This window comes from Streptomyces sp. NPDC048420 (genome assembly GCF_040651535.1).
Taxonomy (GTDB): Bacteria; Actinomycetota; Actinomycetes; order Streptomycetales; family Streptomycetaceae; genus Streptomyces.
The window spans coordinates 1-56,307 of sequence record NZ_JBEZKG010000009.1 but is presented as its reverse complement, the minus strand read 5'-3'; the positions used below and the strand labels follow the sequence as shown (position 1 = coordinate 56,307).

The 56,307-nt window shown below is 70.3% G+C and carries 49 protein-coding genes and 5 pseudogenes (1 of these 54 only partly in view); 30 read left to right on the top strand and 24 right to left on the bottom strand.

The features are described 5' to 3' along the window. Positions 1-161, bottom strand: the beginning of a protein-coding gene (locus AB0D34_RS17625; RefSeq protein ID WP_362662442.1) for a CBS domain-containing protein. 274 nt of this gene lie to the left of the window's left edge; the window shows 161 of its 435 coding nt (coding positions 1-161); it begins with the start codon at positions 159-161; its stop codon lies beyond the left edge, outside the window. Beyond that, complete coding sequence (locus tag AB0D34_RS17620; RefSeq protein ID WP_362662440.1) at positions 158-544, bottom strand: DUF2795 domain-containing protein; 387 nt, start codon at positions 542-544, stop codon at positions 158-160. Before AB0D34_RS17620 ends, AB0D34_RS17625 begins: the two co-directional genes overlap by 4 nt. Before the next feature lie 150 nt (positions 545-694). On the opposite strand from AB0D34_RS17620, the gene AB0D34_RS17615 reads away from it, so the two are divergent. After that, a complete protein-coding gene (locus tag AB0D34_RS17615; RefSeq protein WP_362662438.1) occupies positions 695-868 on the top strand; it encodes a hypothetical protein in 174 nt (57 codons plus the stop codon). Here the strand turns inward: AB0D34_RS17615 and AB0D34_RS17610 are convergent. Beyond that, positions 822-2,618: a thiamine pyrophosphate-requiring protein gene (locus AB0D34_RS17610; protein ID WP_362662436.1), complete on the bottom strand. Its 1,797-nt coding sequence runs from the start codon at positions 2,616-2,618 to the stop codon at positions 822-824. The genes AB0D34_RS17615 and AB0D34_RS17610 overlap by 47 nt on opposite strands. 247 nt (positions 2,619-2,865) lie before the next feature. On the opposite strand from AB0D34_RS17610, the gene AB0D34_RS17605 reads away from it, so the two are divergent. From AB0D34_RS17605 to AB0D34_RS17590, 4 genes are all read left to right on the top strand, one after another. Further along, the gene (locus AB0D34_RS17605) at positions 2,866-3,663 is read left to right on the top strand and encodes an RNA polymerase sigma factor SigF (RefSeq protein ID WP_362662434.1); all 798 of its coding nucleotides are present in this window, start codon (positions 2,866-2,868) and stop codon (positions 3,661-3,663) included. Positions 3,664-3,933: 270 nt separating this feature from the next. Continuing rightward, a complete protein-coding gene (locus AB0D34_RS17600; RefSeq protein WP_362662432.1) occupies positions 3,934-4,671 on the top strand; it encodes a hypothetical protein in 738 nt (245 codons plus the stop codon). A 185-nt stretch (positions 4,672-4,856) separates the two neighbouring features. Next, on the top strand, positions 4,857-6,101 hold the full coding sequence (locus tag AB0D34_RS17595; protein ID WP_362662430.1) for an aminotransferase class I/II-fold pyridoxal phosphate-dependent enzyme: 1,245 nt from the start codon (positions 4,857-4,859) through the stop codon (positions 6,099-6,101). Next, positions 6,098-7,258, top strand: a complete 1,161-nt coding sequence (locus AB0D34_RS17590) for an MBL fold metallo-hydrolase (protein WP_362662428.1) — start codon at positions 6,098-6,100, stop codon at positions 7,256-7,258. Before AB0D34_RS17595 ends, AB0D34_RS17590 begins: the two co-directional genes overlap by 4 nt. On the opposite strand, the gene AB0D34_RS17585 is transcribed toward AB0D34_RS17590, so the two are convergent. Together AB0D34_RS17585 and AB0D34_RS17580 are read right to left on the bottom strand one after the other, a co-directional pair. Next, complete coding sequence (locus tag AB0D34_RS17585; RefSeq protein ID WP_362662426.1) at positions 7,212-7,832, bottom strand: VTT domain-containing protein; 621 nt, start codon at positions 7,830-7,832, stop codon at positions 7,212-7,214. The genes AB0D34_RS17590 and AB0D34_RS17585 overlap by 47 nt on opposite strands. Beyond that, positions 7,829-8,602 carry an MBL fold metallo-hydrolase gene (locus tag AB0D34_RS17580; RefSeq protein ID WP_362662424.1) on the bottom strand — a complete coding sequence of 258 codons (774 nt, stop codon included), beginning with the start codon at positions 8,600-8,602 and terminating at the stop codon, positions 7,829-7,831. Before AB0D34_RS17580 ends, AB0D34_RS17585 begins: the two co-directional genes overlap by 4 nt. Before the next feature lie 83 nt (positions 8,603-8,685). On the opposite strand from AB0D34_RS17580, the gene AB0D34_RS17575 reads away from it, so the two are divergent. The 9 genes from AB0D34_RS17575 to AB0D34_RS17535 all read left to right on the top strand — a co-directional run bounded on the left by AB0D34_RS17575 (position 8,686) and on the right by AB0D34_RS17535 (position 19,110). Further along, positions 8,686-9,087, top strand: a complete 402-nt coding sequence (locus tag AB0D34_RS17575) for a hypothetical protein (RefSeq protein WP_362662423.1) — start codon at positions 8,686-8,688, stop codon at positions 9,085-9,087. Between the two features lie 73 nt (positions 9,088-9,160). After that, positions 9,161-11,254, top strand: a complete 2,094-nt coding sequence (locus AB0D34_RS17570; RefSeq protein WP_362662422.1) for a phage holin family protein — start codon at positions 9,161-9,163, stop codon at positions 11,252-11,254. A 130-nt stretch (positions 11,255-11,384) separates the two neighbouring features. Beyond that, complete coding sequence (locus tag AB0D34_RS17565) at positions 11,385-12,446, top strand: MoxR family ATPase (protein ID WP_362662421.1); 1,062 nt, start codon at positions 11,385-11,387, stop codon at positions 12,444-12,446. Further along, the gene (locus tag AB0D34_RS17560; RefSeq protein WP_362662419.1) at positions 12,443-14,233 is read left to right on the top strand and encodes a hypothetical protein; all 1,791 of its coding nucleotides are present in this window, start codon (positions 12,443-12,445) and stop codon (positions 14,231-14,233) included. Before AB0D34_RS17565 ends, AB0D34_RS17560 begins: the two co-directional genes overlap by 4 nt. A gap of 62 nt (positions 14,234-14,295) precedes the next feature. Then, a complete protein-coding gene (locus tag AB0D34_RS17555) occupies positions 14,296-14,724 on the top strand; it encodes an OsmC family peroxiredoxin (RefSeq protein WP_362662417.1) in 429 nt (142 codons plus the stop codon). Positions 14,725-14,817: 93 nt separating this feature from the next. Further along, positions 14,818-16,161, top strand: a complete 1,344-nt coding sequence (locus tag AB0D34_RS17550; RefSeq protein ID WP_362662415.1) for a hypothetical protein — start codon at positions 14,818-14,820, stop codon at positions 16,159-16,161. Between the two features lie 7 nt (positions 16,162-16,168). Continuing rightward, positions 16,169-16,927 (top strand): glycerophosphodiester phosphodiesterase family protein, encoded by a 759-nt coding sequence (locus AB0D34_RS17545; RefSeq protein WP_362662413.1) that lies wholly within the window; start codon positions 16,169-16,171, stop codon positions 16,925-16,927. Positions 16,928-16,988: 61 nt separating this feature from the next. Further along, entirely contained in the window at positions 16,989-18,857 is a 1,869-nt protein-coding gene (gene dnaK, locus AB0D34_RS17540; protein ID WP_362662411.1) for a molecular chaperone DnaK, read from the top strand. Between the two features lie 34 nt (positions 18,858-18,891). Next, positions 18,892-19,110: a hypothetical protein gene (locus tag AB0D34_RS17535; protein ID WP_362662409.1), complete on the top strand. Its 219-nt coding sequence runs from the start codon at positions 18,892-18,894 to the stop codon at positions 19,108-19,110. Between the two features lie 6 nt (positions 19,111-19,116). Here AB0D34_RS17535 and AB0D34_RS17530 read toward each other — a convergent pair whose 3' ends face one another. The 6 genes and pseudogenes from AB0D34_RS17530 to AB0D34_RS17505 all read right to left on the bottom strand — a co-directional run bounded on the left by AB0D34_RS17530 (position 19,117) and on the right by AB0D34_RS17505 (position 23,483). After that, the gene (locus AB0D34_RS17530; protein ID WP_362662407.1) at positions 19,117-19,302 is read right to left on the bottom strand and encodes a respiratory nitrate reductase subunit gamma; all 186 of its coding nucleotides are present in this window, start codon (positions 19,300-19,302) and stop codon (positions 19,117-19,119) included. Beyond that, complete coding sequence (gene narJ / locus AB0D34_RS17525) at positions 19,299-19,784, bottom strand: nitrate reductase molybdenum cofactor assembly chaperone (RefSeq protein ID WP_362662406.1); 486 nt, start codon at positions 19,782-19,784, stop codon at positions 19,299-19,301. Before narJ ends, AB0D34_RS17530 begins: the two co-directional genes overlap by 4 nt. Continuing rightward, a pseudogene (narY, locus tag AB0D34_RS17520) lies at positions 19,784-20,497 on the bottom strand (nitrate reductase subunit beta); the annotation flags it as partial. The gene narJ and the pseudogene narY, both read right to left, overlap by 1 nt. 269 nt (positions 20,498-20,766) lie before the next feature. Further along, positions 20,767-21,561: an SAM-dependent methyltransferase gene (locus AB0D34_RS17515; RefSeq protein WP_362662404.1), complete on the bottom strand. Its 795-nt coding sequence runs from the start codon at positions 21,559-21,561 to the stop codon at positions 20,767-20,769. Positions 21,562-21,611: 50 nt separating this feature from the next. After that, positions 21,612-22,475, bottom strand: coding sequence for a helix-turn-helix transcriptional regulator (locus AB0D34_RS17510; protein WP_362662403.1), 864 nt, complete (start codon positions 22,473-22,475; stop codon positions 21,612-21,614). A 174-nt stretch (positions 22,476-22,649) separates the two neighbouring features. After that, on the bottom strand, positions 22,650-23,483 hold the full coding sequence (locus AB0D34_RS17505; RefSeq protein WP_362662401.1) for a helix-turn-helix transcriptional regulator: 834 nt from the start codon (positions 23,481-23,483) through the stop codon (positions 22,650-22,652). A 47-nt stretch (positions 23,484-23,530) separates the two neighbouring features. On the opposite strand from AB0D34_RS17505, the gene AB0D34_RS17500 reads away from it, so the two are divergent. The 3 genes from AB0D34_RS17500 (at position 23,531) to AB0D34_RS17490 (ending at position 25,759) form a co-directional block, all read left to right on the top strand. Next, entirely contained in the window at positions 23,531-24,637 is a 1,107-nt protein-coding gene (locus AB0D34_RS17500) for an ADP-ribosylglycohydrolase family protein (RefSeq protein WP_362662963.1), read from the top strand. A 68-nt stretch (positions 24,638-24,705) separates the two neighbouring features. Further along, positions 24,706-25,011, top strand: a complete 306-nt coding sequence (locus tag AB0D34_RS17495) for a 4a-hydroxytetrahydrobiopterin dehydratase (RefSeq protein WP_362662400.1) — start codon at positions 24,706-24,708, stop codon at positions 25,009-25,011. A 4-nt stretch (positions 25,012-25,015) separates the two neighbouring features. Continuing rightward, the gene (locus tag AB0D34_RS17490) at positions 25,016-25,759 is read left to right on the top strand and encodes a class I SAM-dependent methyltransferase (RefSeq protein ID WP_362662399.1); all 744 of its coding nucleotides are present in this window, start codon (positions 25,016-25,018) and stop codon (positions 25,757-25,759) included. Here AB0D34_RS17490 and AB0D34_RS17485 read toward each other — a convergent pair. Both AB0D34_RS17485 and AB0D34_RS17480 read right to left on the bottom strand, forming a co-directional pair. After that, complete coding sequence (locus AB0D34_RS17485) at positions 25,728-26,204, bottom strand: hypothetical protein (protein ID WP_362662397.1); 477 nt, start codon at positions 26,202-26,204, stop codon at positions 25,728-25,730. The two genes, AB0D34_RS17490 and AB0D34_RS17485, sit on opposite strands and share 32 nt — an antisense overlap. After that, positions 26,201-26,680, bottom strand: coding sequence for a hypothetical protein (locus tag AB0D34_RS17480; RefSeq protein WP_362662395.1), 480 nt, complete (start codon positions 26,678-26,680; stop codon positions 26,201-26,203). Before AB0D34_RS17480 ends, AB0D34_RS17485 begins: the two co-directional genes overlap by 4 nt. A gap of 40 nt (positions 26,681-26,720) precedes the next feature. On the opposite strand from AB0D34_RS17480, the gene AB0D34_RS17475 reads away from it, so the two are divergent. After that, the gene (locus AB0D34_RS17475) at positions 26,721-27,671 is read left to right on the top strand and encodes a YafY family protein (protein WP_362662393.1); all 951 of its coding nucleotides are present in this window, start codon (positions 26,721-26,723) and stop codon (positions 27,669-27,671) included. A gap of 44 nt (positions 27,672-27,715) precedes the next feature. Then, the gene (locus AB0D34_RS17470) at positions 27,716-29,587 is read left to right on the top strand and encodes a rhamnogalacturonan lyase (protein ID WP_362662392.1); all 1,872 of its coding nucleotides are present in this window, start codon (positions 27,716-27,718) and stop codon (positions 29,585-29,587) included. Positions 29,588-29,635: 48 nt separating this feature from the next. Here the strand turns inward: AB0D34_RS17470 and AB0D34_RS17465 are convergent, their stop codons facing one another. From AB0D34_RS17465 to AB0D34_RS17455, 3 genes are all read right to left on the bottom strand, one after another. Then, the gene (locus tag AB0D34_RS17465; RefSeq protein ID WP_362662390.1) at positions 29,636-30,250 is read right to left on the bottom strand and encodes a hypothetical protein; all 615 of its coding nucleotides are present in this window, start codon (positions 30,248-30,250) and stop codon (positions 29,636-29,638) included. A 157-nt stretch (positions 30,251-30,407) separates the two neighbouring features. Further along, entirely contained in the window at positions 30,408-33,086 is a 2,679-nt protein-coding gene (locus AB0D34_RS17460) for a cellulose binding domain-containing protein (protein WP_362662389.1), read from the bottom strand. A gap of 270 nt (positions 33,087-33,356) precedes the next feature. Beyond that, entirely contained in the window at positions 33,357-36,272 is a 2,916-nt protein-coding gene (locus AB0D34_RS17455) for a glycoside hydrolase family 48 protein (RefSeq protein ID WP_362662387.1), read from the bottom strand. A gap of 252 nt (positions 36,273-36,524) precedes the next feature. On the opposite strand from AB0D34_RS17455, the gene AB0D34_RS17450 reads away from it, so the two are divergent. Together AB0D34_RS17450 and AB0D34_RS17445 are read left to right on the top strand one after the other, a co-directional pair. Then, complete coding sequence (locus tag AB0D34_RS17450; protein WP_362662385.1) at positions 36,525-38,003, top strand: cellulase family glycosylhydrolase; 1,479 nt, start codon at positions 36,525-36,527, stop codon at positions 38,001-38,003. Positions 38,004-38,090: 87 nt separating this feature from the next. Continuing rightward, positions 38,091-39,803: a glycoside hydrolase family 6 protein gene (locus AB0D34_RS17445; protein WP_362662383.1), complete on the top strand. Its 1,713-nt coding sequence runs from the start codon at positions 38,091-38,093 to the stop codon at positions 39,801-39,803. 89 nt (positions 39,804-39,892) lie between these two features. Here the strand turns inward: AB0D34_RS17445 and AB0D34_RS17440 are convergent, their stop codons facing one another. After that, entirely contained in the window at positions 39,893-40,678 is a 786-nt protein-coding gene (locus tag AB0D34_RS17440) for a phytanoyl-CoA dioxygenase family protein (RefSeq protein ID WP_362662381.1), read from the bottom strand. 140 nt (positions 40,679-40,818) lie between these two features. Here AB0D34_RS17440 and AB0D34_RS17435 point away from each other — a divergent pair, with 140 nt between their 5' ends. Then, positions 40,819-41,703, top strand: coding sequence for a methyltransferase domain-containing protein (locus tag AB0D34_RS17435; protein WP_362662962.1), 885 nt, complete (start codon positions 40,819-40,821; stop codon positions 41,701-41,703). 465 nt (positions 41,704-42,168) lie between these two features. After that, a complete protein-coding gene (locus tag AB0D34_RS17430) occupies positions 42,169-42,870 on the top strand; it encodes an SDR family oxidoreductase (RefSeq protein WP_362662379.1) in 702 nt (233 codons plus the stop codon). A gap of 68 nt (positions 42,871-42,938) precedes the next feature. Here AB0D34_RS17430 and AB0D34_RS17425 read toward each other — a convergent pair whose 3' ends face one another. Next, positions 42,939-43,775 carry an aldo/keto reductase gene (locus AB0D34_RS17425; protein ID WP_362662377.1) on the bottom strand — a complete coding sequence of 279 codons (837 nt, stop codon included), beginning with the start codon at positions 43,773-43,775 and terminating at the stop codon, positions 42,939-42,941. 200 nt (positions 43,776-43,975) lie between these two features. Between AB0D34_RS17425 and AB0D34_RS17420 the strand changes: the two are divergent. Beyond that, positions 43,976-44,585, top strand: a pseudogene (locus tag AB0D34_RS17420) (Tat pathway signal sequence domain protein). A gap of 10 nt (positions 44,586-44,595) precedes the next feature. Here the strand turns inward: AB0D34_RS17420 and AB0D34_RS17415 are convergent. Further along, positions 44,596-46,422, bottom strand: coding sequence for an AMP-binding protein (locus AB0D34_RS17415; RefSeq protein ID WP_362662375.1), 1,827 nt, complete (start codon positions 46,420-46,422; stop codon positions 44,596-44,598). A gap of 301 nt (positions 46,423-46,723) precedes the next feature. Then, positions 46,724-47,586: pseudogene (locus AB0D34_RS17410) on the bottom strand (LysR substrate-binding domain-containing protein). A 179-nt stretch (positions 47,587-47,765) separates the two neighbouring features. On the opposite strand from AB0D34_RS17410, the gene AB0D34_RS17405 reads away from it, so the two are divergent. Beyond that, a complete protein-coding gene (locus AB0D34_RS17405) occupies positions 47,766-48,791 on the top strand; it encodes a bile acid:sodium symporter family protein (RefSeq protein WP_362662961.1) in 1,026 nt (341 codons plus the stop codon). On the opposite strand, the gene AB0D34_RS17400 is transcribed toward AB0D34_RS17405, so the two are convergent. Continuing rightward, on the bottom strand, positions 48,727-49,965 hold the full coding sequence (locus tag AB0D34_RS17400; RefSeq protein WP_362662374.1) for a DUF4185 domain-containing protein: 1,239 nt from the start codon (positions 49,963-49,965) through the stop codon (positions 48,727-48,729). The two genes, AB0D34_RS17405 and AB0D34_RS17400, sit on opposite strands and share 65 nt — an antisense overlap. A gap of 167 nt (positions 49,966-50,132) precedes the next feature. Here AB0D34_RS17400 and AB0D34_RS17395 point away from each other — a divergent pair, with 167 nt between their 5' ends. Then, positions 50,133-50,660: an isochorismatase family protein gene (locus AB0D34_RS17395; RefSeq protein WP_362662372.1), complete on the top strand. Its 528-nt coding sequence runs from the start codon at positions 50,133-50,135 to the stop codon at positions 50,658-50,660. Here the strand turns inward: AB0D34_RS17395 and fdhD are convergent. From fdhD to AB0D34_RS17380, 3 genes and pseudogenes are all read right to left on the bottom strand, one after another. Beyond that, positions 50,636-51,496 (bottom strand): formate dehydrogenase accessory sulfurtransferase FdhD, encoded by an 861-nt coding sequence (fdhD, locus tag AB0D34_RS17390; protein ID WP_362662370.1) that lies wholly within the window; start codon positions 51,494-51,496, stop codon positions 50,636-50,638. The genes AB0D34_RS17395 and fdhD overlap by 25 nt on opposite strands. A gap of 7 nt (positions 51,497-51,503) precedes the next feature. Next, a complete protein-coding gene (locus tag AB0D34_RS17385) occupies positions 51,504-52,364 on the bottom strand; it encodes a 2Fe-2S iron-sulfur cluster-binding protein (protein ID WP_362662368.1) in 861 nt (286 codons plus the stop codon). A gap of 179 nt (positions 52,365-52,543) precedes the next feature. Continuing rightward, positions 52,544-53,284 (bottom strand): annotated as a pseudogene (locus AB0D34_RS17380) (molybdopterin-dependent oxidoreductase); the annotation flags it as partial. Positions 53,285-53,457: 173 nt separating this feature from the next. Between AB0D34_RS17380 and AB0D34_RS17375 the strand changes: the two are divergent. The 4 genes and pseudogenes from AB0D34_RS17375 to AB0D34_RS17360 form a co-directional block, all read left to right on the top strand. Further along, the gene (locus AB0D34_RS17375) at positions 53,458-54,792 is read left to right on the top strand and encodes an OFA family MFS transporter (RefSeq protein WP_362662366.1); all 1,335 of its coding nucleotides are present in this window, start codon (positions 53,458-53,460) and stop codon (positions 54,790-54,792) included. After that, positions 54,758-54,895, top strand: a complete 138-nt coding sequence (locus AB0D34_RS17370; RefSeq protein ID WP_362662364.1) for a hypothetical protein — start codon at positions 54,758-54,760, stop codon at positions 54,893-54,895. The genes AB0D34_RS17375 and AB0D34_RS17370 overlap by 35 nt, the downstream gene beginning before the upstream one ends. A gap of 148 nt (positions 54,896-55,043) precedes the next feature. Further along, on the top strand, positions 55,044-55,982 hold the full coding sequence (locus tag AB0D34_RS17365) for a beta-ketoacyl-ACP synthase III (protein ID WP_362662362.1): 939 nt from the start codon (positions 55,044-55,046) through the stop codon (positions 55,980-55,982). Between the two features lie 191 nt (positions 55,983-56,173). After that, positions 56,174-56,307 (top strand): annotated as a pseudogene (locus AB0D34_RS17360) (GntR family transcriptional regulator); the annotation flags it as partial.

The following is a 56,307-nucleotide window of genomic DNA, read 5'->3' as shown; positions in this document are numbered from 1 at the left end:
TCCCGGTCGGTGAGCACCCCCACGACCCGCCGGCCGTCGGCGCCCAGCACATCGCCGATGTCCTGGGCGCGCATCAGCCGCGCCGCCTCGACCAGCGAGGCGTCCGGGCGTACGGCCACCACTCCGGGGGTCATCACGTCCCTCACGAGCTCGGCCGTCACGAAGTGTCCTCCGTCCGGGTCAGCGCCCGCGCGAGCTCCTGCACGGTGGTGTAGTTCGCCTTGCGCGGCAGTCCCTCCACCGCCTCGACGAGGATGTCGGGGGCGTTCTTGCGGCGCAGCACCCGCACCAGCTCCACGGGAGTGGCGGGGAAGGAGCTGCGGCCCAGGATGCGGGCCAGCTCCAGTCGGACGGTCTCCAGCGACGCCCCGGCCCGGCCCGGCGCCACAGGCCCGCCCCAGACCTGCGGATCGTCGTCGGCGGTCGGCTCGGGGTCGTTCCACTCCTCGCTGCGGGTGGGATGCCCGGAGCGGAGCAGACCCTGGAGTTCGTGCTTCATCTCGTCGTCACGGTGGCGGCTCAGCCGGTCGCTGCCTCGCTGCATGTCTCCCTCCAGATCTTCGGGGTCCGCACCGCGTACCCGTGCACCGGAGGCCGACACAGGGTTTGCGTCATCGAAGACGGGGTTTGCGCCACGGAAGCCGGGAGACCCGGCCCGGACCCCCCGCGCACCTCCCCCGGGAAGGACAAGGCGATGATGTTCCTCGCCGCGCTCATACCGCTCCTCATGCTCGGCGTCGTGCTCGCGCTCGGCCGGTACGAGGAGCTGCTGCTGCCCGAAGAGAACGGCGACCGGCTCGAACCGGCCGCCCTCCCACCGGTCACTTCTTCTCCCGCCCCGGCAGGAACTCCTGCACCTTCGCCTTGAAGCCCTGCTTCACCATGGACGCCGCGTCGGGGTCGCCCTTGACGATCGAGGCGGCCGTGGCCTCCATCTGCTCCCAGGTCGCGTGCGGTGGGATCGGCGGTACGGCGGGGTCGGTCAGGAACTCCAGGACCGCCGGCCCGTCCGCCTGAAGCCCCGCCCGCCAGGCCGCCTCGACGTCCTCGGGCTTCTCGACCCTGATGCCGGTCAGCCCCAGCGAGCGCGCGAAGGCCGCGTACTGCACGTCCGGGAGCTCCTGAGAGGGCAGGAACGAGGGGGCGCCCTCCATGGCCCGCATCTCCCAGGTGACCTGGTTGAGGTCGTGGTTGTTCCAGACGGCGATGACCAGCCTGGGGTCCTCCCACAGATCGCGGTACTTCGCCGCCGTGATGAGCTCCGCGAGCCCGTTCATCTGCATCGCCCCGTCGCCGACCAGCGCGATCGCCGGCCGGTCCGGGTGCGCGAACTTCGCACCGATGGCGTACGGCACCCCGGGGCCCATCGTCGCCAGCGTGCCGGACAGCGACGAGCGCATGCCGGGCCGCATGGTCAGGTGCCGGGCGTACCAGTTGGCGGTGGAGCCGGAGTCCGAGGTGACGATCGCGTTGTCGGGCAGCAGCGGGTCCAGGGCGCGGGCCACGTACTCCGGGTTGATCGGATCGGCCGACTGCTGCGCCCGCTGGTCCATCACGTCACGCCAGCGCGAGACGTTGTCGCACACCGTGCTGTACCACTCGCGCTCGCCGCGCTCCGCGTCCAGCATCGGGATCAGCCGCTGCAACGTGGCCTTGGCGTCGCCGACGAGGTTCACCTCGTACGGATAACGCATCCCGACCATGTGCGGGTCGATGTCGATCTGCACGCCCCGCGCCTTGCCGAACTCCGGCATGAACTGCGTGTACGGGAACGACGACCCGATGGTCAGCAGGGTGTCGCAGTCCCGCATGAGCTCGTACGACGGTCGCGTGCCGAGGAGGCCGATCGAGCCGGTGACGTACGGGAGTTCGTCGCTCAGCGCGTCCTTGCCGAGCAGCGCCTTGGCGACGCCCGCGCCGAGCAGTTCGGCGGTCCGCTCCACCTCGGCCCGGGCGCCGGCCGCCCCCTGACCGATCAGGATCGCGGGCTTGTCACCGGAGTTGAGGATCTCCGCGGCCCGCTCCAGGGCCTCCTGGGTCGGAACCGCCGTCCAGTCGCTGCGGTCCAGGCTGGACGGCACCATCTTGAACTCGTGCGTGGGCGCCGAGTAGTCGAGCTCCTGGACGTCCCCCGGGATGATGATCGCCGTGGGGCAGCGGCGGGCGTACGCGGTCCGGATCGCCCGGTCCAACACGTTCGGCAGCTGCTCGGGGACCGTCACCGTCTCCACGAACTCCGAGGCGACGTCCTTGAACAGGGTGTGCAGGTCCACCTCCTGCTGGTACGAGCCGCCCATCGCGGTTCGGTGCGTCTGGCCGACGATCGCCAGCACCGGCACATGGTCCAGCTTGGCGTCGTACAGGCCGTTCAGCAGGTGGATCGCGCCGGGCCCGGAGGTCGCCGCACACACTCCGATGCGACCGCTGAACTTGGCGTAACCGACCGCCTCGAACGCGGACATCTCCTCGTGCCGGGACTGCACGAACCGTGGCTGGTTGTCGGCCCGGCCCCAGGCCGCCAGCAGGCCGTTGATGCCGTCGCCCGGATAGCCGAAGACATGGTCCACACCCCATTCGCGCAGCCGCTCGAGGATGTGATCGGACACCTTGGTGCTCATGGGCTGACCTCCCGCATGGATGGCACAGGCAGCAGCCTTACGAGTCACCCTGCGCGCTCCCGGAAAACCTGACCCGTGTTTGCCACCGGGGGCCGGGGGCAGGCGCAGTCTCAGTGCTTCGGACCGGAGGCACGTCCGTGGGAGCGGCCCCCCGCCGCCACGGTCGCGCCCGCCCGGTTGCGCCTCGCGGACGCGCTCCCACGTCGAACGTCCAACCCAGAGCACGATCTAGGGAGTTGCGACGCACATGCCCACTCCAGTGAGCGCGAAGCACCACCCGCACGACGACGCACCCGACACCGCCGACGCCTTCCGCAGGCTCGCCGAGCTCCCTCCGGGCGCCGAGCGCGACACCCTGCGCGGGCAGGTCGTCGAGGCCTGGCTGCCCATGGCCGACCGGCTCGCCGGACGCTTCCGCAGCCGCGGCGAGAGCCTCGACGACCTGCGCCAGGTCGCCGCCCTCGGCCTGGTCAAGGCCGTCGACCGCTACGACCCCGCACGCGGCAACGCCTTCGAGAGCTACGCCGTGCCCACCATCACCGGCGAGATCAAGCGGCACTTCCGCGACCACATGTGGACCCTGCACGTGCCGCGCCGGGTCCAGGACCTGCGCAACCGGGTCCGCTTCGCCTCCCAGGACCTCGCCCAGACCATCCCGGGGCGCAGGCCCACCGTCGCCGAGATAGCCGAGCACGCGTCCATGAGCGAGGAGGACGTCCTGGTCGGTCTGGAGGCCCTGGAGAGCTTCACCGCGCTCTCCCTCGACGCCGAACTGCCCGGCAGCGAGGACGGCTACTCGCTCGCCGACGCCCTGGGCTCGATCGACCCCGCCCTCGACACGGTCGTCGACCGCGAGGCCGTGAAGCCGCGGCTGGCCGCACTGCCCGAGCGGGAACGCGCCATCCTCTACATGCGGTTCTTCGGCGACATGACACAGAGCCGGATCGCCGAGCAGCTCGGCATCTCCCAGATGCACGTGTCCCGGCTGATCAGCCGGTGCTGCGGACGGCTGCGGGAGCAGATCATGCGGGACGCGGCGGCCTGACGGCAGGGTTCTGAGCGGGGCCTGACGGCAGGGTTCTGAGCGGGGCCTGACGGCAGGGGTTCCGAGCGGGGGCTCCCGTCCTTCCGTGGGCGTCACGTGGGCGTCACCCACTCGGCCCCGCCCGTCCCGCCAATGGCGTCCGGCCGCGCGCGGCGCGGGATCCGCCGGGCTGTGATGGCTGTGGGTACGACCGCCGTGCCCCCAGGCCCGGTCGTCGTACCTCCGACGCCGACGACGGGCCCGCAGCCGTCGGCCGAAGGAGTCCTCCCCATGCGCCGCACCGCCCGTCTCCGGGCCCTGTCCATCGTCGTTCCCGCCCTGGGCATGACCCTCGGCGTCGCCGCGCCGGACGCCTTCGCGGACCCGGCCGCGGAAGTCAGCCCGAGCAGCGTCACCCCGGGCGGCAGCGTCACCGTGTCCGTCTCCTGCGACCCCGGCACCGGCACGCCACCGGCCACCCTCGAAGCCACCTCACAGGCCTTCGAGACGGAGACCGTCCGGCTGCAACTGGTGCCCGGCAACGACGACGGGGTCTCCGGCCCCGCCTACAGCGGCACCGCGCGCATCGCCGCCGACCAGGAGCTCCAGGACGCTGAGAGCGGTGTCGGCACGGACTCCGCGTGGACCGTCGACGGCACCTGCCCCACGGTCGACCGCGCACCGGGCCAGGCCTGGAGCGCCACCTTCACCGTCACCCACGGCAGCACCGACAGCGGCGGCAACCACCCGTGCGCCAAGCCGCGGACCGAGCCGTACGCGGAGCCATACGCGGAGCCGTACACCGAGCCGTACACCGAGCCGTACACCGAGCCGTACACCGAGCCGTACGCGGAGCCGCGTACCGAGACCTGCGCCGCCGCGCCCGTCCAGCGCCCCGTCCGTGCCGGCGAGGGCGGCACCTTCACCGACAACGTGCCCGCCCTGGTCACCGGCGGCCTGCTGATCGCGGGCGCCGCGGCGGGCGCCGTCTACCGGCTGCGCCGCAGGACTCCCGCGGAGGACTCCTGAGGCGAAACGTCAGTCCCGTGTGACGGGTGCAACCCGCACGGGCGCCCATGGGCCGGTGGCTCCGTGGGTACTCAGAGCGCGAGGAGCGCGCCAGGCGCGAAGGAACGAGACGCGAGAGCACGAGACACGCGAGTGCGAGACGGCGGACCCGACGAGCCCCCGCGGAGCGGCTTACGGAGGTGACCATGCGGACCGACCCGGAGGACCACGGCCCCGTCCGCTACGGCCCCCCGCTGCCCGACGACGGACTGCCCGTGCTCCCCGAACTCACCACCGTCCTCGCCGCCGCGGCCGCCCGCCCCCGCGCCGAACCCGTCGGCGGCGGCACCCCGCTCCTGGAGGCGGCCTGCGACTACAGCGCCCGCCGCGGCCTGCCCGCCGAAACCGACCACATGGCCGCCGCCCCCGGCGCCCCCTCCCTCCTGCTCGCCCTCACCGCAGCGCTCGGCGGTGACGTCATGGTGCCCCGTCCCTGTGCCGCCTGGTGGGCGCCGTACGCGCGCCTGTTGGGAAGACCCGTCTTCCATGTGGCGACACCGGCCGAGTGCGGCGGTGTCCCGGATCCGTACGCCCTTCTGGAGACCGTGCGCCGAGTGCGCGCCGAGGGCGGTGACCCGCGGCTGCTGGTGCTCTCCGTCGCCGACGACCCCACCGCCACCGTCGCCCCGCCCGAGCTGGTCCACGAGACCGTCGAGGCCGCCGCCGGCGAGGGCCTGCACCTGGTCAGCGACGAGACCTGGCGCGACACCGTGCACGCCCCGCACGAGACGGTCCTGCTCAGCCCCGCCGAGATGCTGCCCGACCGGGTCACCGTCGTCACCGACCTGGCCGGCGGACTGCTCCCCACCGGCTGGCCCGCAGCCATCGCCCGCTTCCCGGCGAACGGCAGCGGCGACGGCCTCCGCGCGCGCGTCCTCGACGTACTGACCGCCCTCGGCGCCCGCATCGCGGCCCCCGTCGCCGCGGTCGCCGCGCACGCCCTCACCGAGCCCGAACCCGTCACCGCCCACCGCGCCGCCGTAGGACACCTCCACGCGCGCGTGGCCGCCGCAGCGCACGCCGTCGTCACCGGCGCGGGCGCCCACTGCAGGCCCCCGCAGGCCGGCCGTCACCTCTACGTCGACCTCGGCCCCCTGCGCCCCGCCCTGACCGCGCGGGGCGTCGGCGACGCCCAGGACCTGGAGGACCACCTCACCGCCCGGCTCGGCATGCCCGCGCCAGGCGGCCACCGCTTCGGCGACGACCTCGGCGCGCTGCGCGTACGGCTGGCCACCGGCCCGCTGCTCGGCGCCTCGGACGAGGAACGCGCGGAATGCCTCACGTCACCCACACCGTTGGAACTGCCACACGTGCAACGCGCGTTGATCACTTTGAAGTCGGTCTTCGACGACCTCCGCGACGACGCTCAGCGATGGGAGCCTCCTCGATGACGCAGCAGCAGTCCGAGTCGACCACGAGCATGCGAGTGGCCGACGAGCCCTTGGCCCCCTCCTCCTTCGCGCCGACGTCCCCGCCGCTCGCCGAACCCCGCCCGCTGGGCGAGCGCAGAGTGTGGCCCCGGTCCTTCCACGACCGCCTGACCGCCCCCCTGCCCGGCCTGAAGTCCATGGCCCGCTTCGCCCGCGAGGGCGCCGTACGCCCCGGCCCCGAGGGCCTCGCCGACATCCCGAAGCTGCCCTACGCCCCCGCCCCGCTCCCCGCCGTCGACGCCCGCACCATCGCCGTCTCCTGGGCGGGACACGCCAGTTGGGTGGTCCGGATCGGCGGCCTGACGATCCTCACCGACCCCGTCTGGTCGCGCCGCATCCTCGGCACCCCGGCCCGTATCACCCCGGTCGGCATCGACTGGAACGCCCTGCCCCGCATCGACGCGGTCGTCATCAGCCACAACCACTACGACCACCTGGACGCCCCGACCCTGCGCCGCCTCCCGCGCGACACCCCGGTCTTCGTCCCGGCCGGCCTGGCCCGCTGGTTCCACCGCCGCCGCTTCACCGCGGTGACCGAACTCGACTGGTGGGAGGCGGCCGAACTGAACGGCGTCCGCTTCGACTTCGTCCCCGCCCACCACTGGTCCAAGCGCTCCCTCACGGACACCTGTCGCACCCTCTGGGGCGGCTGGGTCCTCACCGCCCAGGACGGCCAACGCGTCTACTTCGCGGGCGACACCGGCTACGGCCACTGGTTCGCCCACATCGGCAACCGCTACCCCGGCATCGACCTGGCCCTCCTTCCCATCGGCGCCTACGACCCCCGCTGGTGGCTCAGCGACGTCCACTGCGACCCGGAGGAAGCGGTGCGGGCGACCCAGGACCTGGGCGCGGCGAGGATGGCCCCGATGCACTGGGCGACGTTCGTACTGTCGGCGGAGCCGGTGCTGGAGCCGCTGACGAGGGTGAGGAGGGCGTGGGAGAAGGCGGGCCTGGCGCGGGAGAACCTATGGGACCTGCCCATTGGAGGCTCACGGCTCCTGGAGCGCCCTCAGGGGCGCGGGAAACTGCGCGACCAGCCCCCACACACCCGCACCCCGCGACGAAACCTCACCGATCCGCCCGAACCCGCTTCCACAAACTCGGCGCCGCACTGATCGCAACAGTCAGCACGACCGCCGCGACAACCCCCTCCCAAGGCTCCTCGAACAGCGACCCACCCAGAATCCCGATCAACTGATACGTCACGGCCCACGCCAGACAGGCCGGCAGATTCCCCCGCACAAACCGCCTGAGCGGCCACTCCGCCAGGAGACACGCCAGCATCACCGGAATCCGCCCGGCCGGCACCAGCCGGGAAAGAACAAGAACGGCCACCCCATGGTCCGCCAGCTTCCCCTGCGCCTGAGACAGCCGCTCCTCCGGCGCCCGGGACCGGATCGCCTCCAGCCACCGCGACCCGTTCCTCGACTTCATCCCCCGCCGCCCGAGCCAGTACAGCGCGATGTCCCCGAGGAACGCGGCGAGCGAGGCCGTGACGAACACCAGCACCAGAGCGAGCGGCGCCGTCTGGTGGAAGGCCACCACGGCGGCCGAACTGACCAGCGCCCCGGTCGGCACCACCGGCACCAGCGCCCCGAGGAACACGAGCAGGAACAGCGTCGGATACCCGACGGCCTGGGAAGCGGTGCCCGGCGCCACCCCCGTGGACGCGGCCGCGAGCCACGTCACCGGGCGACCTCCAGCCGCACACTCTCCCCGTGCTCCAGCCGGTGCACATCCACCTCGGGCGCGAACTCGCCCGCCAGGCGCACGAACTCCGCGCCCGGCGCATGGAATTCGTGCGGTCGCACCGCGTCCATCCCGATCGGCCAGTACGTCCCGTAGTGCACCGGCACGGCACTGCGCGGCGCGAGCTGCGCCAGGGCCCGGGCCGCACGTCCCGCGTCGAGGTGCCCCTCCCCGAGAAACGGCCCCCACCCGCCGACCGGCAGCAGCGCCAAGTCGACCGGCCCGACCTCCTTGGCCATGTCGTCGAACAGCCCGGTGTCCCCGGCGAAGTAGGTACGCGCCGAGCCCTCCACGACGTACCCGAGTGCGGGGGAGCGGTGCGGCCCGACCGGCAGCCGCCGCCCGTCGTGCAGCGCGGGTACGGCACGTATGAGCAGGTCACCCACGCGCGTCTCGTCCCCGGGCGCCATCTCCCGCAGCTGGAGGTGGGTGAGCCGGCGCAGCCCCGGCACCTGGCGTGGTGCGCCCCGGGGCACGAGCAGGCGCGTGCCCGGATCGAGGCGGGCCAGCGAGGGGACGTGCAGGTGGTCGGCGTGCAGATGGGAGACGAGGACGACGTCCGCACGCCATGCGCCGGGCGGTGGCAGCGCTCCGCGGCGCCGGCGCAGATGCGCGAGCCGGCTGGCGAACAGAGGGTCGGTGAGCACACGTACGTCCGAATCGGTGACCGTGCAGGTGGCGTGGCCCCACCAGGTGATCTCCACCGGCACCTCTTTGCCTCCTTCGCGCGACTCCCCGAAGCCTACGGGCTGGAGTAGGGTCGGCGGCGAAACCCGGAGGTGAGGGGGACACCATGGGACCGGTCCGTGTCACGGCGATCGCGAGCCTGACGCCGCTCGAGGAACTGGACGCCGACCCCTTCCTGGTGGACTCCCGCAGCCAGCACGCGATGTGCGCGCGCTGGGCCGCGGAGCGGGGGTACACCGTGCGGCGGGAGCTGCTGGTGCGGGGGCTCAGAGCCGACCACTGCGTGCTGTGGGACGGGGTGCGGCCCGGCACCGACGTCTTCGTGGCCCCCAGCCGCCGGGTCCTGGAGAGCGCCCTGTCCTCGGTCGAGGAGTTCACCGCCGAGTGCGCGAGGCGCGGAGTGCGGGTGGAGACGGTCGGGTTCGCGGAGCCCTTGTACGACGCCCAGATGAAGGCCCGGGTGCACCGCAGGCTGTCCATGCCGACGGCGGGCTACGACGGACGCTGACTGTCCGACCCGTGTGACACGCTGGTCCCAGCGCCCGCAGCGACGACGGGCCGGGACGTGAGGTGGGCGGGGCGTGCTTGCAGGGCGTTGGCGTCGGGTCGCCAGTCAGGTCGGGCGGAGCGTCACGGTGTGGGCCGCCTCGACGCTCACGATGCTCGTGCTGGCCGGCATCCTGCCGGACTTCAGACTCCAGTCCCCGACCGGTGACAGCGCGACCCGGATCGCCGTCACCGCCGCGTTCGGTGCCGGGGCCTTCGGTGTCCTGTCGGCCGTCGTCTGGCCCCTGCTCGTACGGCTGTTCCTGCTCGTGCCGACCCTGGTCCTCGGGCTCCTCGTCTTCTTCCTCAACGGCGCCCTGCTGCTGCTCGCCCTGCGCCTGAACCCCGCCGAGCGCGGCGACGCCGCCCCCGAGACCGCGGTCGTGGTCGCCGCCGTGATGTCCGCCGTCGCCTCCGCCACCGGCGGTGCCCTCGCCGTCCGGGACGACGACGCCTACCGGCGCCGCCTGTACCGGCTCGCCGACCGCCGCCGCAGAGGCGGCCCCCCGGGCCCCGCCACCCCCGGCATGGTCTTCCTCCAGCTCGACGGCGTCGGCCACGACGTCCTGCGGGCCGCCGTCGCCCAGGGCCTGATGCCGACGATCGCCCGCTGGACCGGCCAGGGGAACACCCCCGGCCGCAGGGCCCGCCCCACCCACCGGCTCACCTCCTGGCGCACCGACTGGTCCAGCCAGACCGGCGCCAGCCAGCTCGGCATCCTGCACGGCAGCAACCACGACGTCCCCGCCTTCCGCTGGTACGAGAAGGACCGCGGCGAGGTGATGGTCTGCAACCGTCCGACCAGCGCCGTCGAACTCCAGCGCCGGGCCGTGGAGCAGGCGGGACACGGCGGACTGCTCGCCGTCGACGGGGCCAGCCGCGGCAACCTCTTCTCCGGCGGCGCCGAGGAACAGGCCCTCGTCCTGTCCATCGCCACCCGCCGCCGCAGCCGCGAGACCCGCTCCCGCGCGGGCTACTTCGCCTACTTCTCGGACCCCGCCAACGCCGTCCGCACCGCCCTCTCCTTCATCGCCGAGGTCGGCCGCGAGATAGGCCAGTCGACCCGCGCCCGGGCCCGCAAGGAGCGGCCGCGCGTGGGCCGCGGCGGCCTGTACCCGCTCGTCCGCGCCTTCGCGACCGTCGTCGAGCGGGACGTCGTCGTCGCCGCCGTCATGGGCGACATGCTCGCGGGGCGTACGGCCGTCTACGCCGACCTCGTCGCCTACGACGAGGTCGCCCACCACTCCGGACCGACCAGCCGTGACGCCGCGAAGGTCCTGGAGCGCCTTGACCGCTCGCTCGCGCTGATCGAGAACGTCGCCGAGCACGCCCCGCGGCCGTACCGGATCGTCGTCCTCTCCGACCACGGCCAGAGCCCCGGGGAGACCTTCCGCACCCGCTACGGGCTCACCCTCGGCGACCTGGTCCGGGCCGGCTGCGGGCTGCCCGTGCCGCGCAAGGCCGAGCGCACCCACAGCGGGGCGGAGGCACGCGCCGCCGTCCGTGCGGCGCTGCGCCGGCCCGGCAAGGAGGGGCGCGAGGAGTACCGGCCCGCCCGTGACTCCGAGCCGATCGTGCTGGCCTCGGGGAACCTCGGGCTCGTCTCCTTCCCGGACGTGCACCACCGGATGAGCAAGGAGGAGATCGACGCGCGGCACCCGGCTCTGCTGACGACTCTCGCGAATCATCCGGGTATCGGGTTCCTGCTGGTGCGCAGTGAGGAGCACGGTGGGGTGGTGCTGGGGCCGTTCGGCACGGAGATCCCGCTGGAGCAACTGGACGAGACTCCGGGGCCGTTGGCGGACTTCGGGCCCGGGGCGGCGGATGTCGTGCGGCGGACGCACTCCTTTCCGCACACCGCCGACATCATGGTCAACTCGTGGTTCGATCCGGCGGAGGGGGAGGTGCTGGCCTTCGAGGAGCAGATCGGGTCGCACGGTGGGCTTGGCGGGGCGCAGGGGAAACCGTTCCTGTTGTCGCCGCTCGCCTTGTCCGCGCCGCCGGAGGGGCTGGTGGGGGCGGAGGGGGTTCATGAGGTGCTGCGGGGGTGGCTGGACGAAGCCGGGGGTCCTCAAGTGCCGTTGGCGAAGGCGAAGGCGAAGGCGAAGGCGGAGGAGAAGGCCGCGTAGTGGTTTGTCTGCGGGCCGGTGGGAGCTTGTCGCGCAGTTCCCCGCGCCCCTAAAAACAGGTGCGTCTGTACGGAGCCCCGCCCACACTGTTCGAGTCGCCCTCCCTCGAACACTCCCTGGAGTTTCTGCCTTGCAGGCTGCCGTCACCGTCACGCCCTCCCGTATTCCTGAGCTGCTGCTCGGGCTCGCCACCGTGCGGCCCGTCTTCGTCTGGGGCGCCCCCGGGATCGGGAAGTCCTCCCTCGTCAGGGAGTTCGCCGCTTCGCTGGGGCTCGAGTGCGTGAGTCTGATCGGGACGCAGCTCGCCCCCGAGGACCTCATCGGGGTGCCGCAGATCCGGGACGGGCGGTCGGTGTTCTGTCCGCCGGAGTCGATCGCGCGTGACGAGCCGTACTGCCTGTTCCTGGACGAGCTGAACGCGGCCACGCCGGATGTGCAGAAGGCGTTCTACTCGCTGATCCTGGACCGCCGTATCGGGGACTACGAGCTTCCCAAGGGCTCCATCGTCATCGGTGCCGGAAACCGGGCCACCGACAACGCCCTGGCCCGGCCCATCGCCTCCGCCCTCGTCAACCGCCTCACCCACGTCCACCTGGAGGCGTCCCCGAAGGACTGGCTGGTCTGGGCCGGTGAGAACGGCATCGACCCCTGGATCCTCGACCACCTCACCGACCGGCCCGACCACCTGTGGTCCAGGCCGCCGAAGACCGAGGAGCCCTTCTCCACGCCCCGCTCCTGGCACATGCTCTCCGACGCGCTGCACTCCTTCGGCCGGGACCTCGACGAGGAGACCCTGAAAGTCCTCGCGCACGGCACGCTGACCCCCGTGCACGCAACCGCGTTCTGCGGTTACGTCAAGATCGTGCGCAGCCGCTTCGGCATCGAGGCGATCATCAAGGGCGATGTGCGGTGGCCGAACCGCCTTGAGGACCGCGATCTGCTCTACTACCTCGCCGAGTCCTTCCGCGGCCGCCTGATCAAGGAACTCCCGGTCAGCAAGGAGCACATGTCGGCGAACGGCCGCCAGACCGCGTACCGTGCCAAGTCGCTGCTGGTCCAACTCGCCGAGATCTCCGTCGAGGTGGCCCAGACCGTCATCGCGTCCGACGCCGACGGCAATCCCGTACTGCCCTCCTGGTTCCTCGTCGAGGCGGCTCGTGACATGCCCCGGCTGGTGGAGGCGCGGCGGTGAGCCGCAGCCCCCAAAAGAAGAAGCGGGACCTCGCCGCCGAGGCCTTCGCCGAGGGGATGCGGCTGCTCAAGGCCAACCCGGCGCTCGCGGCGGTCGAGTTCGACGTCTGCCGCAGGGAGGACTGCCGGTTCGCGCCCCGCGACGGGCTCGTGGTGGCCGACTCCGACGGAGACCTGCACGTCCATCCCCACCGTCTGGCCGAACCCGCCGCCTGGGCCTGGGCGTTGGCCCACGCCGTCCTCCACCTCGGCTTCGGACACGTACCCGCCGTGAAGGCCGAACGCCCCCAGCCGGACCGCTTCGACCTCACCGCCCGCTGCGTGGTCGTCAACCGCTTCCTGCTCGGCTTCCCCGTCGGCGAGACCCCCGAGCACCTGCCCGCCTCCTACCCCGACGGCGACGAGGAGCAGCTCGCCGCCCGCTGGCGACGCGACGGCATCCCCGCCGTCTACGAACACGGCGGTACCGCGGGCCCCGAGCCCGACCAACTGCTGCTGCGGTGGACGGGCTGGTCCCAGCCGCCCGACTGGCAGCTCGCGTTCGCCACCGCCCTGACCAGGACCGTGTCGGCGGCGATGGACATGGCGGGCGGCCGCCGCGACTCCCTCGACGGCGAGGCGCCCGCGCTGCGCCCCTGGCAGCGGGCCCTGAGCTGGTTCATCTCCTCCTACCCGCTGCTCGGCGGCATCGCGGCCGGCATCAAACTGGTCGCCGACGCCGAACTCGCCCGCGCCCACGGCATCTCCGTCGCCGCCGTCAACGCCGAGGCCGGCGAGATCTACATCAACCCGCTGCGCCGGTTCGACGACGAGGAATGGCGGTTCATCCTCGCCCACGAGATGCTCCACGCCGCCCTGCGCCATGGCGACCGCTGCGGCACCCGCGACCCCTACCTCTTCAACATCGCCTGCGACTACGTCATCAACGGCTGGCTGAACGAGATGCAGATCGGCCTCATGCCCGAGGGCCTGCTGTACGACCCCGAGCTCACCGGCCTCTCCTCCGAGGAGGTCTACGACCGTATCGCCGGCGACCTGCGCCGCATGCGTCGTCTGTCGACCCTGCGCGGCAAGGGCGCCGGTGACATCCTCGGCGGCCCGCTCGGCTCGCCGCGCGACTACGTCGACCTCGACGAGTTCTACCGCCGCGGCCTCGCCCGGGGCCTCGACCTGCACCAGCAACAGGAGCGCGGGTTCCTGCCCGGCGGCCTCGTCGAGGAGATCCGCGCGCTGAGCCATCCGCCGCTGCCCTGGGACGCGCGACTGGCCCGCTGGTTCGACGAGTTCGTGCCCAGCCCACAGGCCGTGCGCTCGTACGCCCGTCCCTCGCGCCGGCAGTCCGCCACCCCCGACATCCCCCGCGCGGGCCGCTGGTTCCCGCCCGAGGAGATCGCCCGCTGCACCTTCGGCGTGGTCCTGGACACCTCCGGCTCGATGAACCGCACCCTGCTCGGCAAGGCGCTCGGCGCGATCGCCTCGTACGCCGAGGCCCGGGACGTACCCGCCGCCCGGGTCGTGTTCTGCGACGCCGCCCCGCACGACGCCGGCTATCTGCCCGTGACCGAGATCGCGGGCCGGGTCCGGGTGCACGGCCGGGGCGGCACCGTCCTGCAGCCCGGCATCGACCTGCTGCACCGCGCCGACGACTTCCCGCCCGGTGCGCCCGTACTGGTGATCACCGACGGCTGGTGCGACACCCTGCGTGTCCGGCGCGAGCACGCCTATCTGATCCCGCAGGGGGCGAGACTGCCGTTCACCGCGCGTGGGCCGGTCTTTAACGTGAGCTGAGCCGTAGTGTGATCGGATGGCTCCCGCACCCCCGTCAGCGGGACCACAGGAAAGGACTGATCGTGGCAACCACGCGCTCCGCACACACCGTCTGGGAAGGCAACCTCCTCGAGGGGAGCGGTGTCGTCAACTTCGACTCCTCCGGCGCCATCGAGGCCCAGCCGGTCACGTGGGCCTCGCGCTCCCAGGACGCCAACGGCAAGACCAGCCCCGAGGAGCTGATCGCCGCCGCGCACTCCAGCTGCTTCTCCATGGCGCTGTCCCACGCCCTGCACGGCGCGGGCACCCCGCCCACCAAGCTCACCACCTCAGCCGATGTCACCTTCCAGCCGGGTGAGGGCATCACCGGCATCCACCTCACCGTCGAGGGCACCGTCCCGGGCCTGGACGAGGAGGGATTCGCCGCCGCCGCGGACGACGCCAAGGCCAACTGCCCGGTCAGCCAGGCCCTGAAGAGCGTCCCGATCACCCTGGACGCGAAGCTCGCCTGACCCCGAGGGCACCTGTCGCGCAGGCCGCTTGTCCGGGGCGGTCTGCGCAGGGCCCGGCTCGGGTAGGAAGAGCAGGGTGTGGGAAGGGACGCGATGATTCCGGGAACAACGTCCGGCGGCACGGCGGCACTCGACTCCGGGACCCGTCGACTCACCCGTGTCCTGGTGCTGTTCAGCCTCAGCGGCACCCTGGACCCGCAGCGGTCCTCGCTCGGCAGCCTCGTCGACCGGTTCGACTTCGGCCGCTTCGCCCTGCACCTGAAGTCCAGCGAGGCGGTGCTTCCCGTGCCGGTGCTCGTCCAGGACGTGGCGCCCGCGGAGCTGCGGCTGCCCCACGGGGGCCACGGACTCGCCCTGGAATCGGCCGAGTTCGCCGTCCTCGCCACCCCGCGCGGTGACATCACCCTGGTCCTGGACTGCGAGTTCACCGGTCCGACGCCCCCCGACGCGCTGGCCGCGTGGCTCGCCGACACCTGCTTCGACCGGGACCTGATCACGCTCGGCGCCCGGCCCCTGCTCGAGGTGCTGGGGCAGCGGCTCGCGCCCCGGGAGCCGCTCGCCTTCGGCCAGAACGTCCACCAACTCGTCTTCCCCGGCGGGGAGTTGCGCGAGGAGCTGCTCGGCACCGACACGGCCCGGCAGTCGCTCGTGCTGAACGAGATCGTGTACCGCGGCCGGATGGCCGCCTCGGAGGCGCCCAACCTCAGGAACCACGGCAGCACGCTCTCCGCGCACGGCCGCGGAGTCTCCGTCCACACCGGCTGGGCCGAGCACGTGGAGAACGGCCTGACCCTGGTCGCCATCGGCATGGTCTCCGCGCTCGCCGTCCTCCAGCGCACCCGGCTGGCCGCGTTCGAGACGATGCGGGCGAACGAACAGGCCTCGGCGAGCTCGCCGTACGAGATCCGCTCGCTGATCTCACAGCTGTCCGCGGGGGTCAACGAGCTCCAGCTGGACCTGGCCTTCGGGGTGGAGGCGTACGTCGACAGTCTGCTGATCCCGGAGATGGTCATGGAGGCCTTCCAGTCCTCCCTGCGGGACGCCCTCGGCATCCGGGACAGCCTCGACAACTCGGCCCGCATGGTGGAGCGGCTCACCTCGGTGATCAGCGCCCGCTCGGCGGCCCTGGACGCCGAACTCTCGGAACGCGACGACCGCCGGGACCGTACGGTGTCCGTGCTGGTCGCGATCGCCACCCTGATCGCCCTGCCGCCGACGCTGCTGCTCGCGTTCTTCGGCGTCAACGCCACGACCGTCAACTCCCACCGCTCGATCTTCGACGCCCAGTACCTCCCGGCGTACCTGCTGGCCTGGGTTCCCTTCCTGGTGCTCGCCGCGATCGGATACGTCCGGATCATCCGCACCGGCAGACGCTCCGGCCCCCTGCTGACCCCTCCCGCCCCGATCCCCGCCCAGCGCCCACCGTCCGGAAGCTGACCGCCGTATGTCCCGACGACCCGCAGTCTCCGCCCACCGGGGCGGGTCCGAGCGTGCCGGTGCGGCGACCTGGGAGGCGTACGAGGACGCGCTCCGCTCCGGCGCGGAGTACGTCGAGTTCGACATCCGGCGTACGGCCGACGGGGTCCTCGTCGTCTACCACGACCCCCGGGTGGGACCGGGCGGGCCGCCGCTGTCCGGGATCCCGTATACCGAACTCAGTGAGCGGGCCGGATATCCCGTGCCGGTCGTCGACGAGGTCATGGCCCTGATCGCGGGGCGGATGATCGGCCACCTGGACCTCAAGGAGACCGGCTACGAGCGCGAGCTGATCGACCGGGCGGTCGCGCTGCTCGGGGAGGACGGTTTCGTCGCCACCACCCTGGAGGACCGTTCCGTGGCGGCCATCGCGCGGGCCTTCCCGGGGGTGCGCACAGCGCTGTCGCTGGGACGGGACGGCAAGGAGATCGCCCGCTCCCGGCTGGCCGGTGTCCGGCTCAGCGAGCTCCTGCCGATGCGCCGGGTGCGCGCCTGCGGCGCGAGCGGGGTGGCCGTGCACCAGCGGCTGGCCCGCGCCAACGTGCTGCGCGAGGCGGCCCGGCACGACCTGTTCACCATGGTCTGGACGGTCAACGACGACACCCTCATGCGGGCCTTCCTGGACCATCCCCGGGTGGACGTCCTGATCACCGACCGGCCGCGACGGGCCGTCGCGCTGCGAGGAGAACCGAGCGAGGAGCGCTCCCTGGGGTACCCGTCCCATTGACAGATCGGCACTCAAGTTTTGTGCTGGAGTGCGGGGAGCTCCCTGGCGGAAGGGGACAGTGATGGCACGTGCGGTCGGGATCGATCTGGGGACCACGAACTCGGTGGTGGCCGTGCTGGAGGGCGGTGAACCCACCGTCGTCGCCAACGCGGAGGGGGCCAGGACCACACCTTCGGTCGTGGCCTTCGCCAAGAACGGCGAGGTGCTGGTGGGCGAGGTCGCCAAACGGCAGGCCGTGACGAACGTCGAGCGCACCGCGCGCTCCGTGAAGCGTTACATGGGCGACGGGAGCTGGCGCTTCCCCGACCAGGGCGACATCGACGGCACCCGGTACCGGGCGCAGGAACTGTCGGCGCGGGTCCTGCAGAAACTGAAGCGGGACGCGGAGTCGTACCTCGGCGAGGACGTCACCGACGCCGTGATCACCGTGCCCGCCTACTTCGACGACGCCCAGCGCCAGGCGACGAAGGAAGCCGGGGAGATCGCCGGGCTGAAGGTCCTGAGGATCATCAACGAACCCACGGCGGCGGCGCTGGCGTACGGCCTCGACCGGGGCGAGGAGCAGACGGTCCTGGTCTTCGACCTCGGCGGCGGCACCTTCGACGTCTCCCTGCTGGAGATCGGCGACGGGGTCATCGAGGTCAAGGCGACCAACGGCGACACGCACCTCGGCGGCGACGACTGGGACCAGCGGGTCGTCGAGCACCTCGTGAAGACGTTCCAGGGGCAGTACGGCATCGACCTCGGCAAGGACAAGATGGCGCTGCAGCGGCTGCGCGAGGGGGCCGAGAAGGCGAAGATCGAGCTGTCCTCGGCCTCGGAGACCACGATCAACCTGCCCTACATCACCGCCTCCGCCGAGGGGCCCCTGCATCTCGACGAGAAGCTGACCCGCGCCCAGTTCCAGGAGCTCACCGCCGATCTCCTCGACCGCTGCAAGACCCCCTTCCACCAGGCGGTCAAGGACGCCGGCATCAAGCTCGCCGCGATCGACCACGTGATCCTCGTCGGCGGCTCGACACGGATGCCCGCGGTGACCGACCTCGTCAAGGAACTCACCGGCAAGGACCCGCACAAGGGGGTCAACCCGGACGAGGTCGTGGCGGTCGGCGCGGCGCTTCAGGCGGGCGTCATCCGCGGTGACGTGAAGGACGTGCTCCTCCTCGACGTCACCCCGCTGTCCCTGGGCATCGAGACCAAGGGCGGCATCATGACGAAGCTCATCGAGCGCAACACCACGATCCCCACCCGGCGTTCGGAGATCTTCACCACCGCCACGGACAACCAGCCGTCCGTCGGCATCCAGGTCTACCAGGGTGAGCGCGAGATCGCCGCGTACAACAAGAAGCTCGGCGTCTTCGACCTCACCGGCCTGCCGCCCGCGCCCCGCGGGGTTCCCCAGATCGAGGTCGCCTTCGACATCGACGCGAACGGGATCATGCACGTCTCGGCGAAGGACCTCGCGACCGGGCGCGAGCAGAAGATGACCGTGACCGGCGGCTCGGCGCTCCCCAAGGACGACATCGACCGCATGATGCGCGAGGCCGAACAGTACGCCGAGGAGGACCGGGGTCGCCGCGAGGCCGCCGAGACCCGCAACCAGGCCGAACAACTCGTCTACCAGACCGAGAAGTTCGTCCGCGAGAACGGCGACAAGGTCCCCGCCGACACCAAGTCGGAGGTCGAGTCGGCGGTCGCGGACCTGAAGCGGCTCCTGGAGGAGAACGCCGACACCGGCGCCCTCCGCGACGGCGTGGAGAAGCTCGCCTCCGTCAGCCAGAAGATGGGCCAGGCGATGTACGCCCAGGCCGCCCAGGAGCAGCCCTCCGGAGAGGAGCGGTCGGAGTCTCGTCAACCTCAGGAGGACGAGGGTGTGGTGGACGCCGAGATCGTGGACGATGACAGGGACCAGAAGGGCGGGGCGGCCTGAGCCCACCCGCTGGACACCGGGGAGGGACACGACCATGGCGGACAACAGGACTCGACGCGCACGCCTCGCGGCTCTGGCGGCGGGCGCGCTGCTGGCGGGCGGCGCGGCGGTGGCGGGCCACGTCGAGGGCGGCGCGGCCCCGGCCGGAGACTCGGCACCGTACGCCGTCACGGCCGGTCACATCGACGGCGGGGTCGCTCCGGCCGGGCACTTCGACGGGGGCGTCGCTCCGGCGGGGCACCACGACAGCTGACCCCCGCTACACCTCCGTCTTCTGACCAGGGCGATCAGGATCTGCGGGCTGCTCGCCGATCCCGATCGAGTCCGTCCAGGACACCGGGACGAACAACCCCACGACGTGGCCGGCGAGTACGAAGAGGCTGCCGCAGTGGAAGGCGTTGGAGGCCGACGTACGGCAGGACGCCCCACAGGGGAGTGTCGTCATGAGCGCGCCCTGGTCGGCAGAGCGGCGCACACGGCGTCCAGGACGGACGCGTACGGCGTGCCGAAGTCGGTGAGCCGGGAGCGGAGTTGCTCCAGGCCGTCGCGGTGCTCGGTGAGCAGGCCGAGGTCGCCGGTGCGGGCCGCGAACTCCAGCACGGCGGGCAGGAAGTCGGGCAGCTCCTCACCGGTGAACTCCAGGCCCGCCGCCCGGTAGACGTCCTTGAAGCGGACCAGCGACATTCCGCGCCGCCGGGTGTCCCCGTCCCGCCACCAGCTCAGATACAGACTGTGCCGGTTCTTGAAGTCGAAGACCTGGACGTAGTGCGCCGCCAGCTCCTGCGCGGGCGTCACCGCCGCGTGGTCGACGAACTCCCGCAGCTGCGGGGCCGCTTCGCGCAACAGTGGTAGCCGTGCGCGGAAGTCGTCGTCGGGATACGTCAGGCAGAGTGCCGCCGCCTGGTACAGCACTGCGTCCGAGGGCATCAGGCCTCCTCAGCGTCGTCGGTGGTCTGCCGCCTGCGCAGCGCGTGGAAGTTCTCCACCGACACCAGCGGCAGCTGTCTGCGCCCCTGCCCCGAGTCCTGGCCGAACGGCCCGTCACCGCCCATACCGGGCCCGTCCTGGTAATCGAGGCTGCAACCGTCCGGCAGCGCCGACTCCTCGAGCCGCCGCGCGTCTCCCCCGGCCGCTTCTCCAACGAGGCCCGCACCGGCCCGACATCACCGGCGGTGAACACCTCCGCCAGGTACTCCAGCGGGATGCGGAGTGTCTCGATCGCACCGAAGAGGTCCGCGCGTCCTCGCCGTCGTGCCCGGTCTCCGACAGCGCGTCCACCACCGGCGACAACGGCGGGATGTACCAGACCATCGGCATGGTGCGGTACTCGGGATGCAGCGGCAGCGCCACCTGGTACGTGCTGATCAGCGCGCGGACCGGGGAGCGGCGGGCCGCCGCCATCCGGTCGTACGGGATCCCCGCCTCCTCGGCCGCCCGCTGCACGGCGTGGTCGTCCGGGTCGAGGAACACCCCCAACTGGGCCTCGTACAGCTCCTTTTCGTCCCGCACGGAGGCCGCGGCCGTCACTCTGTCGGCGTCGTACAGCACACCCCGAGACAGCGCAGCCGCCCCACGCACGTCTCCGAGTACACGGTTGGCAGACCGACCTCCACCCGCGGACAGCGCATCGTGCACTTCTCCGGTGCGGTCGGGGCCCACCGACGGGTAGTCCGTCTGCTGGGTCTCCCACGTGATGATGCCGTCCTTGACGTGCACCTTCCAGCGGCGACCGCTGGAGCCACGACAAGGTCGTGAACTCCACGCACGGCGTGAACCGCACGGCAGCGCCGCGCCGGGCTCCCTCGGCGGTATTCGGGTGTCGGTCACGTGCGCTCCCTTTGCTGGCCCACGGCTCCTTCGAACCTAGGGCGGGGCGCGGGAGCACACCCGTTCACGGCACCCGTACGGGTCAGACCTTGCGGGCGACCCCCGCGTACACCGGCACGATGCCCTCGGCCTGGGCCGCCACGTCCTCCGGGTCAGGACGCCAGCCGTAGACCGGGATCACCCCGGGACCGAGGAGCTCCAGTCCGTCGAAGAAGCGGGAGAACTCGGCGAGCGAACGCGGGAAGAAGGGGGTGCCGCTGTTGCGGAACTGCTGGGCGGCCTTCGCGATCGCCTCGGGGCTCAGGTCGGGGGTGACCTGCGAGAGGATCAGGCAGCTGCCCGGGGCGAGCGCGTCGACGTAGCGCTGGACCAGCCCGTAGGCGTCGTCGTCCAGGTAGTGGGTGAGCGCCACCAGGGACAGGGCGATCGGCTGCGTGAAGTCCAGGGACTCGCGCGCCCGGGCCAGCAGCGTGTCGATGTCGCGGACGTCGGCCTCGACGTAGTCCGTGCTTCCCTCGGCGGAGCCGTGCAGCAGTGCCTGCGCGTGCCGCAGCACGATCGGGTCGTTGTCCGCGTACACCACCTTGGCCTCGGGCGCGACGCCCTGCGCGACCTGGTGCAGGTTGGGCTCGGTGGGGATGCCCGTGCCGATGTCCAGGAACTGCCGTATCCCGGCCTCGGCCGCGGTGCGCACCGCCCTGGTCATGAAGCGGCGGTTGGCGCGCGCACCGCGCAGCACCGTGCCGTCCACCTCCAGGATCCTGCGGGCCAGTGCCTCGTCCACCGGGTAGTTGTCCTTGCCGCCCAGCCACCAGTCGTACACCCGCGCCGGGTGCGGGCGGCTGGTGTCGATTCTGGGCGCGTCGGATCCGGTCATTGCGGTGTCGTCTCCCTGTTCCCTGTTCCCTGTGATGCCGTGATTCCTGCTCAGAAGTCCTCGCGGCGCTCCCGCAGCAGCTTCTTCGTCCGTTCCGCCGACGCGGCCCGCGCCGACATGTGGTCCAGGACCTCCAGGTGCGTGGCGACCTCCTGGCGGGAGTCGAGATACAGCGCACCGGTCAGGTACTCGGTGAAGACCATGTCGGGCAGCTCCGGCTCGGCGAAGCGGAACAGCGAGAAGGGCGCGTACGTCCCCGGGTGCGGGCCCTCCTCGAACTCGCACACCTGGAGCGTGACCCGGTCGCGCTCGGCGAACTCCAGGAGTTTGTCGAGCTGTTCGCGCATGACCTCGGCGCGGATGCTCACCGGGCGGCGCAGCACCGTCTCGTCCATGATCGCCCACAGGTGGGGCGGGTTCGGGCGCTCCAGCAGCCGCTGCCGTTCGATGCGCAGCGACACGTGCCGCTCCAGCGCGTCGCGGCCCGCCTGCCCGATCGTCCCGGCCTCCATCACGGCACGCGCGTACTCCTCGGTCTGCAGCAGCCCGGGCACGAAGTGCGGCTCGTAGGACCGGATGATGCGGGCCGAACCCTCCAGGCTCACGTACAGGCTGAACCACTCGGGCAGCACGTCGTGGAACCGCTGCCACCAGCCCGGCTTGTTCGCCTCCTCGGCGAGCTGCACGAAGGCCTCGGACTGCTCCTCGGGGACGCCGTACGTCTCCAGGAGCACCTGGACGTACGGGATCTTCAGGGCGACCTCGGCCATCTCCATCCGCCGCACGGTCGCGGGAGCCACCCGCAGCACCTGTGCGGCCTCCTCGCGCTTGAGGCCGACCGCCTCCCGCAGTTCCTGAAGCCGTCTGCCGAGGACCACCTGACCCACGGTCGGCGCAGGCCGCCGCTCACTCACGCCACGCCTCCCCTACGCGTCGAAGTTCCGGTGCAGTGTGTCATGTTCCGGTGCCGGTCTCACCGGTCACGGACGCTTCCTTCCTTACCTCCCACGTAATCGACGGGCGCGCGAGGCGGCGGGAAGGTGGTGGCCAAGGGTTCCGGGCCGGCGCACTCCGGCCCGGGATCCGGGTCAGGGAAGCAGGGCGTGGAGGTGCTTGACCGTCGCCGGATCGGCCGGGAGGAACGTCTCGATGGCCAGCTCGGCGACGGTCACGTCCATGGGGGTGTTGAAGGTGGCCGTGGACGAGATGAACGACAGCGTCCTGCCCTCGTGCTCGATCCGCATCGGAAGCGCGAAGTACGGTGCGGGTTCGGTGAGTTGGGGTCCGTCGGACTCGGGTTCCGGCACCGGATAGGCCGCCACCTCCTCGTACAGCTCACGCAGCGACTCCGACCGCCGCAGGGCCATCTGCCGTTCCATCTGGTGCAGCAGATGCCCGCGCCACTCCCGCAGGTTGCGGATGCGGGGGGAGAGACCCTGGGGGTGCAGGGTGAGCCGCATGGTGTTCAGCGGGGGTCGGAGCAGGGACTCCGGGATGCCGTCGAGGAGCATCATGATGCCCCGGTTCGCGGCCACGACGTGATACGAGGCGTCGAACACCAGGGCGGGGTAGGGCTCGTAGCCCTGGATCAGCCGCTCGATCCCCTCGCGCACGGCGTCCAGGGCCGGGTCGTCGAGCGGGGTCTCGGGGTAGCGCGGGGCGTAACCGGCGGCCAGCAGCAGCGCGTTGCGCTCCCGCACCGGCACGTCCAGGTGTTCGGCGAGCCGCAGCACCATCTCCTCGCTGGGACGGGAGCGCCCCGTCTCGACGAAGCTGATGTGCCGGGCGCTGGAGTCCGCGCGCAGGGCCAACTCCAGCTGGCTGACCCGCCGTTGCTCCCGCCAGGCGCGCAGGAGGGGGCCGATGCCCTGGTGGGTGGGGGTGCCGGCGGGGGCGGCCATGCCGGACGGGACAATTGGCATACGTACGACCGTAGTCGAGGAGAAGCGTGTTGAAGAATCCGTGGACCATGGAGGGGCGTGCGGCATACCGCTCCCGGGTGCGGGGCTGTCTGCTGGGCGGGGCGATCGGAGACGCCCTCGGCTATCCCGTGGAGTTCCTCCCCATCGGCCGTATCCGTGAGGCCTACGGGCCGCACGGTGTGACCGACCTGGTGCCCGGCGAGCAGGGCCTCGTGGGCCGGATCAGCGACGACACGCAGATGACCCTCTTCACGGCTGAGGGCCTCGTCGAGGCATACGTCCATGACAGGAAGGTCGACGCATCCGACCACAAGAGGATGGGGAACGTTTCCGTCCGCTGGTCCGAGACCATGCTGCGGGCATACGAACGCTGGCTTCGGACCCAGTCCCTGCCCGGCCCCGGGGCCACCCCGCCGTCGAGCGGGCCCGCGGACGGCCTGGTCACCGAGGAGTGGCTGTACGCCCGTCGCGCCCCGGGCAACGCCTGTCTGTCCGGTGTCGCGCACGGGTACGCCCCCGACCAGTGGCTCCCCTTCGACGGCAGACCCGGCGCGGTCAACCCCGACTCCAAGGGCTGCGGTGCGGTGATGCGCTCCGCTCCCTTCGGGCTCATCGCCGAGAACGACCACCACGCCTTCCGGATGGCGGCCTGCGCCGCCCAGATCACCCATGGCCACCCCACCGGCTACTACGCGGCCGGCGCGTTCGCCGCGATCATCACCAATCTGGTCGAAGGCGACTCCATGGAGGCGGCGATCCTGCGCGCGATGCGGGTGCTGGCCGCCTACCCAGGCCACGAGGAGACGACCGCAGCCCTGGAGCGCGCCCTCGCCGAGGCCGCAGACCGCTCGTCGGCGTCGCCGGAACGGCTCGAGAGGCTCGGCGCGGGCTGGGTGGCCGAGGAAGCCCTGGCCATCGCCGTGTTCTGCGCGCTGTACCCGGGCCGTATCGAGACCAGCCTGCTGAGGGCGGTCAACCACTCCGGCGACAGTGACTCCACCGGTGCCATCTGCGGCAACCTGCTCGGCGCTGCGTACGGCGATCACACTCTGCCGCATGAATGGATCCAGCGGGTCGAGGGCCGGGCGAGAATCGCCGTCCTCGCCGACGATCTCGGGGCCCTGCAGATCAGCGGCGGCCTTCTGGGGCCGTGACCGGCGACCGGTGCCGTACTGCTGTGGCAGCCTGGACAGGTACCCCCGTCCGTGAAAGGAGCCAGGTCATGCCCGTCGAACCCCTGTCGCAGAAGGAGATCGAGGACCGGCTCGCGGAACTGCCCGGCTGGTCCGCCGCCGACAGCCGCCTCACCCGCTCGTACCGGCTCGGCACGCACTTCGCCGCGACCGCGATGGTCGTGCACATCGCCCAGGTCCAGGAGGAACTCGACCACCACTCCGACCTCACCCTCGGCTACAACACGGTCGAACTGTCCGTGCACACGCACAGCGCGGGCGGCGCCGTCACCGAGAAGGACTTCGAGCTCGCGCAGCGGGTGGAGGCGCTCGCCGCCGGTCACGGAGCCCAGTGAGGCCGTGCTCGACTACGACAAGGAGGCCGACGCCTACGACGCCACCCGCGGCGGTGAGCCCAGGGCCGCCGCGGCCGCCGACGCCGTACTCGGACTGATCCCGTCCGACACCCGGCGCCACCTCGACGTGGCCTGCGGCACCGGCATCGTCACCCGCAGGCTCGCCGCCGCCCGGCCCGCGACCCGGGTGACGGGCGCCGACCTGACGTACGGCATGGCCCGCATGGCCGCCGTACGGCTGCCCGGCGCGATCGTCCTCGCCGACAGCCGCGCGCTGCCGTTCCCCGACGCGGTGTTCGACGCCGTCACCAGCGTGTGGCTGCTGCACCTCCTCGACGGGCCCGAGGACGTCCGGGCCGTGGTCGCCGAGTGCGCCCGGGTCCTGCGACCCGGCGGGGTGTACGTCACCACCGTCGACAAGGCCGCCGCCCACGACGTCGGCAGCGACATCGACGCCGTCCTCGCCCCGCGTCCACGCCGCCCGGCCCCGGACACGGCCCCGCTCGTGCAGTCGTACGCCGCCGCACACCTCCTGCACCCTGCCGGACAGGCCCGTTTCCCGGGCCTCGGTCAGGGCCGCAGCCCCCGGCGCACGGCTGCCGACCTGCGACGCGGCTGGTTCACCCGGCTGCCGCCCGGCGACCCGCTCACCGAACGGTTCGCCGCCGGTCTCGAAGCACTCCCGGACCAGGAACTCCCGCGCCCCGACCCGGTGTTCAGCCTCCGGGCGTTCCGGAAGGCCGGCTGAAGTCCATGGTCCAGTTGGTCACCCAACTCGCCCCGTCGTCGACGGAGAAGGCCTGCTCCCAGTGGGCCGCGTGCGCCGACATGTCCGCCCACACGAACCGCACCCGCACGTCCTTCCCCTCGTGCGCGTCGTCGCCGTAGAACTCACCGCGACCGTCCTTGAACCGCCCGACCACCGGTGGGAACAGCTTCCCGCTGCGGCTCGCGGCCCAGTTCAGCGACCACTGTTCCGTTCCGCGGTCGAAGAGCCGCAGGGTCGCGCCCTTCGCCTCCAGGTGCGGCATGTCGATCTCGTCGATGTTGGCGGTCCCGTCGAACAGCGGCCAGCAGCGGCTGGTGGCCGGGAACTCCTCCCAACCGCTGTCCGGGTCGAGGAAGTCGGTACGGCGGCGGTTGACGACCTCCCAGTCGCCGTGGAAGAAGTCGAAGTCGTGCGGGCTGCTCATGAGCGGTCTCCAGTGGTTCCTTCGGGCAGTGAATCGGCCAAGTAGGCCTTGAGGTCCGGGACTTCGGGGACGAGCAGGTGCCGTACCCAGGCGTCCCGCTCGTGCAGGATCGGCGGCAGCTCCCAGACGCAGCCGATCCAGGGCAGGTCGGGCTTGATGAAGTGGGTGGGATCGCGGTCGGGGCAGCCCAGCACGGGCTGGCCGGCCGACGCGCCGCGGAAGTGCAGGACGTTGTCCCAGACCCAGCTGTACGCGTTCAGATAGGCGCCGTCGTCGCTGCCGCGGTGCAGCACGACGAAGGTCGCGGGCGGGGTGCCGTCCGGCTCGGGGAGCAGATCCGGGAGGATCTCGTACGCCGCCTTCTCGACATCGGGCGCGATGCCGGCCGGGTCGGCCGTGACGTGGTAGCGCTTGATGTGCCGCCCGGCGACCTCGATCGGCGCAGGCACGGTCAGCAGCTTCTCGGTGAAGGCCATGCGCAGGACGCTAGGCCCGCTTCACTGACACCCTGTGTCAGTGAAGTCCAGCCGACTCGTCTCGATCCTGCTCCTGCTCCAGACCCGGGGCCGGATGACCGCCGCCCAGCTCGCCGAGGAGCTGGAGGTCTCGGTGCGCACGGTGTACCGGGACGTCGACGCGCTGAGCGCGGCCGGTGTCCCGCTGTACGGCGACGCGGGACACGCCGGCGGCTACCGCCTGCTCGACGGCTACCGCACCCGCCTGACCGGGCTCACCACGGACGAGGCGGAGGCGCTGTTCCTGGCCGGCGCTCCGGGACCCGCCGCCGAACTGGGCCTGGGCCCGGTCCTCGCCGCCGCCCAGCTGAAGGTTCGGGCCGCGCTCCCGGCGGAACTGCGGGCCCACGCGGACCGGATCAGTGGGCGCTTCCACCTCGATACGCCCGGATGGTATGCGGAAGACGAGGAGGCGCCGTATCTGCCGACGGTGGCGGAGGCGGTATGGAAAAACCGGATTCTGGATGTCGTATACCGCCGCTGGCGGGTACCGACCGATGTCCGACGCCGCCTGGAGCCGTACGGGCTGGTGTCGAAGGCGGGTCGCTGGTACGTCGTCGCGGGCCCGGGGCCACGCACCTATCGTGTCGACCAGATCCTTGAACTCACCCTGCTGGACGAGGAGTTCACCCGGCCCGAGGGTTTCGACCTGGCGGCCCACTGGACGGCGTACCAGCGGGACTTCCATGACCGGCTGTACCGCGGCGAGGCGGTCGTACGGTTGGCTCCGGGGGTGCGGCTGCCGAGAGCGGTCTCGATCAGCGCGGCCCCCGACGGCTGGACCGTCGCCCGTGTCCCCATCGAGTCCGTCGAGCACGCGCAGGGCGAGTTCCTGCGCCTGGGCGCGGACATCGAGGTCCTGGAACCCCCTGAGCTGCGTGAGCGGATGGCTCGAACGATCGCCGAACTGGCCGAAAGATACGGCAACCCGGTGTCCCCGTGCGGCGACTGAGTGTGCGGAACCCGTCCGTCCTCACTGCTTCGGAGGTTCACCCCGTGCAGCACCCGCACCCGCACCGCAGACGCCGAGTCCTCCTCTCGGCGACGACCGCCGCCGTGGCCCTCGTGGCCGCCGGCCTGACCGCACTGTCGCCCGGCACGGCAGAAGCCGCCACCGCCCGCCAGGTCGAGAAGCTCGACCGGGGCGTCGTCAGCGTCCACACCGACGGGGGCAACCTGGTCAGCTGGCGCTGGCTGGGCACCGACCCCAACGACGTCTCCTTCAACGTCTACCGCGCCGGTACGAAGGTCAACTCGGCCCCGATCACCGGCTCCACGAACTACTTCCACTCCGGGGCGCCCTCCCAGGCCGACTACACGGTCCGCGCGATCGTCGGCGGCGTGGAGCAGGCCGACTCGGTCCACGCGGTCCAACTCCGCACCGGATACAAGGACGTTCCGATCAGCCCGCCCGCCGGAGGCACCACCCCGGACGGAGTGGCGTACACCTACGAGGCGAACGACGCCTCCGTCGCCGACCTCGACGGGGACGGGGCTCTGGACTTCGTTCTCAAGTGGCAGCCCACCAACGCCAAGGACAACTCCCAGTCCGGCTACACCGGCAACACGATCCTCGACGGGGTCAAGCTCGACGGCACCCGCCTGTGGCGCATCGACCTGGGCCGCAACATCCGCTCCGGCGCGCACTACACACAGTTCCAGGCGTACGACTACGACGGCGACGGCAAGGCCGAGGTCGCCATGAAGACGGCGGACGGCACGGTCGACGGGACCGGCGCGGTGATCGGCAGCGCGTCGGCGGACCACCGCAACTCCAGCGGCTACGTCCTCTCCGGCCCGGAGTACCTGACCATGTTCAACGGCCAGACCGGCAAGGCGATGCAGAGCGTCGACTACGTCCCGGCGCGCGGCACGGTGTCGTCGTGGGGAGACTCGTACGGCAACCGCGTGGACCGCTTCCTCGCGGGGACGGCGTACCTGGACGGTGCCCGCCCCTCCGTCATCATGGCCCGCGGCTACTACACCCGTACGGTGATCGCGGCCTGGGACTGGCGCAACGGCACCTTCACCCGCCGCTGGACCTTCGACACCACCTCCTCGACCAACAGCGGCAAGGGCTACGACGGTCAGGGCTCGCACAGTCTGTCCGTCGGGGACGTGGACGGCGACGGCAAGGACGAGATCGTCTACGGCGCGATGGCGGTCGACGACAACGGCAACGGGCTGTGGACCACGAAGACGGGCCACGGCGACGCACAGCACCTGGGTGACCTGGACCCGTCCCACGCGGGCCTGGAGTACTTCAAGGTCTCGGAGTCGACGTCACAGCCGGCGGAGTTGTACATCAACCCGGCCAACGGCACGGTGAACTGGAAACTGGCCGCCTGCTGCGACAACGGCCGCGGAGTCGCCGGGGACATCTGGGCCGGCAACGACGGCGCCGAGGTCTGGTCGGCCTCCGACTCCTCCGTCCGCGACGAGTCCGGCGCCACCAAGGGCCGCGAGCCGTCCTCCGTCAACTTCCTGTCCTGGTGGGACGGCGACACGGTCCGCGAACTCCTCGACGGCACCCACATCGACAAGTACGGCACCTCGTCGGACACCCGCCTGCTGACCGGCGCGTCGGTCCACTCCAACAACAGCACCAAGGCGACCCCGTCGCTGTCCGGCGACATCCTGGGCGACTGGCGCGAGGAGGTCGTCTGGCCGACCTCGGACAACACGGCCCTGCGGATCTACTCCACGCCGTACGAAACGACGACGAAGATCACCACCCTCCTCCACGACACGATGTACCGCACGGGTCTGGCCTGGCAGAACACGGCATACAACCAGCCCCCGCACCCGAGCTTCTTCATCGGCAACGGGATGCCCACAGCGCCGCGGCCGACGGTGTACACGCCGTGAAGTCCGGTGGGTGCGTGCGCCTTTGAGGGCACGCACCCACCCGGCCACCTAGCTGAAGCCGCCGCTGAAATCGCTGTTGAGCTGCGCCGAGCAGATGTTGTAGCCGCCCTGCGCCCGGCCCTTCTTCGTCTTGCCGTCGATGGTGACCGAGCACTGGACGTCCCCGCCGCCCATGAGCTGGGCGGTCACCTGGAAATAGAGGGCGTCCTCGTCGACGCTCAGGGTCTTCTCCATCGGCAGCCCCTTGCCCTGGAGATTGGTGCCGTCGCTGCCGTAGGTGATGTCGACGCCTGCGGGCGCGGAGCCCCACACCTTGAACACCGCCTTGCCGCTGGGGGCGTTGTCGGCGGTCTCGGCCGTGTCCGCTGCTGCCTTCGCCGTGGCCGTCCTGGTGACGGTCACCGTCGGCGCGGGCTCCGCCTCGGCGTCGACCTGCGCGGTGGCGGTGACCGTCACGGTGGGGGCGGGCTCGGCGGCGGCCTTCTTTCCGCCGTCGCCGTTGCCGGCGGCCCCGATGCCGACGCCGAGGAGCAGGATGCCTGCGGCGACGGGGACGAGCACCCGCTTGCGGGCCCAGCCGGGCCGCGGGGCCGGCGGAACGGGCGGCGGCCCGAAACCGGGCGGCGGCGAGAACGGCGGCGGAGGCGGCTGGGTGTACGACATGGTCCCCCCTGAGGTCTTTCGTGGGGGATGAGCGTAACGGGAGGTGTGAAGAAAGCGTGAGGGTCGTGTGAGTGGGGTGATTCAGTTGTGACCTGAACATTCGTCGCGCAGGGGAGAGGGCGCGTACCCGGTGCGGTACGCGCCCTCCGTGGTTCGGTCAGGTGACCGCGCAGCTCTGGTCGCCCACCTTGAACGCCGTCGGTTTCCCGTTCGTCCCCGACCAGCTCCCCGTGAAGCCGAAGCTCACGGATGAGCCGGCGGCCACGTTGCCGTTCCAGTTGACGTTCTTCGCGATCGTCGCCGAACCCGACTGGGTGTACTCGGCGTTCCAGATCTGGGAGATCGTCTGGGCGTTGGGGAAGGACCAGCCAAGTGACCAGCCGGACCAGGCACTTGAGCCCGTGTTGGTCAGCTGGATGTCCGCCTGGAAGCCGCCCGACCACTGGTTGGTGATCTTGTACGTCACCGTGCAGGGGCCCGTCGGTGGCGGGTCGGTCGGGTCGGTCGGGTCCGTCGGATCGGTGCCGCCACCGCCGCCGCTCGTGTCGGACGTGTCGCCGTAGATCACGCCCCGGCCGTTCGTCGAGACGTACACCCGGCCGTACACCCGCGGGTCACCCGTGATCGCCCCGCCGGTCCAACCCCACTGGTGGGCGTCGTCGTTGATGCGGGTCCAGGTCGCCCCCTTGTCCGTGGAGCGGAAGATGCCCCGGACACCGCCGATCTTCGCGCTGGTGAACAGGGTCTGGTACGACGCTCCCGTCGCCGCCTTCCCGAAACCGATCGTGTCGGCCTGGTCGACGTTCGGCAGCTTGGTCCAGCTCGTGCCGCCGTTCGTCGAGTGCCACAGCCCGTACGCCCCGTCCGTGGCCCCGCCCGCGAGCCAGACGTCACCCTTGACCCCGGGCACCGCCTTGAAGCGCACGGTGTCCCCGGCGGGCAGCCCGGTCGCCGAGGATGCCGCGAACGTCGCCCCACCGTCCGTACTCACGTAGAACTTCCCCGACTTGAAGCCGTAGAAGGTCCGCGGGTCGACCCGGTCCGACTCGACGATCGCGCCCGCCGGGATCCCGCTCGACGCCGCCCAGGACGAACCGAAGCCCGTCGTGTACTGCACACCCGTGCCGTCCGGGCTCCACACGAACCGGCTGCCGTCAGAGGCGGCGGCCACCGTCCCGCCTCCGCTCACCCCCGAAGGGTCCGTGCCCGCGAACCAGTTGGCCCCGTTGTCCGTCGAGAACGCGATGTGCGGACCGGAGTCCAGATTGCCCACCCGCACGACCGTGTTCGGATTCGTCTCCGCGAAGTCCAGACTCGTGGTCGTGGTGAAGTTCGGCGAAGTGAACATCATTGACGGGACCTTGGTGAGATCCGTGTGCCGGAAGCCGCCGATGTCGCCGAGGGCACTGAGCAGCGGGGCGCCCGAGGGCGGCGACGCGAGGTCGAGGACCGCCGTCTCCTCCAGGCCCTGCACCATCGGCTTGATGGTGAACTGGCTGCCGGAGTCCCAGTTCGTGAGGTTTTCCGTGCCGTAGACCGTCGCCCCCGTCCCGTACATCATCCGGTTCGAGTTGAACGGGTCGATCTCCATCGACTCCGTCATCCACCCCAGTTTCGGGGCCTGTTCGGGCGGCGACGGGTTCGCGCCCCACGTCAGCCACGGCGACGACGAGACATCCATCGTGTAGCGGTTCGCGCGGTTGGGATACGACGAGTAGTCCCACGCCTTCGTCCAGGTCGCGCCGCTGTCCGTGGAGCGGAAGATCTGGGTGTCCGGCCACCAGGAGCTGTAGGCGGTGGCCATCACCGTGCCGGGCTGCTGCCGGTCCACCGTCAGCCCGCTGAACCCGTAGTACGTGTCGGCCTCAGCGACCGGGCTGATGTTCGTCCAGGTCCCGGTCGCCGTCGCGTACCGCCACAACTGGCCCTTGCCCCCGTCGTACGGCCCGCCCTTGTCGCTGTAGGACAGATACAGATAGCCGTTCGCCGCGTCCAGGACACCCTTGTGCGCCAGATATCCCGTCGGCTGCCCGGCGAGCCGGCTCCAGGTCGCGCCGCCGTCCGTCGACCGGTACACCGAGTTCTGGAGGTCGGCGACCCCGACGTAGAGCGTCTGCGTCGCGTTCCCGGACGTGCCCGTCTTCTCGTCGAAGGTGACCCAGACGATGCCCTGGTTGTCACTGGAGTAGCCGCTGGTGTCGCTCGGATCCTGCTGGTAGTTGCCGACGTTGGGGAAGTTCGTCACCTGCGACCAGCTGACACCCGAGTCGGTCGACCGCCACAGCCCCTTGCCGCTCGGCGCGCCCAGATACAGCACGCTGTTCTTGTTCGGGTCGACGGCCAGCCGCTCACCCATGCCCCGCCCCGGCATGTTGCCGCCGAGCTTGAAGGGCAGGCCGGTCTTCTGCCAGCTGGCACCCCGGTCCGAGGACCGCATGACGGCACCGTTCTTCGGATCCCAGCTGTTTGTATACGTCCCTACGGCCGCGTATACCTTGTTCGGATCCACCGAGTCCGAGGCCAGACTGACCACCCCGGTGTGCCCCCAGTCGTCCCACCCGACCGAGTCCAGCAGCGGTGTCCAGGTCTTCGACGACTCCTGCCACCGGTACGCTCCGCCGATGTCCGTACGGGCGTACGCCAGGTTCTTCTCCTTCCGGTTGAACACGATCCCGGGAACGAATCCACCACCGTCGATCCGGGCGTTCTTCCAGGTGTACGTGTCGGCGGCGAGCGAGACCTTCGCGGTGCCGTCGGCCGCCAGCGCGGGCGGGGTACCGGCGAGCAGCCCGGCTGCGAGCGCGAGCACGGCCGTGAGGATGCGGGTTCTTCGCACGGGGGGTCCTTTCCGGAAAGGGGGAGTGTGGGGGGGTAAGCGCTTTCCGTACGGTGCGAGAGTTGCCGGGCGACCCCCAGTGCGGGAGGAGGTCGCCCGGCGAGTCGGCCCCGTCGTCAGGTGACGGGGCCACGTACGCGGGGCCTTTCAAGCGGTTCCGCGGGAGGGACGGTGACGTGACGCGCCCTGCAGGGGCGCGGGGAACTGCGCGGCCAGCCACAACGGACCCGCAGTCGACAACGGCTCAACCCGCGGAGCACTCGGCGGGGGCTATTCCAGAAGCTCCGCGTACGAACCCATGGCCAAGGCAATGTCCGCCTGGGCCCAGAACCGGTGATACGTGAACGACGGCACCGCACCGCCCGCGAGATACGCCTCGATCTTCGACCAGGCCGGGTCGTCCTCGTAGAACGACCGGATGGAGTCAAAGGTGGACGAGGAGTTGATCGCGTCTCCGTTCGGCATGGTCCCGGTCCACCCGCTCGGCACGTACACCGCGTCGTCGAACCGGTTGTAGTCCGCCCGGTTCTCCGGAACGGCGATCCCCAGCGCGTCCTGGTAGTGGTCCCACATGCCGTCCAGCAGGGCCTTGGCCGTGGACGCGGCCTGGGTGTCACCACTGCGGTCCGCGTAGTACGTCAGCGTCTTGGCGTACGCGGCGGCCACGCCGACATCGTTGGTGTAGTCGGCGACGGTGACGTGAAGTCCGCTGTTGGCACCGGGACTTGACGCGTTCCAGGTGTCGGGCTGGCCCGACCACTGAAGCGTGGACGGGATCTGGTACGTGCCGTCCGGGTTGATGGTCGTCTTGGACAGCGCCCAGTCGACCCACTTGTCGAGGACCGCCTTGGCCTGCGCGTTCCCCGTCTGCTGGTAGTACTCGGCCACCCGCTCCATCGACCACGCCTGGAAGCCGAACCACTGGTTGGACGGCGGGTCGTGGTAGACGGGCTGCTGGTCGTAGTACATGCCGTAGAACGTCGACTTCCCGGCCGGGGGAGTCGCGTAGCGGCCCGCCCAGCTGTTCGTGGCACCGCCCGCGATGGCGCCCTCGTTCGACTGCAGCCAGCGGTAGAACTCCAGCTGCCGGGTCAGCGAGGTGTTCCAGTCCGCCGCGCCCGTCGCCGACTTGGGCTTCAGGTCGGCGTAGGAGCTCAGCGCGTACGCGGCCATCGGGTTCTGGTAGCCGCCGTGCGCGTGACTGGATCCGATGCGCCAGGCCCAGCCCGCCGAGGTGTCGGTGGCGCCGCCCCAGGCGTAGTACCAGGACAGCAGGTACATCGAGGCGTCCTTGCCGGTACCGGCAGCACAGGTGGACGGCCCGACACAGTTGCCGATCTTCTTGAAGTACTTGTCGTACATCGCATACCGCAGATAGTCACCCATCTTCGCGGCCTTGCCCACGGTCGCGGAGACGTCGGAGCCCTTGCCCTGCTCCTTCGCCCACTTGTCGGCCCAGTACGCGGCCTGCACGGCACGCGCGTCGGCGTCCGGGGCGTTGGTGAACTTCCACTGCTTCGCGTAGGAGGCGTCACCGGTGAACAGGTCCAGGTAGCCGTTCTTACCGCCGTACTTGAACTGGTCGCAGGTCGGCTGCGGCACCGTCTCCCACACCGACTCCTGCGCACCGCGCTGGAAGGTGTTGATGTACGACGGTCCGGTGTCCGTCGGCCCGGCCTCGCACTTGCCCGGCGAGTTGCCGTAGCCGTAGACGTTGTCGACGTCCTGGAGCCAGTGCATACCGTAGACGTCGTCCGTACCGTATGCGGTCTTCAGTTCACCGGCGATCGGATCCGCACCCACCGACACCCCGGTGTCCAGCTTCGCCGGGTACTCGTTCGGGGTGTCCAGCTCGGGCGCGTAGGTCGCCGGCTTGGAGGCGTTGTAGAAGGAGTTGGTCGGCTGGTCGGCGTGCGTGGGGATCATGTACTTCTCCATGATGTCCCAGGCACCGTTGAACTTGGACCAGTCGCCGGTCACCTTGCCGTACATGGCTTGGAGCCACAGGAGGTAGCTGTACGCCTCCGACGTGGTCTCGTGGCCGTGGTCCGGCGCCTCGACGATCAGTGTCTCGACCGAGTGGTAGGGGATGCCCTCGGGGGAGAAGTAGCCGTTCGCCGGATTGGTGATCTTGCCGTACAGATCCAGGAAGCGGGCGTTGTACGTGCCCGTCGCCGCGATCTGGGTGACCGTCACCGAGGCCTTGGCATGACCGGTCGCCGTCGACTCGAAGGTCGCCGCGCCCGTACCGGAGGCGTTGCCCGTGATGGTCACCGTCTGCGCGGTGTTCCAGTTCGACGGCGTGAAGGTGAGCGAGGCCCCGCCGGTCACCGAAAGGCCGGTGTTGCCGCTCGTGCGGGCGGTCGTGACGGTCACGTTGGCCGAGGGCTGTGTCGACAGCTTCACGGTGTAGGTGCCCGTCTTGCCCTGCTGGACGGCCAGTTGGGTGGCCGAGGCGACGACGGTGGGACCCGAGGCGACCGTGATACCGACCGGCGTCGAGGCGGCGGACGCGCCCAGGCTGTCGTACGCCTTCGCCACCAGAGAATGACTGCCCACGGTCAAACTTGAAACGGAGAGCGAGTACGGCGACGTCGTGTCCGTCCCCAGCAACGTGGTGTCGTCGTAGAACTCCATCTTGCTGATCGTCGCGCCGTCCGCGGCGGCGGCCGTCGCGGCGAGCGGGACCGCGGTGCCCTGGGTGTAGACCGCGCCCGCGGCCGGGCTGGTCAGCACGGTGATCGGCGGCTGGTGCGCGCCGACGCAACTGGTGCCGTTGATCGCGAAGTTGGTCGGAGCCGCGTTGGTGCCGCTGTACGTGAACTGTGCACCGGTGGTGACGGCGGCGCCCGCGGCGATGTTCGCGTTGTACGTGGCGTTGGTGACGGTGACCGTCTGGCCGGACTGCGACCAGGTGCCGTTCCAGCCGTTGCTCAGCTTCTGGTTGCCGGCGTAGCCGTAGGTCAGGGTCCAGCCGTTGATGGCGTCCGTGCCGCGGTTGGTGATCGTCAGATCCGCGGTGAAACCGGAGCCCCAGTCGTTGGTCTTGTAGTCGACACTGCACTGAACTGCCGCTGCTTGTGCGGGAGTTGAAGCCGCACTCAGCATCGCGAACGGCAGTGCCATGGCCGCCACGACAGCGGTCCACAATCGCCGGACGGCCCGGCGTCTCCTGGTGGGGGGCATTGCTGGTTCCTCCTTGTGCGGCTCGGAGAAGTCAAGGCTTGAACCAGTGGGAGCGCTCCCATAGTGAGGATGAGGGTTCGAGGGGTCAAGGTGCTTGAAGAGTCGAAAAGATTCGACGGATGTGGTTGAGCAAAAGTCAAGTGACCCCTCTGTTCTTTGCCGTCACTTGGCGCTACCTTCCTTGACACCAGTGGGAGCGGTTCCATCAGTCGACGCGTCCGTAACGGCGCGCTGATCTGCAAGGAGTCGCTCATGCGACACCCCCCGCGTTCAGTACTTTTAGCCGTTGCCGGCGCGGTCGCCCTCATCGGGTCCGTGACGGTTCCGGCGGTCACGGCGTCCGGCGCCGCCCCCGCGTGCTCGGTGGAGTACTCCGTCACCAGCCAGTGGGGCAGCGGTTTCCAGGGCTCCGTGAAGATCACCAACAACACGGCCGCCGTGAGCAGTTGGAGCCTCGCCTTCGACTTCGCCGGCGGTCAGAAGCTCACCCAGGGCTGGAACGCCAAATGGTCCCAGTCCGGCACGACGGTCACCGCTGCCAACGAGAGCTACAACGGCTCATTGGCCACCGGAGCGAGCGTCAGCGCCGGATTCATCGCGTCCTGGTCCGGGAGCAACGCCGTACCGACGTCGTTCAAGCTCAACGGCACGGCCTGCAACACGGACACCGAGCCCACACCGGACCCCTCGGATCCTCCGTCGGACCCCGGTGACGGCACACCCCCGGCTCTGCGCGTGTCCGGCAACAAGCTGGTGGACGCAGGTGGCGCCACCCGTCGGCTGCTCGGCGTGAACCGGTCCGGCGGCGAGTTCATGTGCGTCCAGGGCCGCGGCATCTTCGACGGCCCGGTCGACGACGCCTCCGTGAAGGCGATCGCCGACTGGAAGGCGAACACGGTCCGCATTCCGCTCAACGAGGAGTGCTGGCTCGGCCTGTCCAACATCAATCCGGCCTACGCCGGGGCGAACTACATCAACGCCGTCAAGGACCTGGTGTCCAAGGTCAAGGCGCACGGCATGACACCCGTGGTCGAACTCCACTGGACCTACGGGCAGTACACCGGCAACTCCGCCGGCTGCTCCGACGTGCACGCCAGCTGCCAGAAGCCGATGCCCGACATGCAGTACACGCCCTCCTTCTGGGCCTCGGTGGCGAACACCTTCAAAAGCGACCGGGCCGTGGTCTTCGACCTGTTCAACGAGCCCTACCCGGACCGTGCCACCTCCACGACCACCCAGGCGTGGCAGTGCTGGCGGGACGGCGGCAGCTGCCCCGGCATCGGGTACGAGGTCGCCGGTATGCAGGATCTCGTCGACAGCGTCCGGGGTACCGGCGCGACGAACCTGATCCTGGCCGGCGGGATCGCCTACTCGAACGACCTCAGCCAGTGGCTGACGTACAAGCCGACCGACCCGGCGGGCAACCTCGCCGCCGCCTGGCATGTGTACAACTTCAACTCCTGCTCCAACGAGAGCTGCTGGAACTCCACGCTCGCGCCGGTGGCCGCCCAGGTCCCCCTCGTGGCGGGGGAGATAGGCGAGAACACCTGCTCCCACGGCTTCATCGACCAGGTCATGAAGTGGTTCGACGACCGCGGCCTGTCGTACCTCGGCTGGACCTGGAACACCTGGGACTGCTCCTCCGGACCGTCCCTGATCAGCAGCTACGACGGCACACCCACAGCGTTCGGCACCGGGCTGCGTGACCATCTGCGCGCCCTGAACGGATAGCACCCGCTCGACGCACACAGCACCCGCTCGACGCACACAGCACCCGCTCGACGGACAACACCCGCGAACGAGAAGGAACCCGCACTCATGAGTCGTACGAGAACCGCGCTCCTCGCTGCCCTGGCGCTGGTCGCCGGGGCCTCCGGGACCGCCCTCGCCGTGACCCCCGGGGACGTCGGCATCGCCGCGATCCCCTGCACCGTGGACTACAAGGTGCAGAACCAGTGGGACACCGGCTTCACCACCGCCGTCACGATCACCAACAACAGCGCCGCCAAGTCGAGTTGGTCGCTGAAGTGGTCGTACGCCGGAAACCAGAAGATCTCCGGCTTCTGGAACTCCAAGATCAGCCAGAGCGGTACGGCCGTCACCGCCACCAACGAGACCTACAACGGCACGCTGGCCAACGGCGGTTCGGTCAGCTTCGGCTTCCAGGGCACCTACAGCGGCACCAACGCCGTCCCGGCCACCTTCACCCTCGACGGTGTGACCTGCAACGTCGACGACGGCGGCAGCGGGCCCACGAATCCACCGGGCCCCGGAGGCGGCACCAAGGTCGACAACCCGTACACCGGCGCCAAGGTGTACGTGAACCCGGAGTGGTCCGCGAAGGCCGCCGCCGAGCCGGGCGGCAGCCGGATCTCCAACCAGCCCACCGGGGTCTGGCTGGACCGCATCGCCGCCATCAACGGCGTCAACGGCGGGATGGGGCTGCGCGCCCACCTCGACAAGGCCCTGGAGCAGAAGGGCAGCGGCGAGCTCGTCGTCCAGCTGGTCATCTACAACCTGCCCGGCCGTGACTGCGCGGCGCTCGCCTCCAACGGCGAACTCGGTGCCACGGAGATCGACAAGTACAAGACGCAGTACATCGACCCGATCGCCGCGATCCTCGCCGACCCCAAGTACGCCTCGCTGCGGATCGTCAACACCATCGAGATCGACTCGCTGCCGAACCTCGTCACCAACGTCTCGCCGCGGGCCACCGCCACCGCCAACTGCGACACCATGAAGGCCAACGGCAACTACATCAAGGGCGTCGGCTACGCGCTGAACAAGCTCGGTGACGCCCCCAACGTCTACAACTACGTGGACGCCGGACACCACGGCTGGATCGGCTGGGACGACAACTTCTCGGCGACCGTCCAGACCATCAAGCAGGCGGCGACCGCCGAGGGCGCCACGGTGAACGACGTGCAGGGCTTCATCACCAACACCGCCAACTACAGCGCCCTGAAGGAGCAGTACTTCACCATCAACGACTCCGTGGGCGGCAAGTCCGTGCGCGAGTCGAAGTGGGTCGACTGGAACCGGTACACCGACGAGCTCTCCTTCGCCCAGGCCTTCCGCCAGGAGGCGGTCAACCAGGGCTTCGCCTCGGGTGTCGGCATGCTGATCGACACGTCTCGTAACGGCTGGGGCGGATCCGCCCGGCCCACCGGGCCCGGTGCCACCACGGACGTGGACACCTACGTCAACGGTGGCCGCATCGACCGGCGCATCCATGTCGGCAACTGGTGCAACCAGTCCGGTGCCGGTCTCGGTGAGCGTCCGACGGCCAGTCCCGCCGCCGGGATCGACGCGTACGTGTGGATCAAGCCTCCGGGTGAGTCCGACGGGTCCAGCTCCGCGATCCCGAACGACGAGGGCAAGGGCTTCGACCGGATGTGCGACCCGACGTACACCGGTAACCCGCGGAACAACAACAACATGTCCGGTGCGCTGCCGAACGCTCCGCTGTCGGGGCACTGGTTCTCCGCGCAGTTCCAGCAGCTGATGCAGAACGCGTACCCCGCGCTCTAGCTCGGCCGGGGCGCGGTGGGATTGCCTGTACCGGTCCGTTGTGGCTGGACGCGCAGTTCCCCCGCGCCCCTGAAAACCCCGGGGTCCGGTCAGTCTTCCTTGGCCAGGCCCCGGCGGATTGCGAACTCCACCGCCGAGTAGTCGCCGTTGGGACGGCTCAACTCGTATGGCTGCGCCGGGAGTAGTGGTGGCTGGGCCATGAAGCGGGGGGTTGTGCCGTGGTGGGGTTGGGCCGCGTGGACCAGGAAGGGGTGACAGAGGTAGACGTCACCCGGTATGCCGGTCGCGTGGGTGAGGTCGCGGTGGGCTGAGGCCTTGTCCACCTTCGGGCCCAACTCCAGGAAGGACGCGCCCTGTTCGCCGTACGGCTCCAGGACCGGCGGTACGTCGAGATGGGAGCCGACCCTGATGCGGGTCGGGGCGTCGGTCTCGGCGACCTCGCTGAACAGGAAGAGCATCAGCAGGGCGCGGTCCCTGGAGCGCACGTTGGTGTGGTACATCCCGGCCGGTGCGTCGTCCGGGAGGTAACTGCCCTCGATGTGCCAGCCGGCATCCTCCGGCTCCTCCTGATGCGGAAACCGCAACGGGAAGGTGCCCAGCGAATAGCGGGGCTGCCAGCGGTCCTCGCCCACCAGCAGGTCGAACGCCTCGTGCAGGACCGGCGAGTTGGCGGCCGCCGCGAACGGGCCCTGAGCCATTCCGGGCACCCACACCACCGGGTCCTTCCAGGAGGCCGGGTCCTCACGGTCGTAGCCCGTCTCCCGCCACAGCAGCGACGCGCAGTGCTGGGCGACGCGAGGCGGGAAGGCGCCCTCGATCTTCACGAATCCGTCTTCGAGGAAGCGCTCCACCAGTTCGTCGTCCATGGGGGTCATGGTGGTGGATGTGCCGCACCGGCGCATCCCATTTTCTTTGCGTCCGCTTTGCCGTCGTTTTTTGCCGTCACGGCAACTTCGCTGGCCTCGTCGCGGTGCGTCGGCGCAGGCTGTCAGCATCCCGAGGAGAGGCTGGCACCATGGCGCACGATCACGGCAACCACGGCCACCACCACGACCACACCGACATCGACTGGGCCAATATGGCCCAGCACCTGGAGACCCAGGCGGAACTCTTCACGCCCCTGTACGAGCGGGCCCTGGCCTGGCTCGGGCACAAGCAGACCGAGCCAGGGTTGATCGTCGATGCGGGCAGTGGGCCCGGCGTGCTGTCCTGTCTGCTCGCCGAGGCGTTCCCGGGGGCCCGGGTGGTCGCCGTCGACGGGGCCGGGCCGTTGCTGGAGCGGGCGCAGGCCCGGGCCGAGCGGCTCGGTGTCGCCGACCGCTTCGGCACCCTCACCGGTGAACTGCCCGGGATCCTCGAGGAGTTGGACTACCCCGTCGATCTGCTCTGGGCCAGCCGGAGCCTGCACCATCTGGGGGACCAGCGGGCCGGGATCGCCGCGTTCGCCTCGCGGCTGGCGCGGGGTGGGACGTTGGCGTTGATGGAGGGGGGGTTGCCGGCGCGCTTTCTGCCGCGGGACATCGGGATCGGTCGGCCCGGACTCCAGGCTCGGCTCGACGCGCTGGAGGAGGAGTGGTTCGCGCAGATGCGGGCGAATCTTCCCGACTCCGTCGCGGAGGTCGAGGACTGGCCCGCGCTGATGGCGTCCGCCGGGTTGCGCAACACCGGTACGCGGAGTTTTTTGCTGGATCTGCCTGCGCCGACGACCGATCGGGCCCGGGCGTACATCGCCGCGTCGCTGGGGCGGCTGCGGGATGCGTTTGGGGAGCGCCTGGATTCCGGTGATCGGGATGCGCTTGACCGGCTACTGGATCCTGAAGACGCGGCGAGTGTGCATCGGCGGGCGGATGTGTTCGTGCTGGCTGTACATACGGTTCACACCGCGGTGCGGACCGGCTGAGGTCAGGGCCGCCGCCGGATGTGCCGCCCTGTGTCGTCGGGCAGCTGCGAACCGTCCGTGGCTTGTCGCGCCCACGCGGCGGTCGGCCCTATCGCCAGATCGGAATCGCCGTACTCCACGCGGACGGCGTCGAACAGCGCACCCAGCGAGTCGGCCGTGCGGGACTCATGCGGTGCCGAGCTGGAGGCTGAAGCGGGTGTGGTGGTGTCGGCGAGGTCACCAGGCCGGGGGCGCCCCGGGCCGTGCACAGCGCCTGCGTCACCGCGGTCGGCCCGCTCGTGGCGTTGATCGTGCCCCGGTCCCTGCCCTCCGATTCACGCGGGGCGGCGACCAGTTGCACCTCGCGTGGCGGCGGTACATCCCTGCGGCCGACCACCGCCGAACCTGCGCACTTGACTTCGAGAGCACTCCAGCTGATGTACTCCCTGCCGTTCAGGACATCACCGGCAGACACAGGGGGAAGCCATGTCCGACTCACCGGTCGCGCTCATCACCGGCGGTGGCAGCGGAATCGGCGCCGCGGTCGCACGGCAACTGCTGGACGCGGGACACCGGGTGGCCGTCACCGGCCGCGGTGAGCCGCGGCTGCGTGCCTTCGCCGAGGAACTCGATGACCCCGACGGGCTGCTGACCTTCGTCGGCAACGCCGCCGAGTACGCAGACGTCAAGGCCGCGGTCGACGGCACGCTGAAGGAGTTCGGGCGACTGGACACCGTCGTCGCCAACGCGGGCTTCGCCACCCATGACACCGTCGCCGGGGGAGACCCGGCCGGGTGGACCGAGATGGTGCTGACCAATGTGCTCGGCCCCGCCCTCCTCATCCGCGCCTCCATCGACGCGCTCAAGGAGACCCGCGGCCGGATCGTCCTGATCGGCAGCGTCGCCGGGTTCATCCACGGGCCCGGCAACATCTACGGGGCGACGAAGTGGGCGGTGACCGGGCTCGCCGAGAACGCCCGCCGTGAGGTGACCGAGTTCGGCGTCGGCGTCACCCTGGTCGCTCCCGGCCGCGTGGAGACCCCGTTCTGGGACGCCTACGGCAGCCTCCCGCCCGGCCACCTGCTCACCGCCGACCAGATCGCCGACTCGGTGGTGTGGGCCGTACGGCAGCCGGAGGGCGTCGACATCAACACGGTCGTCGTACGGCCGATCGGTCAGCCCGTCTGACGCACGACGGCCGACGGTGAGCCCCCTCCCGTGGAGTGGGGCCCACCGCCGGCCGAACCGCTGTGCCGTCAGCCGGCGTTGAACGTCGTGGGGTCCGGGCCGGTGCGCCGGTCCTCGTTCAGCGCGCTGATGGCCGCCAGGTCCTCGGTGTCCAGGCTGAAGTCGAAGACCTCGATGTTCTCCTTGATCCGGGACGGGGTCACGGACTTGGGGATCACGACATTGCCGAGCTGGAGGTGCCAGCGCAGCACGATCTGGGCCGGGGTGCGCCCGTGCTTCTGGGCGATGGCCACGATCGCCGGGACCTCCAGGAGGCCCTTGCCGGAACCGAGCGGTGACCAGGCCTCGGTGGCGATGCCCTGCTCCGCGTGGTACTCGCGGGCCGCGTGCTGCTGAAGATGCGGGTGCAGCTCGATCTGGTCGACGGCCGGGACGACGGACGTCTCGGCGATCAGCCGCTCCAGGTGCTCGGGCTCGAAGTTGGAGACACCGATGGCCTTGATCCGGCCGTCGGCGTGCAGCTTCTCGAACGCCTTGTAGGTGTCGACGTACAGGTCACGCGAGGGCGTCGGCCAGTGGATCAGGTACAGGTCCACGTAGTCCAGGCCGAGCTTGTCCAGCGAGGTGTCGAAGGCGCGCAGGGTCGAGTCGTAGCCCTGGTCGCTGTTCCAGAGCTTGGTGGTGACGAAGATGTCCTCACGGGCCACGTCGGAGGCCGCGATGGCCTTGCCGGTGCCCACTTCATTGCCGTAGATCGCCGCTGTGTCGATGCTGCGGTACCCGGCCTCGAGCGCCGTCGCGACCGCGCGCTCGGCCTCGTCGTCCGGCACCTGCCAGACGCCGAAACCCAGCTGGGGCATCTCGACGCCGTTGTTGAGGATGATCGGGGGGACCTTGCTGCTCACGAGCTCTTGATCCTTACGGTTGTCGTCAGGTGGTACTCCCATCGTCAACGATCACGAGCCGTGATGCATTCCTGACCGGAAAATCCGGCCGACCTCTTCAGTCCGGACCATTGACCGTCAACTGCCCTGCGACCACCCCGGATTGCGTCACTGAACGCCGTGCGTAAATGTGAACGCCGATCTGTGAGGTGATTTGCGTCATGAGCACATCCAGAAGAGCCCTGCTGGGCGCCGCTCTCGCCGGCGCGGCCGGAGTCGCCGCCGGTCTGCCCGCCGCCACGACCTCGGCGCATTCGAGACGATCGAGGACGACCGCGCCGACTCCCACCCCGCCGGACAGCCCCACATCTACGCCACCGGCAACAACTGGCGCTTCAACATGCACATGGCCGACCGGGACACCTCGACCGACCACCGGCGCCAGGAGGTCACCGGGCTGCGCACCAGCGGCAGCAGCTACCTGAAGTGGTGCAGTCCCTGCGCCGGGTGAACGGAGTACAGACCATCGAACTGAAGCTGTTCGACAGCGACACGCTCGTCGGCCGCACCGGTCTCGACCCGCTGCACGACAAATGGACCGACGTCGACTTCCAGATCAAGGTGGGCAACGGCACGGCGGGTTCGGTCCGCTGGATCCTCAAGTCCGGCGGCTCGACGGTAATCGACGCGTCGAAGAGCGGGGTCGACACCTTCCTGGCGGACCGGGTGCGCCCGAAATGGGGCATCTACCGCTCCCTGGGCGACACCTCGGGATCCCTCCAGGACACCTATCTCCTGCTGACGAACCTGCGCGGCTACCAGCTCGTGTGACGGCGGGGGCTCAGGCCCGGTACAGCGCCTCGACCTCGTCCGCGTACGCCGTCTCGATGGCCTTGCGCTTCAGCTTCAGCGACGGGGTCAGCAGCCCGTGCTCCTCGGTGAAGGGCTGCGCGAGGATACGGAAGGTGCGGATCGACTCGGCCTGCGAGACCAGGGTGTTGGCGGCCACGACCGCGCGCCGCACCTCGGTCTCCAGGTCGGCGTCGCGCACCAACTGGGCCGCGGACATCCGCGGCTTGTCGCGCATCCCCAGCCAGTGCTCGACGGCCTCCTGGTCGAGGGTGACCAGGGCGGCGATGTAGGGCCGGTCGTTGCCCACGACGATGCACTGCGAGACCAGCGGATGGTCGCGCACCCGCTCCTCGAGGACACCGGGGGAGACGCTCTTGCCGCCGGAGGTGACGAGGATCTCCTTCTTGCGGCCGGTGATGGTGAGATAGCCGTCCTCGTCGAGGGAGCCGAGGTCACCGGTGGCGAGCCAGCCGTCGTGCAGGGTCTCGTCGGTGGCCTTCTCGTTGTTGAGATAGCCCTGGAAGACATTGGCGCCGTACAGCCAGATCTCGCCGTCGTCCGCGATGTGCACGGTCATGCCGGGGATGGGCTGGCCGACCGTGCCGTAGCGGGTGCGCTCGGGCGGGTTGGCGGTCGCCGCCGCCGTGGTCTCGGTGAGGCCGTACCCCTCGTAGATGTGCACGCCGGCGCCCGCGAAGAACAGCCCCAGCTTGCGATCCATGGCCGAACCGCCGGTCATGGCCTGCTTGATACGGCCGCCCATCGCCGCCCTCATCTTGGAGTAGACGAGCTTGTCGAAGAGCTGGTGCTGCATCCGCAGCCCCGCCGACGGTCCCGGACCCAGACCCCAGGCCTTGGCCTCCATCGCGTCCGCGTACTTGACCGCCACGTCGACGGCCTTCTCGAACGGTCCGGCCTTGCCCTCCTTCTCGGCCTTGCGGCGGGAGGCGTTGAAGACCTTCTCGAAGATGTACGGCACCCCGAGGAAGAACGTCGGCTTGAACGCGGCGAGGTCCGGCAGCAGGGCGGCCGCGTTCATCTGCGGCTGGTGGCCGAAGCGGACCCGGCCGCGGATCGCGGCGACCTGCACCATCCGCCCGAAGACGTGTGCGAGCGGCAGGAACAGCAGGGTGGCCGCCTCGTCGCCCTTCTTGGAGTGGAACACCGGCTCCCAGCGCTCGATGACGGTGTCCGACTCGTACATGAAGTTGCCGTGGGTGATCACACAGCCCTTGGGGCGGCCTGTGGTGCCCGAGGTGTAGATGATCGTGGCGACCGAGTCCGGGGTGACCGCCTGCCGGTGGCGGTGCACCACCTCGTCCTCGATGGGGGCGCCCGCGTCGTACAGCTCCTGCACCGCGCCGGAGTCCAGCTGCCACAGCCGGTGCAGCTGGGGGAGCCGGTCGATGACGGTGGCGATCGTCATCGCGTGGTCCTCGTGCTCCACGATCGCGGCCGTGCACTCGGCGTCGTACAGCGCCCAGAAGCACTGCTCGGCGGAGGAGGTCGGGTAGACCGGCACCACCTGCGCACCGATCGTCCACAGCGCGAAGTCGAAGAGCGTCCACTCGTAGCGGGTGCGGGACATGATCGCGACCCGGTCGCCGAAGCGGATGCCCTGGGCGAGCAGTCCCTTGGCGAGGGCCATGACCTCGTCCCTGAACTCGGCGGACGTCACGTCCCGCCACTGTCCGTCCTCGTCCTTGCGGCCGAGGGCGAGGTGGAGGGGATCGTTCTGGGCATGCTCGAAGACGACGTCGGCCAGTCCGCCCACCGGGGGTGCCAATGCCAACGGAGGGTTGGTGAACTCGCGCAAACCCCGCTCCCCGCTCTCCCTGGCGCTCAGTGACGTTCCGCACAGCGCCGTGAAAGCTACCCCACCGAGACATCCGACGGGAGAGGGGCCGAAGCCGAGCGGTGCTCATGTATGGCCTGGTCAGTACCGGAAAATACGCTCACATGGGGAAGGGTCGGACAGAAAACCGACGGTTGAGTAAGTTTCGGAGCCCTAATCTCCACCGAATCTGTACGACCCGGTTACGACTCGCGATCTTGGTGAAACGGTTGTCCACGGGGCGCGGTCTTCTCCTCTTTCTGCGCCTGCGACCCGGAATTCGTCACTGCCGATGCAGCCGATCCCCACCCGCCAGAATCGCCGAGGCAAGCGCATCCGCCGCCCCCTGTGCGGCAGTCCGCCGCGGCCCGTGCACCAGCACGAAGTCCACCCGCCCAGCTCCGGCAGCCCGAACCGGTCAGACACCCGCACCAGACCGGGCGGCACCAGCCCCCGTGAGTGGGCCATCACCCCCAGCCCCGCCCGCGCCGCGGCGATCAGTCCGTTCAGGCTCCCGCTCGTGCAGACGATCCGCCACTCCCGGCCCTCCCGCTCCAGCGCCTCCAGAGCCAGCGCCCGGGTGATCCCCGGCGGCGGATACACGATCAGCGGCACCGCGCGATCCGCGTCCAGGCGGAGCCTCTCCGCCCCGATCCACACCAGCCGGTCGTGCCACACCAGCTCACCCCGGGGATCCTCCGGCCGCCGTTTCGCCAGTACCAGATCCAGTTTTCCGGCGGCGAGCTGCTCGTGCAGCGTCCCGGACAGCTCGACCGTCAGTTCCAGGTCGACCTCGGGATGGTCGTACCTGAAACCCTCGAGGATCTCCGGCAGCCGGGTCAGCACGAAGTCCTCCGACGCCCCGAACCGAAGCCGCCCCCGCAGCCGCGTGCCGGTGAAGAACGCCGTCGCCTGGTCGTGCACCTCCAGGATCCGGCGCGCGAAGCCGAGCATCGCCTCACCGTCCTCCGTCAGCTCCACGGAGTGGGTGTCCCGGCTGAACAGCTGCCGCCCGACGGCGTCCTCCAGGCGCCGTACGTGCTGGCTCACGGTCGACTGGCGCAGTCCGAGCCGCCGGGCGGCCTGCGTGAAGCTCAGCGTCTGCGCCACCGCCAGGAACGTACGCAACTGCGACGGTTCGTACATGAGCCAAGGTTATCGCGGAACGTGATGACAGTCAGAGTGGTATGCGGGATTCCCGATCAAGGCGTGACAGAGGACGATGGAGGGGGACCCCCTGTCCTGGGGAGGCGACAGCCATGTCCGTACCGCCGTCGAACACGAGTAAGTGGAGCACCGTGAAGCGCCTGAAGTGGCCGGCCTGGATGCCGGTCGACCCGTACATCCTGCTGCTGCTCGGCACGGTGGGCCTGGCGGCCCTCGTACCGGCACGCGGGACCGCCGCGGACGTGGCCTCGGGAGCCTCCACGGCGGCGATCGCCTTCCTCTTCTTCCTGTACGGCGCCCGCCTGTCCACCCGTGAGGCCCTGGACGGGCTCAAGCACTGGCGGCTGCACGTCACCGTCCTCGCCTGTACGTTCGTGATCTTCCCGCTCCTTGGCCTGGCCGCCCGCGGACTCGTCCCGGTCCTCCTGACGGACCCGCTCTACCAGGGCCTGCTCTTCCTCACCCTGGTCCCCTCCACCATCCAGTCCTCGATCGCCTTCACCTCGATGGCCCGCGGCAACGTGCCCGCCGCGATCTGCGCCGGCTCCTTCTCCTCCCTGGTCGGCATCGTCATCACCCCGCTCCTCGCGGCCGCCCTGCTCGGCAACAGCGGCGGCGGGTTCTCGGCCGACTCGCTCCTGAAGATCGTGCTCCAGCTGCTCGCGCCTTTCGTGGCGGGACAGTTGCTGCGCCGCTGGATCGGCGGCTTCGTCGCCCGCCACAAGAAGGTCCTCGGGCTGGTCGACCGCGGCTCGATCCTGCTGGTCGTCTACACCGCGTTCAGCGAAGGCATGGTCCAGGGCATCTGGCACCAGGTGAGCCCCCTCAGGCTGGGCGGACTGCTGATCGTCGAGGCCGTCGTGCTCGCCGTGATGCTCGCCCTGACCTGGTACGGCGCCAAGGCGCTGCGCTTCGACCGCGAGGACCGCATCGCCATCCAGTTCGCGGGCTCCAAGAAGTCCCTCGCCGCCGGACTCCCCATGGCCAGCGTCCTGTTCGGGGCGCACGCCTCGCTCGCCGTGCTGCCGCTGATGCTCTTCCACCAGATGCAGCTGATGGTGTGCGCGGTGATCGCGAAGCGCCGCTCGCACGACCCGGTCGCGGCGGAGACGGGGGAGGTCAGCGGGCCGGAGCGAGCCGCAGGGTCACGAACCGCGGTCGGTACAGCGACACGTTCCGGTTGAGCTGCGCCGAAGCGCCCGCCGCCTCCAGCCAGTTGACGTCGTAACTCAGCACCAGCCGTCCGGAGTCGCCGAGTTCGGGATGCACCTGAGGGTTGTAGGCAGCGACCTGACCTTGCGGCAGGGGAGCGGTGAAGTCCTTCGCCGGGCCGTGCCAGGGCCCGGTGGGGGAACAGGCCCAGTACGAGGTCACGGCCGCGAGCCCCTTCGTCCCGGCGGCCATGGTGAACAGCACGTACGTTCCGTCCGCCGGCCCGTCCTGCCGTACGACGGAGAAGGCGCTGCCGACCCCCTTGAGCCGCCCGTCCCCGAGCACCGGGCGCGGACGGGCGCCGGTGGTCCACGACTCGCCGTCCCAGTACTCCCAGGCGCCCGGCTCCGCGAGCCCGCCCTCCGGCACCCGGGCCACGTACGCCGACGAGGCGGACCGGGACGCGGCCTGGCCGTCGTCGCCGCCGAAGACATACGTCCACTCGCCGTCCTCGACCAGTGTGGTCCCGAACAGCACCCGCCGGGACGGGTCCTGGACCCGCTGCTCGTCGAGGACCTTCGTGATCGACTCGACACGCAGGTCGGGCAGGGAGAGCGTGGCGACCTCGGTGGCGGTGGGTACGCCGTAGATCCAGGGCGACTGCCCGGCCGTCCGCACCCACAGCAGTACGCGTACGACCTGCTCGTCGGAGCCGGGGGAGCGGGGCTCGACGCGGGCCGCGACGGGCCAGCGCCACTGGTTCGGCGCCGGGTCGGGGAACAGCGGGGCGGGAAGTGTGGTCTCCAGGCGGCCGTCGCGCATCAGCACCGCCGAGTTGCGCACCAGCGGCGCGGTGGTGTCCCGCCACGCGTACGACTCACCGAGCGGGTTGGGCGGGCCGTACACCTGGCCGAGGTAGGTGTCGGAGAACAGCCACAGCAGCCGGCCGTCCGGCAGCCGCACCGAGTGGGTGCCGTCGCCGCCGGTCCAGTCGTCGGCGCGGCCGGCGTCGTCGCCGTAGCGGGCGAACTCGGCGGTGAGCCGGTCGTCCTCGGACCAGGACCCGACGGTCTGCGGTATACAGTCTCCGCCGTCCTTCTCCCGGCCGTCGGGCAGGACGGTCACCAGCACGGCAGCGAGCACCAGCGTCAGCAACAGGCCGACGCTGGTCCCGGTCCACTGGCGCGCTCGCACGTCCTCCGGCACGGGTCGGGACGTTAGTAGGTGGGGAGCCGAGGGTCCATGGGGCGTGGGTGGGGCGCGGTGGTTCTGGTCCGTGGCGGACGAGCACAGGCCGGCCGCGGTGTCGGATGTTCGCCGCCTGTTGATCCGGATCTCCGGTACGCAGGGCTGATGACGGATAACGTTCCGTCATGACCGCACCCCTCGCGCTCGATCCCGCGCGCAGCGCCCTCGTGCTCGTCGATCTGATGGACCGGATCGTCGCGCTGCCCCTGGAGCCCCGCAAAGGCACCGAAGTCCTCGCCGCCGCCGAGGAGTTGGCGGCGGCCTTCCGCTCGGTCGGCGCACCCGTCGTGCTCGTGCGCGTCGAACGGCCCGGTGTCACCGACCAGCCACCCGGCAGCGCACTGGTGGCCGGCCTGGCCCGCGACGGCGACATCGAGATCGTCAAGCGGACCATCGGTGCCTTCCAGGGCACCGACCTGGACGCACGGCTGCGCGACCACGGCGTCACCGCGCTGGTGTTCGGCGGTATCGCCACCAACCTCGGCGTCGAGTCCACCGCCCGCGCCGCCGGTGACCTCGGCTACGACCTCGTCTTCGTCGAGGACGCCATGGCCGCCTTCACCGCCGCCGAACACGAGGCCTCGACGCGGCTCGACTTCCCGCGCCTGGGCACGGTGGTGACGGTGGATCAGGTCCGCTTCACGAGCGGCTGAACCGGAACCTCCAGGGCGATGCGTTCCTCGCCCGCGTACACGTTCATGGAGTGGCCGCGCAGGAAGCCGACCAGGGTCAGGCCGGTCTCGGTGGCGAGGTCGACGGCCAGGGAGGAGGGCGCGGAGACGGCTGCGAGGACGGGGATTCCGGCCATGACGGCTTTCTGCGCCAGTTCGAAGGAGGCCCGGCCGGAGACCAGGAGGACGGTTCGGGACAGGGGAAGGTCCCCGTTCTGCAGGGCGCGGCCGACGAGCTTGTCCACGGCGTTGTGCCGTCCGACGTCCTCGCGGATGTCGATCAGTTCGCCGTGTTCGGTGAAGAGGGCGGCGGCGTGCAGGCCCCCGGTCCGGTCGAAGACCCGTTGGGCCGCGCGGAGCCGGTCGGGGAGGCTCGCGAGGAGGTCTGGTTCGATGTGGAGCGGGGGCTTGTCGGCTATCGGCCAGCGGGTTGTCGTACGCACGGCGTCGAGGCTGGCTTTGCCGCACAGGCCGCAGGAGGAGGTCGTGTAGACGTTGCGTTCGAGCGTGATGTCGGGGATGCGCACTCCGGGGGTCGTCTTGACGTCGACCACGTTGTACGTGTTGGAGCCGTCGGCCGTGGCGCCCGCGCAGTAGACGATGTTCTGCAGATCGCTCTGCTCGGCGAGTACGCCTTCGCTGACGAGGAAGCCGGCGGCGAGGGCGAAGTCGTCGCCGGGGGTGCGCATGGTGACGGCGAGGGGTTTGCCGTTGAGGCGGATCTCCAGCGGTTCCTCGGCGACCAGTGTGTCCGGGCGGGACGAGATGGCCCCGTCGCGGATGCGGATCACCTTGCGTCGTTCCGTGACTCGTCCCATATGTGTCTCAGTCCCGGTTCTGTACGTGCTGGTAGCCGAAACGGCCCTTGATGCACAGGCTGCTGCGGGTCACCGGGCCGTCCTGTGGCGAGGTGACCTTCACGATCTCATTGTCCTGCACATGGACCGTGAGCCCGCAGCCCACTCCACAGTGCGCGCACACCGTGGTCGTACTGGTCTGTGTCGATTCGTCCCAGGTGCCCGCGGCCCGCATCTCGAACTCCGAGCGGAAGGACAACGCCCCCGTCGGGCATACGTCGATGCAGTTCCCGCAGTACACGCACGCCGAGTCGGTGAGCGGCGCGTCGTGTTCCATGGCGACGCGGGCGGCGAACCCGCGGCCGGAAACAGAGATGGCGAAAGTATGCAGTCCCTGGTTGCCGCAGACGTCCACGCACCGGCGGCAGAGGATGCACTTGCCGTGGTCGCGTACGTACAGCTCGTTGTCGACCTTGGGCGGCTCGTCGGACCGGGCCGCGTCCGGGCCGAAACGGTCCGGTCTCGCGCCGTACTCCTCGATCCACTCGGCCGCTCGCGGGGTCGTGGAGAGGTCGGCCGAGGAGGCGAGCAGTTCGAGGAGGACCTTGCGGCTGTGCCGGACGCGATCGGTGGCCGTTCCCACTTCCATGCCGGGCTCGGCCCTGCGGGAGCAGGCCGGGACGAGGCTCCCTGCCCCCGCCACCTCGACGACACACATGCGGCAGGTGCTCCTCGGGGTGAGGGTGTCGCTGTGGCACAGGGTCGGGATGTCCTTCCCGGCCGCCCGACAGGCGTCGAGGATCGTCGAGCCCTCCGGCGTGCGCACGGCCTCCCCGTCGATGATGAACTCCAGGAGCCGGCGTGGGATCCCCACCGGTACCGAGGTCATCCGTACACCCCCCAGAGGCTCGACCGCGGACTCCACGGAGTTCCACGCGCTCCGCCCGAGACCGCACAGCGAGGCGTCCCGCAGCGTGCGGCCGACCTCCGCGAGCAGGGGGCGAGGTCACCGGCCGCGGCCGCCCCCGTGCGCTCGACGATCCGGCGCAGCGCCTCCTCCTGGCGGGTGTCGGTGCCGTTGTGGTGTGCGGTGACGCCGGGGCCCCAGCACAGCTGGGCGCGCTCGGCACGGGCGTAGGCGTGGGCCAACTGCCTTATGGCGTCGGCGGGTACGCCCGTCACCCGGTCGGCGAGCGAGGGCGTCCATGGTTCGACCAGGGCCCGGTAGTCCTCGAATCCGGAGGTGGCCCGCCCGATAAACGTCTCGTTGGCGAGGCCCGCGTGGATGATCTCGCGCCCGATCGCGTGGGCCAACAGTATGTCCGTCCCGACGTCGGGACCGAGCCAGCTCTGTGCCCACGCGGCGGTGGCGGTGCGGCGCGGGTCGACGGCGTAGAGGCGGGCGCCGCCGCGGATGCCCTTCAGGAGGTGCTGGAAGAGGACCGGCTGCGCCGAGCGGGGGTCGGAGCCCCACACCACGACGACGTCGGTGTGTTCGATCTCCTCGTACGACGAGGTCCCGCCGTCCGTTCCGAGGGCCGTGGCGAGGGCGGTGGCGTTCGGGGCGTGCCGTGCCCGGTCGCAGGAGTCGATGTTGTGGGTGCCCATGACGACCCGGGCGAACTTCTGCGCCAGATAACTCGTCTCGTTGGTCGCGCGGGCGGAGGAGAACATGCCGAAGGCGCCACGGTGGCGTCTCAGACCGCGAGCCGCGCGGTCCAGGGCATCCTCCCAACTCGCCTGCCGCAAGGGCTCGTTGCGGGAGCCTCTGACGAGGGGGTGCGTGACTCGGGTATGAGGTTTCCTCATGTTGAATATTGTCTACAGTATGGGTGCAGTCGGGGCAAGGGGGTGGCAACTCCTGGCTTCGATCCTGGGAAACCGGCCGGTCCGACCGTTCGTCGCGTGCTGGATACCGCTCATCGCATACGGTCGACGCGCCGCCTTTTCAACCAGCTCATTAGTTCCTACCGTCCGGGATCATGAGTCCCCCTGTCGCACCGCCGGGCTGGAGCCGCTGGCTCGTCCCCCCGGCCGCTCTCTCGGTCCACCTCTCCATCGGCCAGGCGTATGCCTGGTCCGTGTTCAAGCCGCCGCTCGAAAACGCGCTCGGCCTCAGCGGCACCCAGAGCGCGCTGCCCTTCCAGCTCGGCATCGTCATGCTCGGTCTGTCCGCCGCGTTCGGCGGCACCCTCGTGGAGCGCAACGGGCCCCGCTGGGCGATGACCGTGGCGCTGATCTGCTTCTCGTCCGGGTTCCTGCTCTCCGCGCTGGGCGCGGCCACCGAGCAGTACTGGCTGATCGTCCTCGGCTACGGCTTCGTCGGCGGCATAGGCCTCGGCATCGGCTACATCTCCCCGGTCTCCACCCTGATCAAGTGGTTCCCGGACCGCCCCGGCATGGCCACCGGCATCGCGATCATGGGCTTCGGCGGCGGCGCCCTCATCGCCTCGCCCTGGTCCGCGCAGATGCTGGAGTCCTTCGGCTCCGAGAGTTCCGGGATCGCGCTCGCGTTCCTGGTGCACGGGCTGTCGTACGCCGTGTTCATGCTCCTCGGTGTCCTGCTGGTGCGCGTGCCGCGCAGCGAGAAGCCCGTCGAGAGCGCCCCCAGCGCCTTCGAGGGGCCCCAGGTCTCCGCGCGCAACGCCGTGCGCACACCCCAGTTCTGGTGTCTGTGGGTCGTGCTCTGTATGAACGTGACCGCGGGCATCGGCATCCTGGAGAAGGCCGCCCCCATGATCACGGACTTCTTCAAGGAGACGTCCACGCCCGTGTCCGTCTCGGCGGCCGCGGGCTTCGTCGCCCTGCTCTCGGCGGCCAACATGGCGGGCCGGATCGGCTGGTCGTCGACGTCCGACCTGATCGGGCGCAAGAACATCTACCGCGTCTATCTGGGCGTGGGCGCGGTGATGTACGGGTGCATCGCGCTGTTCGGCGACTCCTCCAAGCCGCTGTTCATCCTGTGCGCGCTGGTGATCCTGTCCTTCTACGGCGGCGGTTTCGCGACGATCCCCGCCTACCTCAAGGACCTCTTCGGCACCTACCAGGTCGGCGCCATCCACGGGCGGCTGCTCACCGCCTGGTCCACGGCCGGCGTCCTCGGGCCGCTGATCGTGAACTGGATCGCCGACCGGCAGGAGGACGCGGGCAAGAGCGGCTCGGCCCTCTACGGCCTCTCGTTCGTGATCATGATCGGGCTGCTCGTCGTCGGCTTCGTGGCCAACGAGCTGGTCCGCCCCGTCAACGCCCGTCACCACATCCCCGCACCGAGGGAGGCCGTCGATGTCGCAGCCCGACAGCAGTCAGAGTCCGCCTGACCGGCGCCCGCTGATCGCCCTCGCCTGGGTGTGGGTGGGCGCGCCGCTCGTCTACGGGCTCTACGAACTCGTACAAAAGGCGACGCAGCTGTTCACCGGGTAACTGTTCGGCAGGTGTTCGGGCGTCCGAGGGTGTGAGGGAAGCCGACAACTCGGGCGCCTGTTTCCTGTGGCCTTACGTGCCCGCGTACCCGTGAGTCACTGATCAGACTGGTGGATCCCGACACCCAAGGCAACGAGGGGGACCACCCATGAACGGCTCGCGGATTGCCGCCGTCGGTCACTACCAGCCCGCCAAGGTACTCACCAACGAGGACCTGGCGGGCCTGGTCGACACCAGCGACGAGTGGATCAGGAGCCGGGTGGGGATCCGCACCCGCCACATCGCCGGTCCCGACGAGCCGGTCGACGAGCTCGCCGCGCACGCCGCCGCCAAGGCGCTGGCCTCGGCCGGGCTCGCCCCCGCCGACATCGACCTGGTCCTGGTCGCCACCTCGACCGCCGTCGACCGGTCCCCGAACATGGCCGCCCGGGTCGCCGCCCGTCTCGGCATCCCCTCGCCCGCCGCGATGGACGTCAACGTGGTGTGCGCCGGCTTCACCCACGCGCTCGCCACCGCCGACCACACCGTCCGGGCGGGGGCGGCGACCCGGGCGCTGGTCATCGGGGCCGACAAGATGTCCGCGGTGACGGACTGGACCGACCGCACGACCTGTGTACTCGTCGGTGACGGGGCGGGCGCTGCGGTGGTCGAGGGCGCCGACGTCCCCGGTATCTCGCCCGTGCTGTGGGGATCGGTGCCCGAGATGGGGCATGCCGTGCGGATCGAGGGCGAGCCCGCGCGGTTCGCGCAGGAGGGGCAGAGCGTCTACCGCTGGGCGACCACGAAGCTTCCTCCGCTGGCCCGGCAGGCCTGCGAGCGGGCGGGGCTCACCCCTGCGGACCTCGCTGCGGTGGTGCTGCACCAGGCCAACCTGCGGATCATCGAACCCCTCGCGGAGAAGATCGGTGCGGTCAACGCCGTGGTCGCCCGAGATGTGAGCGAGTCCGGCAACACCTCGGCGGCGAGCATCCCGCTCGCCTTCTCCAAGCTGGTGGAACAGGGCGAGATCTCGACGGGGGACCCGGTGCTGCTCTTCGGGTTCGGCGGCAACCTGTCGTACGCGGGTCAGGTCGTGCGCTGTCCGTGACCTGCAGGACGCTGCCGCTGGCATACGGGTCGCCGGCCCTGGCGAACCGGTCGCTGACCCTGGGATACCGGTCGTCGTGCCTGGCATACAGGATGTGACGAGACCGACGCCCGGTTTACCTGTTCCCCCAACGCCGTAGACTGTAGACAAAACGCAATGGGCATGTCCGCCTGCCGAGGAGGGGGACCGCGATGCTGTCGACAGGACTGCCGCAGGGATCCGTGCCGAAACTCGAACGTCCCGGTCCGTTGCGGGATCGCGTATATGGGGCGTTGTTGGAGTTGATCACGACGCGTGCGTTGCAGCCGGGTCAGCATCTTGTGGA

What these genes read in the sequence shown, in the direction of transcription:
- AB0D34_RS17620 (WP_362662440.1), bottom strand. Translation starts at nt 544, where the DNA reads ATGCAGCGAGGCAGCGACCGGCTGAGCCGCCACCGTGACGACGAGATG.
- AB0D34_RS17615 (WP_362662438.1), top strand. Translation starts at nt 695, where the DNA reads ATGATGTTCCTCGCCGCGCTCATACCGCTCCTCATGCTCGGCGTCGTG.
- AB0D34_RS17610 (WP_362662436.1), bottom strand. Translation starts at nt 2,618, where the DNA reads ATGAGCACCAAGGTGTCCGATCACATCCTCGAGCGGCTGCGCGAATGG.
- AB0D34_RS17605 (WP_362662434.1), top strand. Translation starts at nt 2,866, where the DNA reads ATGCCCACTCCAGTGAGCGCGAAGCACCACCCGCACGACGACGCACCC.
- AB0D34_RS17600 (WP_362662432.1), top strand. Translation starts at nt 3,934, where the DNA reads ATGCGCCGCACCGCCCGTCTCCGGGCCCTGTCCATCGTCGTTCCCGCC.
- AB0D34_RS17595 (WP_362662430.1), top strand. Translation starts at nt 4,857, where the DNA reads ATGCGGACCGACCCGGAGGACCACGGCCCCGTCCGCTACGGCCCCCCG.
- AB0D34_RS17590 (WP_362662428.1), top strand. Translation starts at nt 6,098, where the DNA reads ATGACGCAGCAGCAGTCCGAGTCGACCACGAGCATGCGAGTGGCCGAC.
- AB0D34_RS17575 (WP_362662423.1), top strand. Translation starts at nt 8,686, where the DNA reads ATGGGACCGGTCCGTGTCACGGCGATCGCGAGCCTGACGCCGCTCGAG.
- AB0D34_RS17550 (WP_362662415.1), top strand. Translation starts at nt 14,818, where the DNA reads ATGATTCCGGGAACAACGTCCGGCGGCACGGCGGCACTCGACTCCGGG.
- AB0D34_RS17545 (WP_362662413.1), top strand. Translation starts at nt 16,169, where the DNA reads ATGTCCCGACGACCCGCAGTCTCCGCCCACCGGGGCGGGTCCGAGCGT.
- dnaK (WP_362662411.1), top strand. Translation starts at nt 16,989, where the DNA reads ATGGCACGTGCGGTCGGGATCGATCTGGGGACCACGAACTCGGTGGTG.
- AB0D34_RS17535 (WP_362662409.1), top strand. Translation starts at nt 18,892, where the DNA reads ATGGCGGACAACAGGACTCGACGCGCACGCCTCGCGGCTCTGGCGGCG.
- AB0D34_RS17530 (WP_362662407.1), bottom strand. Translation starts at nt 19,302, where the DNA reads ATGACGACACTCCCCTGTGGGGCGTCCTGCCGTACGTCGGCCTCCAAC.
- narJ (WP_362662406.1), bottom strand. Translation starts at nt 19,784, where the DNA reads ATGCCCTCGGACGCAGTGCTGTACCAGGCGGCGGCACTCTGCCTGACG.
- AB0D34_RS17515 (WP_362662404.1), bottom strand. Translation starts at nt 21,561, where the DNA reads ATGACCGGATCCGACGCGCCCAGAATCGACACCAGCCGCCCGCACCCG.
- AB0D34_RS17505 (WP_362662401.1), bottom strand. Translation starts at nt 23,483, where the DNA reads ATGCCAATTGTCCCGTCCGGCATGGCCGCCCCCGCCGGCACCCCCACC.
- AB0D34_RS17500 (WP_362662963.1), top strand. Translation starts at nt 23,531, where the DNA reads ATGGAGGGGCGTGCGGCATACCGCTCCCGGGTGCGGGGCTGTCTGCTG.
- AB0D34_RS17495 (WP_362662400.1), top strand. Translation starts at nt 24,706, where the DNA reads ATGCCCGTCGAACCCCTGTCGCAGAAGGAGATCGAGGACCGGCTCGCG.
- AB0D34_RS17485 (WP_362662397.1), bottom strand. Translation starts at nt 26,204, where the DNA reads ATGAGCAGCCCGCACGACTTCGACTTCTTCCACGGCGACTGGGAGGTC.
- AB0D34_RS17480 (WP_362662395.1), bottom strand. Translation starts at nt 26,680, where the DNA reads ATGGCCTTCACCGAGAAGCTGCTGACCGTGCCTGCGCCGATCGAGGTC.
- AB0D34_RS17465 (WP_362662390.1), bottom strand. Translation starts at nt 30,250, where the DNA reads ATGTCGTACACCCAGCCGCCTCCGCCGCCGTTCTCGCCGCCGCCCGGT.
- AB0D34_RS17455 (WP_362662387.1), bottom strand. Translation starts at nt 36,272, where the DNA reads ATGCCCCCCACCAGGAGACGCCGGGCCGTCCGGCGATTGTGGACCGCT.
- AB0D34_RS17450 (WP_362662385.1), top strand. Translation starts at nt 36,525, where the DNA reads ATGCGACACCCCCCGCGTTCAGTACTTTTAGCCGTTGCCGGCGCGGTC.
- AB0D34_RS17445 (WP_362662383.1), top strand. Translation starts at nt 38,091, where the DNA reads ATGAGTCGTACGAGAACCGCGCTCCTCGCTGCCCTGGCGCTGGTCGCC.
- AB0D34_RS17440 (WP_362662381.1), bottom strand. Translation starts at nt 40,678, where the DNA reads ATGACCCCCATGGACGACGAACTGGTGGAGCGCTTCCTCGAAGACGGA.
- AB0D34_RS17435 (WP_362662962.1), top strand. Translation starts at nt 40,819, where the DNA reads ATGGCGCACGATCACGGCAACCACGGCCACCACCACGACCACACCGAC.
- AB0D34_RS17430 (WP_362662379.1), top strand. Translation starts at nt 42,169, where the DNA reads ATGTCCGACTCACCGGTCGCGCTCATCACCGGCGGTGGCAGCGGAATC.
- AB0D34_RS17405 (WP_362662961.1), top strand. Translation starts at nt 47,766, where the DNA reads ATGCCGGTCGACCCGTACATCCTGCTGCTGCTCGGCACGGTGGGCCTG.
- AB0D34_RS17395 (WP_362662372.1), top strand. Translation starts at nt 50,133, where the DNA reads ATGACCGCACCCCTCGCGCTCGATCCCGCGCGCAGCGCCCTCGTGCTC.
- fdhD (WP_362662370.1), bottom strand. Translation starts at nt 51,496, where the DNA reads ATGGGACGAGTCACGGAACGACGCAAGGTGATCCGCATCCGCGACGGG.
- AB0D34_RS17385 (WP_362662368.1), bottom strand. Translation starts at nt 52,364, where the DNA reads ATGACCTCGGTACCGGTGGGGATCCCACGCCGGCTCCTGGAGTTCATC.
- AB0D34_RS17375 (WP_362662366.1), top strand. Translation starts at nt 53,458, where the DNA reads ATGAGTCCCCCTGTCGCACCGCCGGGCTGGAGCCGCTGGCTCGTCCCC.
- AB0D34_RS17370 (WP_362662364.1), top strand. Translation starts at nt 54,758, where the DNA reads ATGTCGCAGCCCGACAGCAGTCAGAGTCCGCCTGACCGGCGCCCGCTG.
- AB0D34_RS17365 (WP_362662362.1), top strand. Translation starts at nt 55,044, where the DNA reads ATGAACGGCTCGCGGATTGCCGCCGTCGGTCACTACCAGCCCGCCAAG.